Source organism: Zoogloea sp. (assembly GCF_041914405.1).
GTDB lineage: Bacteria > Pseudomonadota > Gammaproteobacteria > Burkholderiales > Rhodocyclaceae > Zoogloea.
Window position 1 is genome coordinate 1 of record NZ_JAYSDK010000028.1, and the last position, 56,571, is coordinate 56,571.

Genomic DNA, 56,571 nt, shown 5'->3' on the forward strand with positions numbered 1-56,571 from the left:
TCGGCTCCTCGGCCAGTTCGGCGGTCACAAACCAATAGCGCCGGCCGCTGGCAAATGGGCGGTCGCAGGCCACCACCAGCTCGCCGCGCGCCAGCTCGTCCTCTACCAACAAGCGCGGCACCAGCGCCACGCCCAGGCCGTGTGCCGCCGCAGCTGCGGTGAGCGAAAACAGCTCGTGGCGCGGGCCTGCCAGGGCCAGCGGGGCGTCCACGCCATTGGCTTCGAACCACTGGCGCCAGGCATCGGGGCGGGTGCTTTGTTGCAGCAGGGGCAGCTGGGCCACGTCCGCAGGGTGCAACTTCCGGCGCCCCGATAGCAAGGCCGGGCCACAGACCGGTACCACCACTTCGGGCAGCAGCTCCGTGGCGTGGGTGCCGGCCCAGTTGGCCACTTGTTCGGGTGTGCCGGCGTAGAGGGCAGCGTCCCGCTCCGAATCGGCAAACAGGAAGGCGCGCGTGCTGGTTTCGAGGTGCACCACGATTTCAGGGTGTTGCCGCGCCAGCGCGGGCAGGCGAGGCATGAGCCAGCGGGTGGCAAAGGTCGGCACGGCAGACAGGTGCACCGCTCGGCTTTGGCCAAAGCGTGCCATCGCATCCAGTGTGTCGCGCTCCAGCGCGTCCAACCGGCGGGCCACCTGCTGGGCGTAGTCTGCGCCGCTGGGGGTGAGCAGCACACCGTGCCGCGTGCGCTGGAACAACTGCACATTCAGGAATGACTCCAACTGCGCAATCTGCCGCGAGACCGCGCTCTGGGTGAGCGCCAGCTCCTGGGCCGCGCGGGTGTAACTCTGATGACGCGCCGCAGACTCAAAGCACTGCAGGGCCTGGGTGGAGGGAATCTTGCGACGCATGGGGTGATTGTGCTTAAAAATGCGTGAAACGCATATCTGGGTGCAAAACAATTGTTTGCTTCCCGGTGCGCGCCCGCCTACGATGCATCCATTCGCAACCTGCACCGCTTTTTAGGAGACCTACCATGGCCCGCACCGCATTCCAATGGGACGACCCGTTTCTGCTCGACCAGCAACTGACCGAAGACGAACGCATGATCCGCGATGCGGCCCGTCAGTACTGCCAGGACAAGCTGATGCCGCGCGTGCAGGACATGTTCCGTCACGAGAAAACCGATGTCAGCATCTTCCGCGAGATGGGCGAGCTGGGCCTGTTGGGTCCCACCATTCCCACGCAATATGGCGGCGCTGGCCTCAACTACGTGAGCTACGGCTTGGTGGCGCGCGAAATCGAGCGCGTGGACTCGGGCTACCGCTCCATGGCTTCGGTGCAGTCGTCGCTGGTGATGGTGCCGATCAACGAATTCGGTACAGAAGCCCAAAAGCAGAAGTACCTGCCCAAGCTGGCCTCGGGTGAGTTCATCGGCTGCTTCGGCTTGACCGAACCCGACCACGGCTCCGACCCCGCTTCCATGGCCACCCGCGCCTACAAGGTGGACGGCGGCTACAAGCTCAAGGGCAGCAAGATGTGGATCACCAACAGCCCCGTGGCCGACGTGTTCGTGGTCTGGGCCAAGGAAGTGTCCGAAGGCGGCGCCGTGGGCGCCATCCGCGGCTTCGTGCTGGAAAAGGGCATGAAGGGATTGAGCGCCCCCGCCATCCACGGCAAGGTGGGCCTGCGCGCCTCCATCACCGGCGAGATCGTGATGGACGACGTGTTCTGTCCAGAAGAAAACGCCTTCCCCGAAGTGCAAGGCCTCAAGGGCCCCTTCACCTGCCTGAACAGTGCCCGCTTTGGCATCGCCTGGGGCGCCATGGGTGCCGCTGAATTCTGCTGGCACACCGCGCGCCAGTACACGCTGGACCGCAAGCAGTTCGGCCGCCCCCTGGCCGCCAACCAGCTGATCCAGAAGAAGCTGGCCGACATGCAGACCGAAATCACCCTGGGCCTGCAAGCCGCCCTGCGCGTGGGCCGCATGAAGGACGAGCACCAGAACGTGGTGGAAATCACCTCCCTGATCAAGCGCAACAACTGCGGCAAGTCGCTGGACATCGCCCGCCTGGCGCGCGACATGATGGGCGGCAACGGCATCTCCGACGAGTTCGGCGTGGCCCGCCACCTGGTGAACCTGGAAGTGGTGAATACCTACGAAGGCACCCACGACATCCACGCGCTGATCCTCGGCCGAGCCATCACCGGCATCGCCGCCTTCGCCAACTGAACGACAGGCTGGCCCCGCTAGAGTGGATTCACGCAACTCCCGCGGTACCAGCCTCCTGCTTCTGATGACGGCCTCTCCTGTGGGGGCGAATTCATTCGCCCCCGCGGTCCAAACCAGCGACCACCTTTTCTTTTCCCAGCAAGGAATCGAACCGATGACGACAAACCCTACCGCCGACTTCGACAGCATCGTTGAAGCCCGCAAGTCGATCCGCGCCTTCCTGCCCACGCCGGTGGCGCGGGAGACCATCGAGGCCATCCTCAAGGTCGCCGCCCGCGCACCGTCTGGCAACAACATCCAGCCCTGGCGCCTCCACGTCGTCACCGGCGGCCTGCGCCAGCAGCTGGTGGATGAAGTGTGCGCTGCCTTCGACGCCGCCGACCCCAGCCACCAGGCCGAGTACCACTACTACCCGACCCAGTTCTCCGAACCCCACCAGAGCCGCCGCCGCAAGCTCGGCGGCGACCTGTACCGCCTGCTGGACATTCCCCGCGGCGACAAGGCCCGCATGCACGCCCAGACGCGCCGCAACTTCACGTTCTTCGACGCACCGGTCGGCCTGATCCTGACCATCGACCGCCGCCTCGCCCAGGGCAGCTGGATCGACTGCGGCATGCTGCTGCAGAACATCCTCCTAGCCGCCACTGCCCGCGGCCTCGCCACCTGCGCCCAGGCGGCGTGGATCGACTACCACCGCATCATCGCCCGCCTGCTGGAGTTCGACGAGAACGAGCAACTGGTCTGCGGCGTCGCGCTGGGGTACGCCGATCCCGAAGCACCCGAGAACGGGCTGGAAAGCGAACGGGCGCCGCTGGAGGAGTTCGTACGCTTCCATAGCTGAAGACATGCGCCGTGCAAGGGCTGCAGCGCTCGAACCGTGGGGGCGAATGACTTCGCCCCCACAGCTGTACTCGCCTCCAGCCTTGATTTTCTCCCTCCCCCGTCGTCGTTGAAGGTCGACGGAACCTCGGCCGGTGAGCCCTAGACAGCTCACCGGCCTTTTTTTCACTCCGCGTCCGGCTGAACAGCTGGCGCGGCACGCCGGAACGCTTCTAGGGCCATACACCGGTCGAAGATCCGCATCACCGTCGGCACGTGGTCCAGTTGGCACGTGAAGCGTTGCGCATTGAAGACCTGCGGCACCAGGCAGCAGTCGGCCATGGTCGGCGCATCGCCGTGGCAGAAAGCACCGGTCTGCGGATCAGCGAGCAGGCTTTCCACGGTAGCGAGCCCCTTCTCGACCCAGTGGCGGTACCAGGCGCGCCTGGCCGTCTCGTCCACGTCGAGGGCATCCCTGAGGTAGCCGAGGACACCGAGATTGTTGAGCGGGTGGATCTCGCAGGCGATGGTCTGCGCGATGGCGCGGATGCGTGCGCGGTCGGCCGCGCTCCCCGGCAGCAGCGGCGGCTCCGGGTGTAGCTCATCCAGATACTCGATGATCGCCAGGGATTGCGTCAGCACATGGCCGTCCTCGACCAGCGCCGGCACCAGCCCCGCCGGATTCGTCGCCAAGTAGCCCTCGCTGCGCTGCGCGCCCTTGGCCAGATGCACCGGTACGATGTCGTAATCCAGCCTTTTGAGATTGAGGGCGATCCGCACCCGGTAGGACGCGGAGCTACGGAAATAGCTGTAGAGCTGTCGCATGACACCCTCCTCCTCAGGCCGTGGCCGGCAGCACCCGACCCACGACCTCTCCAAAACCGATCCGCGCAGCGCCCGGCTTCTCGCACCAGGCGCGCATCAACACCGCGTCGCCGTCCTCGAGGAAAGTCCGCGATTCGCCATCGGGCAGCATGAGCGCCTGCTTGCCGCCGCCGGTCAGCTCAAGCAGCGAACCGGATTCCTCTGGAGCCGGCCCGGACTGGGTTCCGCTGCCCAGCAGGTCGCCCGGCCGCAGGTTGCAGCCATTGACCGTATGGTGGGCAACCATCTGCGCAATCGTCCAGTAGGCATGCCTGAAGCTGGTCCGCGACAAGGCTGCGGGCGGCTCCCCCGCCTCGCGCATGCGGGCTGTCTCGATCAGCACCTGGAGCTGGATATCGAAGGCGCCGCTTGCGCGGTTTGCCGGCGACGTCAGGTAGGGCAACGGCTGCGGATCGTCGTCCGGCCGCTGCCAGGGCACGCGGTACGGCGCCAGCGCTTCCAGGGTGACGATCCACGGCGAGATCGTCGTCGCGAAACTCTTCGACAGAAACGGCCCCAGCGGCTGGTATTCCCAGGCTTGCAGGTCGCGCGCCGACCAGTCGTTGAGCAGGCACAGGCCGAATACGTGCTCGTCGGCCTCGTCGATGGGGATGGGGTGTCCGATCTCGTTGCCGCAGCCGATGAAGATCCCCAGCTCCAGCTCGTAGTCCAGACGCTGGCTCGGCCCGAAGATCGGGCTGGTCACCCCAGCTGGGAGCGTCTGGCCCCGAGGGCGGGCAAAAGCCTGCCCGGACACGCCGATGGATGAACTGCGCCCGTGGTAGCCGATGGGCACCCACTTGTAGTTGGGCAAGAGCGGGTTGTCGGGGCGGAACAGCCGCCCGACGCGGGTCGCGTGGTGGATCGACGTGTAGAAATCGGTGTAGTCGCCGATGCTCGCCGGCAAGTTGTATGCGGCCTCGGCCTGCGCCATCAAGCAGTCCCGGAGCGCCGGTTCAGCCTTCGCGCCGGCGCGTAGAAGGCGGGACAGCGCCAGGCGCAGCGCGGACCACTTGGCCGCATCCAGGGCCATCAAGGGGTTGAGGCTGGCTCCAGTACAGGCCTTGGCCGCTTCCGCTGCCTCGCCGTCGAAAACGCCGCGAGCGTCTGCAGCAGCCAGATCGAGAATGCCGTCGCCGATGGCAACGCCGATGCGCCACGCCTCGGCCGACCCGGACCGCCGATACACAGCAAAAGGCAGGTTCTGGATGGGGAAATCGCCAACGGCAGCATTGGCCGACGTCACCCAGCTCTGCAGCGCCGGATCATGGGTTTCGTTCAGCAAGGTCATCGTCTGGATTCCCGGTGGCGATCAACAACGGATTCCGCGTTACGCGCGGCCTTACTGCTTCCCCGCGACACTCGGCAGGATGTGCCGAATTCAGGGCTCGGTCGCGCTGGCCCCGCTGCCCGCGTGCAGCCACGCCGCATGACAGGGCGCCCGCTTCGTTACTGCCCACTCGTCCAGCATGGCCTGCTTCACGTCGTCCAGCTTCTGCAACATCTCGGGCGTCGCGGTATTGGCTGCCAGCTCCAGCCGATGGCCGTTGGGGTCGAAGAAGTAGATCGACTTGAAAAGGGTGTGATCAATGGGGCCCAGCACAGCGATCCCCTCGGACTCCAGCCTGGCCTTGGCGGCCAGCAGGGTGTCCACCGAATCCACCTCCAGGGCCAGATGCTGGACCCAGGCCGGGGTGTTGGGGTCACGCCCCATCGGCGGCTGGGTCGGCAGCTCAAAAAAGGCCAGAACGTTGCCCTGCCCCGCGTCCAGGAAGACGTGCATGTAGGGGTCGGGCTGCTTGGTGGACGGCACTTCGTTCTCGGCGATGGCCAGCACGAACTTCATGCCCAGGTGCTTTCCGTACCACTCCACCGTCTGCTTGGCGTCGATGCAGCGGTAGGCCGCATGGTGAATCCGCTTGATCAGCATTTCATCTACTCCGCAGTCAGTGCGCCACGCCGAAGCTGGTCGCGCTCCAGGGATTCGAACAAAGCCTTGAAGTTGCCTTCGCCGAAGCCTTCGTCGTGGTTGCGCTGGATGAACTCGAAGAACACCGGCCCCAGCAGGGTTTCGGAAAAGATCTGCAGCAGCAGGCGCGGCTCACCGCCGGCAGTGGAGCCGTCGAGCAGGATGCCCCGCGCCTGGAGTTCCGGCACGGGCTCGCCGTGGCCAGGCAACCGCTCCTCCAGCATCGCGTAATAGATGTCGTTGGGCGCGCTCATCAGCGGAATGCCGGCCAGCTGCAGCGCATCGACGCTGGCGATGAGGTCGTCGGTGAGGAGCGCCACGTGCTGGATGCCCTCGCCGTTGAATTTCATCAGGAATTCCTCGATCTGCCCGGCGCCCTTGCCCGCCTCCTCGTTGAGGGGAATGCGGATCAGGCCATCCGGCGCCGTCATGGCGCGGGACGTGAGGCCGGTATATTCCCCCTTGATGTCGAAGTAGCGGATCTCGCGGAAGTTGAAGAGCTTCTGGTAGAAGCCAGCCCAGAACGCCATGCGACCCCGATAGACGTTATGGGTCAGGTGATCGATGTGCGTGAAGCCGTGGCCCTTGGGGTGGCGCTCGACGCCGGGCAGGAACTCGAAATCGATGTCGTAAATGGACTTGCCGTCGTCAAAGCGGTCGATCAGGTAGAGCGGCGCACCGCCGATGCCCTTGATGGCCGGCAGGCGCAGCTCCATCGGCCCGGTGGGAATGTCGATCGGCTGGGCGCCCAACTCCAGAGCCCGCCGGTAGGCCCGGTGGGAATCCCGCACGCGGAAAGCGAGCCCGCAGGCCGACGGCCCGTGCTCGGCGGCGAAGTAGCTGGCGATACTGCCGGGCTCCCGATTGACGATGAAATTGATGTCGCCCTGACGGTACAGCACCACGTCCTTCGAGCGATGCTGCGCGACGAGGGAGAAGCCCATTTTCTCGAACAGGGGCTCCAGCACCTGGGGCGTGGGCGAGGCGAACTCCACGAACTCGAAGCCCATCAGGCCCATCGGGTTGTCGAACAGATCCGGCATGAGCGCCTCCTCCCCGGTTTTGGGCAGGCTGAACATGATCGCGCCGGCCTGCCCTTCACGCTCTAGACAGCAGCCCTCGGCAGAAGCTCCCCGGTTTTCTCAATGCCCCTGACGGGCACCCAGCAAGGGAATGAAGCTCAGCACCTGGGCAACGAGCAGCAGCCCAAAGGCGAGCTGCATCGCCAGCGCCGCCTCGAAGCCGCCAGCACGCAGACTGTCGAACAGGCCGCCCAGCCCCCACTGCACCGCGAAAGCCCCGGCGAAGGCCAGCAGGTTGATGCTCGCCGTCGCCCGCCCGGACAGTTGCAGCGGGAACAGCCCGGCCACCACGCCGTACATCTGCGCGCTGGTCGCCGCCACGACGCCGAGCGTCGCCCACAAGACCAGCGTCGGCCCGATGCGCACGATGATCAGCGCTTCCACCACCATCGTCAGGAAAAGCCCGACCTGCATCAGGCGCAGCGGCGTCACGCCCCGGCGTGCCAGCCAGGCCATCAACGCGCCGATGGAGAGCTGTCCGACCAGCATGCCGATGTTGAGCCAGAACAGGTGGTCGGCCGCGTAGGCACGCGTGTAGCCGTTGGCGTGCATCAGGTAAGGCACCGCCCACAGGCCCTGCAGCGCCATGAAGCCGCCGGTAAAGAAGGCCGACTGCCCTGCATAGCGCCAGAAGGCCGGCGTTTTCAGCACGCGGATCACCCCTTTCAAGGCCAGCTGCAGGCCGCCGCTCGCATGGGCCGGCTGCTCCGGCACGCGGAAGAAGATCACCGCAGCCCCCACGGCGGCCAGCGCCGCCACCGCCCAGAACGCGCCACGCCAACCGATGTAAGGCAGTACCGCGTGCAGCGGCACCGACACCGTTACCGCGCCGAGGGCCCCGCTCGACATGATGAAGCCGGTCATCGAGGCCAGCCGCTCCCGCGGAAACCACTGGGTGAAGGCTTTCAGCCCGCCCATCAGGCAGGCCGACACACCAAGGCCGATCAGCCCGCGCCCGCTGGCCAGCGTCGGGAGATCCTGCCCCGTGGCGAACACCGCCGCCCCCAGCGCGGTGAGCAGCAGCAAGCCCGCCTCGACGCGGCGCGGACCGTAGCGGTCGAGGGCGATGCCCACCGGGATCTGGGCCAGCCCGAAGGCCAGGAAGTAGGTACTGGTCAGCAGGCCCAGGTCCGCCGCGCTGAGGCCCAGCTCCCGCGTCAGGTCCGGCGAGATCACCGCGTTGACGGTGCGCATCATGTAGGACAGGAAATAGCCCAGCGCGAAGGGCAGGAAGACGCGCCCGACAAGGAAGGACCGGGACGGCGCCGGCATGGCGCACGCAGCTTCGGCCGTCATGGTCCCGCTCCAGTCCGGGCGACACGCGGGCTGGCGCAGCACCACCGCCTCGAGTTCTGCAACGCCATGCTCAAGCCCGCCCCAGGTCGGCTTTCACCTTGTTGGCCAGCGCCACCAGGCGCGGGCCGATGTCCGCCTCCAGCCGCTCTCGCGGCAGCAGGAAGGCCGGGCCACCGCAGTTGAAGGCCATTGCGCGCTCCCCTTCCACGCCGAGCAGCGGCACGCCCACCGCGTGCACGTCCTTCTGCCATTCGCCGGCCGACACGCAGAAACCCCGCTCCTCGTACGAGCGGAAGGCCTCCTCGATGCCGGCCTTGATGCGCGGCCAGTTCTCCTCGTCCTTCTGGCGGATGTGGTCCATCAGGTAATCCCGCTCGGACTGGGGCAGGCCACTCAGCAGCGCGCGCCCCATCGCGGTGGTGGCCAGCGGGATGCGCGAACCCACATCGAGGCGCAGCGTGACATTGGCAGTGCTGCGGCAGGTCTCGATGTACACCATGTTGAGGCGGTCCCGCGCACCGATGGACACCGAGGCCTGGGAATACTCGGCCAGTTCTTCCATTGCCGGCCGGGCGATCTGGCGCACGTCCATGTTGGACAGGAGCGCATAGCCCAGGGCCAGCACACCGGAAGCCAGCTGGTAGGTGCCGCGGCGCTCCGAATAGGCCAGGTAGCCGAGCTTGGTCAGCGTGTGCGTCAGGCGCGACACGGTGGCCTTCGGAATCCCCGCCCGCCGGGCCAGCTCCGCATTGGTCAGGTAGGGCTCGCCGGGCCGGAAGCAACGCAGCAATTCCAGCCCCCGCGCCAGCGCATTGACGAACTGGCGGTCCTTGCTCTCTTCGTCGTCATCGAACTTCTGGGTGTCGTCCATCGCCTTCTGCCGGCCTACAAGAATGAAGCCGAGGTTCGCACAGCGGAACAATCCCGTCAATTTTTCGGAACACTGATCCGCACAGCAGAACAAATCCCGTTTACAGCCCCCCAGAAACTCGCTAAGGTTTGCTCATGTTCCATTTTTAATTACACAGTTCCGCACAGCGGAACAAACAAGAATCGGGGATAGGCATGAACGAAGTTGTCGTCGAACGCCCGGCGCCCCATGTGGCCGTGATCCGCATGAACCGCCCGGAAGCCCGCAATGCCCTCAACCAGGCCGTGCGCAGCGGTCTGGCCGAACACTTCGCCGCCCTCGGCGCCGATCCGGACATCCGCGCCATCGTCCTCACTGGCGGCGACAGCGTCTTCGCCGCCGGCGCCGACCTGCGCGACCTGGCCGACCGGGGCGCCATCGAGATCCTGCTGCGCAACAACCACCTGCTGTGGCAGGCCATCGCCGACTGCCCGAAGCCGCTGATCGCCGCAGTCAACGGACTCGCCTGGGGTGGCGGCTGCGAGCTGGCGATGCACGCTGATCTGATTATTGCCGGCGAAAGCGCGTCCTTCTGCCAGCCGGAAGTGAAGGTCGGCGTGATGCCCGGCGCCGGCGGCACCCAGCGCCTGACCCGCGCGGTGGGCAAGTTCAAGGCCATGAAGATGGCGCTGACCGGTCTGCCGGTGTCCGCCCGCGAGGCCGACGCGATGGGCCTGGTCAGCGAGGTGGTTGCGGATGCCGACGTGCAGGCCCGTGCGCTGGAACTGGCCGTGCTGATTGCCCGCCGCCCGCCGCTAGCCGTCACGCAAATCAAGGAAGTGCTGCTGGCCGGCGCCGATGCCGCCCTCGGCACCGGCCTGATGCTCGAACGCAAGGCCTTTCAGCTGCTCTTCGCCAGCCGCGACCAGAAGGAAGGCATGCACGCTTTCCTCGACAAGCGCGAACCGGAATTCACGGGGGAATGAAGGCATGAACACCACCACCGAAACGCTCGTGATGGGCATCGTCGGCACCGGCCTGATGGGCCGCGGCATCGCGCAGATCGCCGCCCAGGCCGGCATCGTCGTGCGCCTCTTCGACAACCGCGCCGGCGCTGCCCTTGAAGCCCGCGAGGCCGTCGCCGCGACCCTCGGCAAGCTGGCCGACAAGGGCAAGCTCGACGCCGCTGCGCTGGATGCCGCCCTCGGTCGCCTGCACGTGGCCGACGCCCTTAACGGGCTGGCCGACTGCCGGGTCGTCGTCGAAGCCATCGTCGAGAAGCTCGACGCCAAGCGCGCGCTGTTTCGCGAGCTCGAAGACGTCGTCGGCGACGACTGCCTGCTCGCCACCAACACCTCATCCCTGTCGGTAACGGCCATCGCCAGTGCCTGCCGCCTGCCTGGGCGGGTCGGCGGCTTCCATTTCTTCAGCCCAGTGCCACTTATGAAAGTCGTCGAGGTGATCGATTCGGAACTCGGCGAGACCTGGGTCGGCGACACCCTCATCGCCCTCGCCCAGCGCGTCGGCCACCGCCCGATCCGCACCCGCGACACGCCGGGCTTCGTGGTCAATCACGCCGGCCGTGCCTACGGCACCGAAGCCCTGCGCATCCTCGGCGAGGGCATCGCCGAGCCGGCCGCCATCGACCGCATCCTGCGCGCCGCGGGCTTCCGCATGGGCCCTTTCGAGCTGTTCGACATGATCGGGCTGGACGTCTCCCAGCCGGTGATGGAGTCCATCTATGACCAGTATTTCCAGGAGCCGCGCTACCGCCCGTCGCCGATCACGCGCCAGCGCCTCGCCGCCGGCCTGCTCGGGCGCAAGAGCGGCCGCGGCTTTTACGTCTACGAGGACGGCAAGGCCGTCGTCCCGCCCCTCCCCGCCGCACCGACTGGCGGCGCCACGCCGATCTGGGTCAGCGCCCGCAACCCGCTGCTGCGCGAACAGGTCGTGGCGCTGCTGCGCGCGGGCGGCGGCGTCATCGACGCCGGCGAACAGCCCGCCTCCGATTCGGCCTGCATCGTGCTGCCGGTGGGCTGCGATGCGACCACAGCCGTACTCGACGAGCAGCTCGATCCCCGCCACAGCGTCGCCCTCGATCCGATCCTGCTCGACCGCCAGCTCACGCTGATGACCACGCCGATCACCGAACCAGCCAGCCGCGACGCGGTGTGGGGCGCCCTCGGCGGCGCCGGCCTACCACTGACGGTAATCCACGACAGCGCCGGCTTCGTCGTCCAGCGAGTGCTGGCGATGATCGTCAACATCGGCTGCGACATCGCCCAGCAGCGCATCGCCGCGCCGGCCGACATCGACGACGCGGTGACCCTGGGCCTCGGCTACCCCAAAGGCCCGCTGGCCCTCGGCGACAGCCTCGGCGCCGCCACCGTACTGCGCATCCTCAACGGCCTGCACGACTTCTACCAAGACCCCCGCTATCGCCCCAGCCCGTGGCTGCTCCGCCGCGCCCGCCTCGGCGTCTCACTGCTGACGCCCGAAGCCTGAAACCGCTCATTTCTTATTGAGGACGACACCCATGCTCGACGCCTATATCTACGCCGGCCTGCGCTCCCCGATCACCCGCCACGCCGGCAAGCTCGCTACCGTGCGCCCCGACGACCTCGCCGCCGTGGTGATCCGCGAACTGCTGGCCCGCAGCAGCTTCAACCCCGAGGACATCGAGGACGTGGTCCTCGGCTGCACCTGCCAGTCCGGCGAAGACAGCCGCAACGTGGGTCGCCACGCCGCCCTGCTCGCCGGCCTACCGCCCAGCGTGCCCGGCCAGGCGGTCAATCGCTTGTGCGGCAGCGGCCTTGCCGCAGTCCTCGATACCGCCCGCGCCGTCAGCTGCGGCGAAGGTCAGCTCTACGTGGCCGGTGGCGTGGAGAGCATGACCCGCGCGCCCTTCGTGGTCGCCAAGTCGGAGTCCGCCTTCGGCCGCGACTTCAAGATCTTCGACACGACCATCGGCGCGCGCTTCCCCAACCCGAAGCTGATTGAAGCCTACGGCAACGACTCGATGCCTGAAACGGCCGACAACCTGGCGACGGAGTTCGGCATCGGCCGCGAGGACTCCGACCGCTTCGCCGCCGCCTCCCAGGCCCGCTACGCCGCCGCCAAGGCGGACGGCTTCTACGAAGGTGAGATCCTGCCGATCGCGGTGCCGACCGGCCGCAAGTCGCCGCCGGCAATGGTCTTCGAGGACGAGCATCCGCGTCCCGAGAGCACCTACGACAGCCTGTCCGGCCTCAAGCCCCTGTTTGCCGGTGGCGTGGTGACGGCCGGCAACGCGTCGGGCATCAACGATGGCGCTGCGGCGCTGCTGATCGGCAACGCGGCCATCGGCGACAAGGCCGGCACCCGCCCGCTGGCGCGCATCCTGGCCGGCGCGGTCAGCGGCGTGGAGCCGCGCATCATGGGCATCGGCCCTGCCCAGGCGATTCCGAAGGCGCTAGAGCGAGCCGGCCTGAGCCTCGCCGACGTGGATCTCATCGAGATCAACGAGGCCTTCGCCACCCAGGTGCTGGCTTGCCTCAAGCTGCTCGGTCTATCCGCCATTGATCCACGGGTCAATCCCAACGGCGGCGCCATCGCCATCGGACATCCCCTGGGCGCCTCCGGTGCGCGCCTCGCCTACAGCGCCGCGCGGGAACTGCATCGGCGCGGCGGGCGCTACGCGGTGGTCAGCCTGTGCATCGGCGTCGGGCAAGGCATCGCAGTGGTGCTGGAGCGGGTCTGACACGCCGTGCCGGCGCGGGGAACTGCTGACGACTGTTCGGTGAGCGTGCTTGCATCGGCCTGCCGCATTGACCCAGTTATTCAAGGGAAGGCGGGCCAAGCCGACCGCCTGACAAAACGGTCGATCAAGCCAGCCAGGCTGAACCCCACCAACTGAAGGCGTATGGTCGCCTGCTTGCCCATGGGCTCGATAAGCGCCAAACCATCGTTTTCCAGCCGGCGCTCCTCACCGGGCTCCAGGACGCAATCCGTAGCGTCTCCAGCTACCGTCAGCCAGATGGTGCCAGTCAGGCATCGGACCACGGCCCCCTTGCCGTTGATCAGCCTCAGGGGCTGGTTTTCCTGGAGCAGCAGTTCGGTATTTTCTAGGTTCAGACGCATGGCTCACTTTCCCTGACTTTATTTCAGGAAAGTCTAGGCACACGCGTCATAGCGATACAGTCACAAAACGGTTAAATTGACACCAACACAGATGCCCGTATTGGCAACTGTACTGGCATCAAAACCTGTCAACTGTGCTGCTGGCTATTCCATGAGCAAAGAAGTGTTGCGTTACGAACAGCTGGCCGAGGAACTGGCAGGCCTTATTTCCGCCGGGACCCTGCGCCCGGGAGACCGTCTGCCGTCGGTGCGGCGCCTCTCCGAAGAGCGGCGCCTGTCCGTCTCCACGGTGGTCCAAGCGCTACGGCGGCTGGAGGATCGGGGTCTGGTGGAAGCCCGCCCACAGTCTGGCTTCTTCGTCCGCCATCGGGGCCTGCCCCGCCCCGAACCCAGCACTCGCAGCACCCCGGATTCCGCGGTGGCGGTCGACGTCACCCAGCGCCTGGGGCAGGTGCTCCAGGCCAGCATGCAACCTGGAGTGACACCTCTGGCGGCGGCCCTGCCAGCACCGTCGCTGCTGCCCATTGCTGCCCTGCACCGGCTCTACAGTGGCGTCGCTCGCCGCCATCCGGAGCTCCTGGCCGGCAGCAGCCACGCCTTCATGGACGCCCCTGTGCTGGTGCGCCAGTTGGTGCGGCGCTCCCTGGCCTGGGGCGGCCCCCTGGACGCCGCCGAAATCGTAGTCACCAATTCTTGCACCGAGGCCCTGGGACTCTGCCTGCGGGTAGCAACCCAGCCCGGGGATACGGTGGCCGTCGAATCCCCGGCCTACTACCTCATGCTGCAGCTCCTCGAGAGCCTGGGCCTGAAGGCGCTGGAAATCCCCACCGACCCGCGAACCGGCCTTTCCATCGAGGCCTTCGACCTGGCCACGCGGCAGGGCAAGGTCGCCGCCTGCCTCCTGGTCCCTAACGCCAGCAATCCCCTGGGCTGCATCATGCCGGACGACAACAAGCGCCGCCTGGCGCGCCTGGCGGCGGAACGGGGCGTCGCGGTGATCGAGGACGACATCTACGGCGACCTTTGTTTTGACGCACAACGGCCTTGGCCCATCAAGGCCTTCGACCAGACCGGCAACGTCATGCTGTGCTCCTCCTTCTCCAAGAGCCTGACGCCCGCCCTGCGCATCGGCTTCGTGGCAGCTGGGCGCTACCGGTCCCAGTTGGCTCTCCAGAAGACCTTCTCCAGCGGCGCCACCAACCCCATTACCCAGCACGTTCTGGGCGAATATCTGGAGTCCGGCGGATATGACCGCCATCTGCGGACCTTGCGCCGCAGCTACGAACAGCAGGTAGAGGCCATTCGGGCGGCGGTGACCCGCCATTTCCCGGCCAGCACCCGGCTAACCCAGCCCCAGGGCGGCTTCGTCCTCTGGGTGGAACTGCCGGAGGATGTGGACGCGACCGCCCTCCATGGCAAGGCTCTGGCCGAGGGCGTGGCTTTCGTCCCCGGGGAGTTGTTCTCAGCCAGCGGCATGTACCGGAACTGCCTGCGCCTCAACTGCGGCAACCCTCACACCCCGGAAATCGAGGATGCGGTGAAACGCCTGGGAAAGCTGATCGCTTCCGTCTAGGAAGGCTCTGATTTTTCCTGCCACGCCATGGCATCCGCTGCATCCCGCAACCGGGGCTATGGCTGAAGGTATCCGTGCGGAAGCGGCAGTATTTTTTTGTGCCTCAAAAACCATATTTTTGACATGGCTATTAATGGCGCTTCCCAAACTTCTCCCGCCAAATCAAGGCTCTGGGGGCTTTTCCTTGATTTTCCGTTCGAAAAACACTACTAAATGTAGTAGAAAATTTCTTTTTATCGCACCGTTGACTTTTATAAGTGTATGTTTTTAAACAACTAAAATATTTTGACGATTTTCCGCCTTGGAGTAAGCTATGCGCCGCTTCAGATCACTACCAATAAGCCATCCAAGAGCCATGACCGCCACGACAAAAAACGCCAAAGCCCAGCCCGCATCTGCCGCCACGCTCGAATCGCAGGATATCTCCGGCGAAGTGCTGCTCGAGAAATACGCCAAAGGTAACGAGCAGAGCATTGGCGACGTGCGCGCTCGTGTTGCCCGTGCGCTAGCCTCCATCGAGGCCGAAGAAAAGCGTGCCCATTGGGAAGCCAACTTCCTCGAAGCGCAGGAACGGGGCTTCGTGCCTGCCGGCCGCATCAACTCTGCCGCCGGCACCAATCTCGCCGCAACCCTGATCAACTGTTTCGTGCAGCCCGTCGGTGACTCGATCACCGAATCCGTGGATGGCCGTTGCGGCATCTATACCGCCCTCGCCCAATCCGCCGAGACCATGCGTCGTGGCGGCGGCGTCGGCTACGACTTCTCCTCCATCCGTCCGAAGGGCGCGATGGTGCGCGGTACCCAGTCCAACGCCTCCGGCCCCGTCTCCTACATGCGCGTCTTCGACCGCTCCTGCGAGACCGTCGAATCCGCCGGCTCCCGCCGTGGTGCCCAGATGGGCGTGCTGCGCTGCGACCACCCGGACATCGAGGAATTCATCCACGCCAAGGACCACGGCGACCTGACCAACTTCAACGTCTCTATCGCCGTCACCGATCTGTTCATGCAGGCCGTGGAAAGCGATGGCGACGTGGAGCTGGCCCACAAGGCCGAGCCGTCCAACGAAATCAAGGCCGCCGGCGGCTACAAGCGGGAAGATGGCCTGTGGGTGTACCGCAAGGTGCGCGCCCGTGACCTTTGGGACCAGGTCATGCGCTCCACCTACGATCACGCGGAGCCGGGCATCCTGTTCCTCGATCGCATGAACAAGGACAACAACCTTTACTACTGCGAGACCATCGAGGCCACCAATCCCTGTGCCGAACAGCCGCTGCCGTCCTACGGCTGCTGCTGCCTGGGCTCGATCAACCTGACCCTGTACGTGAAGGACGCCTTCAGCGAGAAGGCCAGCTTCGACTTCGCCGGCTTCGCCAAGACTGTCGAAACCTCCATCCGCATGCTCGACAACGTGCTCGAGGCGACCCACTGGCCGCTGGAGCAACAGCACGCCGAAGCCCAGTCCAAGCGCCGCGTCGGCCTCGGCTTCACCGGCCTCGGCAACGCGCTGGCCATGCTGCGCCTGCGCTACGACACCGACGCCGCCCGCGCGATGGCCACCAAGATCTCCGAGTTCATGCGCGACCAGGCCTACCTGGCCTCCGTCGAGCTGGCCAAGGAACGCGGCGCCTTCCCGCTGTTCAACGCCGACCTCTACCTGTCCGGCGGCAACTTCGCGTCCCGCCTGCCCAACGAGGTGAAGGACAAGATCCGCAAGCACGGCCTGCGCAACTCCCACCTGCTGTCCATCGCCCCCACCGGCACGATCAGCCTGGCTTTCGCCGACAACGCCTCCAACGGCATCGAGCCGCCGTTCTCCTACACCTACACCCGCAAGAAGCGGATGGCCGACGGCACCTTCAAGGAATACGCGGTCGAGGACTACGCATGGCGCCTGTACAAGCATCTGGGCGGTGACGTCTCCAAGCTGCCCGAGTACTTCGTGACCGCGCTGGAAATCTCCGCCAAGGCCCACAAGGACATGGTCGCGGCCGTCGCCCCGTACATCGACACCTCCATCTCCAAGACGGTGAACGTCCCCGAGGACTACCCCTACGCCGACTTCGAGAACCTCTACCTGGAAGCCTGGAAGTCCGGCCTGAAGGGCCTGGCCACCTACCGGCCCAACAGCGTGCTGGGTTCCGTGCTGTCCGTGACGCCGAGCGCCGAGCAGAAGCAGCCCCACGACCTGGAAATCTCCGACGACACCAACCGCCGCCTGTCCATCAAGAACCTGCCGGCACCGGTGCTGTCTTCCCTGCGCTGGCCGGGCCGCCCGGACCTGCCGGACGGCAACTCCGCCTGGACCTACATGCTCAACACGCCGCAGGGCAACTTCGCCCTGTTCGTCGGCCACATGGACCCGGCCGAGGACAGCCCCGCCAAGGGCGCCTTCCCGTTCGAAGTGTGGGTCAACGGCGCCGACCAGCCCCGTGGCCTGGGCGCCGTCGCCAAGACCCTGTCGATGGACATGCGCGCCAACGACCGCGGCTGGCTCAAGCTCAAGCTCGAAGCCCTGGCCAAGACCGTCGGTGAGAAGTCCTTCGAAATGCGCTTCCCGCCCCATGGCGAACAGAAGCTGATGCCGGGCGTCGTGTCCGCCTTCGCCCAGGTGGTGCGCTACCGCTGCGAAAAGCTGGAAGCCCTCGACGGCGACCTGCCGACCCCGGTGCTCGACAGCGTGTTCAGCCTGCAGGAGCCCAAGACCGGCACCGACGGCACCCTGTCCTGGACCGTCGACATCCAGAACCCGGCCACCGGCGAAGACTTCGTGCTCGGCCTGAAGGAAATCACCCTGCCGGACGGCGTCACCCGCCCCTACTCCATGTGGCTTTCGGGCAACTACCCGCGCGCCCTGGACGGCCTGTCCCGCATCCTGTCCCTCGACATGCGCGTGATGGATCCGGCCTGGATCGGCATGAAGCTGCGCAAGCTGATCGACTACCCGGAACCCCTGGGCGACTTCATGGCCTTCGTGCCCGGCACCCGTCGCCAGCAGAACTGGCCGTCCACTGTGGCCTACCTGGCTGCGCTGATCATCCACCGCTACGCGATGCTGGGCGTGCTCGACGAATCCGGCTACCCGACCCGCGAAATGGGCATCCTCGAGTCGCCCCGCGACGACAACGAGCCCAAGCTGATGCAAGGTGCCCTGTGCAACGAATGCGGCAACCACTCGGTGATCCGCAAGGACGGCTGCGATTTCTGCACCGCCTGCGGCGCCGTGGGTACCTGCGGCTAAGAATGTGCGATACCCCCTGAGTCGCTAGCAAGCGCGGCTCAGGGTCTGAAGAGCGATATCCAGCGGAACTTCCTGGTTCAGGAAGTTCCGCTTTTTTGTTATCACAGCAAGGTTTTCAGCCCGAGGCCGATAGCTGCGCAGCCGAGGATGACGTGAATCACGTTGGCCTTGAAGCGGAACAGCGCGACGGCCGCCCCTAGGGCGATGAACGCCGACAGCCATTCGAAGCCCCCCGCAAAGCCCTTGGGCCACAGCACGTGATAGCCGAAGAACAAAGCCAGGTTAAGGATGACTCCAACCACCGCGGCGGTGATGGCGGTGAGCGGTGCGGTGAATTTCAGATCGTTGTGGGTCGTCTCGATGAAAGGCCCACCCATCAGAATGAAAACGAAGGACGGCAGGAAGGTGAACCAGGTAACCAGCGTGGCAGCCATTGCGCCAGCGAGGAACAGGTGGTCCGGACCGAACACCGCCTTCACATAGCCGCCGACGAAGCCGACGAAGGTGACCACCATGATGAGCGGCCCCGGCGTCGTCTCGCCGAGGGCAAGGCCGTCGATCATCTGGGTCGGCGTCAGCCAGCCGTAGTGCCCGACGGCCCCCTGGTACACATAGGGCAGCACGGCATAGGCGCCGCCAAAGGTCAGCAGGGCCGCCTTGGTGAAGAACCAGCCCATCTGCGTGAGGGTATGGCCCCAGCCGTAGCCGGCCGTCAGCAATCCCATCGGCAGCAGCCACAGCAGGCCACCCACAAACGCGGCCCTGGCCATCTTGTGCCACGCAAACAGGGCGTGCTCAGGGGTCGGCGTGTCGTCGTCGATCAAAGCCCGGCCGAAGGATTTGTCGGCCTTGCCGTGCCCACCACCGGCCTTGAACTTGTCCGGCGCAACGCGGCCGCCGAAGTAGCCGATGACGCCCGCCACGGCCACAATGGCCGGGAAAGGAACATCGAGCGCGAAGATGGCGACGAAGGAAGCTGCGGCAACAGCCCACAGCGCATTGTTCTTGAGGGCGCGGGAGCCGATGCGGTGAGCCGCCTGCATGACGATGGCGGTCACCGCCGGCTTGATGCCGTAGAACAGGCCGGCCACCAGCGGCATCTCACCAAAGGCGATATAGACCCACGACAGACCGATCAGGATGAACAGCGACGGCAGCACGAAGAGCGCGCCAGCGACGATGCCGCCCCAGCTGCGGTGCATCAGCCAGCCGATGTAGGTGGCCAGCTGCTGGGCTTCCGGGCCGGGGAGCACCATGCAGTAATTGAGCGCATGCAGGAAGCGCCGATCGGAAATCCAGCGCCGGCGCTCCACCAACTCCTGGTGCATGATGGCGATCTGCCCGGCCGGGCCGCCAAAGCTGATGAAGCCGAGCTTGAGCCAGAACAGGAAGGCCTGCCAGAAGCTGACCTGGGCAGGGGGATCCTTCTGTGCTTCGGATTTTGCCGACAGGGTCGTATTCATGGTTTCGAGCCTTTCTCAAAGGAGGCTATGAGTCCATCGAAGAAGGGGGCGGCCAGGACGCTCTCGATACCAGCGGTCTCGGGCTGCTGGACACCACCGGCATCAAGAAAGTGACCCCGCGCGCCGAGGCGTAGAAATGCCGGGCCTTCGAGTCCGAAGCTGGCGAGCAGCACCTAGAAGCTCACCCGAGCACCAATATAAGTGAAGGTGGCGCCGTCGAAATCTAAGCCCAACGCATCAGCGGGGGTAGTCTATTAGGTGACTGCAGCCACAGGATGGCGGTCCGCTGGTCGATATAGCGGCGGATCAGCCACGCGCAGGCCAGCCTGTCGTTCCAGGGACACTGGCGCCTTGCCCACCGACGGTCTTGGTAGCCCCCACTTCGCAGGCGGGCGACTGGATGCCCGACGGGATGGGGAGTCGTCCGGCGCCAGGTTGGCGAAGGTATTGCGCAGCTTGCGGAAGGGCACTCTATATAGCCGTAGATATTTCTACAAATTTTGTTCCCTACTTACACATAGCCTTCACGGACTGGGAGCATGCCAAAATTCCCCCATCGCTTCCGTCTCCACGTTCATGCGTCCTCACTTTGCTCCGGGCGTTGTTGCTGCACTCGTCGCGGCAATGCTGTTTGGCGCCAGCCCCCCCATTTCCAAGTGGCTGCTCCAGACTGCCAGCCCCTGGATGCTTGCCGGGTTGCTGTACCTCGGCTCCGGGATGGGGCTGGGCCTGTATCGCCTGGCAACCCATGCCCAGCCTGTGGTGCTCCAGCGCAAGGAGATGGGCTGGTTTGCCGCCGCCATCCTGAGCGGAGGGGTCATCGGACCGGTCCTGCTGATGTATGGGCTGACCGGCATGCCGGCATCGGGGGCCGCGCTCCTGCTCAATGCCGAAGGCGTACTGACCGCGCTGCTGGCCTGGATGGTCTTCAAGGAGAATTTCGACCGGCGCATCGTGCTCGGTATGCTCGCCATCGCCGGTGGTGCCGTCATCCTGAGCTGGCCGGGTGAAGCGCGATTTGCGGGAGCGTGGCCAGCGCTGTCCATTCTCGGTGCATGCCTGTGCTGGGCCATCGACAACAATCTGACGCGCAAGGTGGCACTGGCCGACGCGACCTGGATAGCCGCGCTCAAGGGCTCAGTCGCAGGCAGTGTCAACCTGGCCCTGGGGCTGCTGCTCGGTGCGGAAATTCCTGGCCCGGGGCCCGTGCTGGCGGCCTTGGTTGTGGGCTTGTTGGCCTACGGTATCAGCCTCGTTCTCTTCGTCATCGGCATGCGCCATCTGGGCACCGCGCGGGCCGGGGCCTATTTCTCCGTTGCCCCGTTTTTCGGCGCCATCCTGGCCATCACTGCCGGAGAACCGGTCACCCTCCCCCTTCTGCTCGCCGGCGCGCTGATGGCGCTGGGAATCTGGCTCCACCTGACGGAACGGCATGAGCACGCCCACGCCCATGAAGCGATGGAACACAGCCACGAACATATCCATGACGAGCACCATCAGCACCTGCATGACGCACTGGTTCCTCCGGGCACCAAGCACACGCACTGGCATCGGCATGAACCAATGGTGCATACCCACGCCCATTTCCCGGACGCTCATCATCAGCATCACGGCCACTAGGGTGAATTCACCTTAGCCCGCTGTAGATGCATGCAAGTTGCACGCAATAAAACATTCACACAATCCATTCGATATTTCCATAATAATAGAAACATGGAAACACTTAACGCTGCCGAACTGCTCGCCGCCCTTGGCCACGAGTCCCGCTTGAGCATCTTCCGTCTGCTGGTGGAGGCGGGGCCGGAGGGGGCTTTTGCCAGCGCGATCGGGGAGATGCTGGGGCTCCCAGCGCCGACCCTGTCCTTTCACCTGGCCCACCTAAGCCGCGTGGGCCTTATCCGGGGGCAGAAGGAGAGCCGTTTCATCCGGTACTCGGCAGCATTCGAGACGATGGACGAGCTCATAGCCTTTCTGACCCGCAACTGCTGCCAGGGCGAGGCCTGTCTGCCCAAGGCCGCCGCCTGCGACACCACCGCCAAGCGCAGAAATCCTGCTAGCGGCGTTTCAGCCGATTCAGCCGCAGCGTGTTGCAAGCCCGATGAACAAGCCGACCAGCCGAAACAATGACCATGTCCCAACTCAAGACCGTGCTGGTGCTATGCACCGGTAACTCCTGCCGCTCCCAGATGGCCGAGGCCATCCTCAATCACGAACTGGCTGGTCAGGTCCGCGCCCTGTCGGCTGGTACGCTGCCGCAACCCAAGGTAGCCGATGGCGCCATCGCCGCGCTGAAGGATGCCGGCCTGCCCACGGATGGCCTCTTGCCCAAAACCATCGACGCGGTGATGGATGAGCCCATCGACCTGGTGGTCACCGTCTGTGACAACGCCAAGGAGAGCTGCCCGATCTTCCCGCGCCCGGTGCCGCGCATGCACGTGCCCTTCCACGACCCGCATGGCGAGCCGCTTGAGAGCTTCCTGCGCGTCCGCGATGAGATTCGCGAAACCCTGGTGCCGGTGGTTCGTACCGCCCTGGAGCTGTAAGCGATGTCGGCTCAATGTGAAATGACCGCCAAGGTCGCCGCTGGCGCGCCAATGGGCTTCTTCGAGCGTTACCTGACGCTGTGGGTCTTCCTGTGCATCGTCGCCGGCATTACGCTGGGCCAGCTCGCACCTGGAGTTTTCCAGGCCATCGGTCGCCTGGAGATTGCCCAGGTGAATCTGCCGGTGGGCTTGCTGATCTGGGTGATGATCATCCCGATGCTGGTTAAGGTGGATTTCGGCGCCGCGCACGAGGTGAAGCAGCACGTGCGCGGCATCGGCGTGACGCTGTTCGTGAACTGGCTGGTCAAGCCTTTCTCGATGGCGCTGCTGGGCTGGCTGTTCGTGCGCAACCTGTTTGCGCCGATGCTGCCGGCGGACCAGCTCGACAGCTACGTGGCCGGCCTCATCCTGCTGGCCGCGGCACCTTGCACCGCGATGGTCTTCGTGTGGAGCAAACTGTCGGACGGCGACCCGTTGTTCACCCTGACCCAGGTCGCGCTGAACGACACCATCATGGTGTTCGCCTTCGCCCCGCTGGTCGGCCTGCTGCTCGGCATTTCGGCCATTACGGTGCCGTGGGCAACGCTGCTCACTTCGGTAGTGCTCTATATCGTGATACCGGTAGCGCTGGCCCAGCTGTGGCGCAAGGCCTTGCTGGCCAAGGGGCAGGCCGCTTTCGATGCGGCGATGGCGAAGATCGGGCCGTGGTCCATCTCGGCGCTGCTCGCCACGCTGGTGTTGCTGTTCGCCTTCCAGGGCAAGGCCATCCTGGAGCAGCCGCTGGTCATCGCGCTACTTGCGGTACCGATTCTTATCCAAGTGTTCTTCAACTCGGCCCTGGCCTATTGGCTCAACCGTGCCGTCGGCGAGAAGCACAATGTGGCCTGTCCGTCGGCGCTGATCGGGGCATCCAACTTCTTCGAACTCGCCGTCGCGGCGGCCATCAGCCTGTTCGGTTTCGAATCCGGCGCGGCGCTGGCCACCGTGGTCGGCGTCCTCATCGAGGTGCCGGTGATGCTGCTGGTGGTGAAGGTCGTCAATGCGTCCAAGGGCTGGTACGAGGCCCGCTGATTTTTCCGAGGAGATCGTCATGAAAAAACTCGAAGTGTTCGATCCGGCCATGTGCTGTTCGACCGGCGTGTGCGGCGTGGATGTGGACCCGGTGCTGGCCCAGTTCGCCGCCGACCTAAAGTGGGTGGAGGAGCATGGCGTGGAGGTCGCCCGCCACAATCTCGGCCAGGAACCCCAGGCTTTCGCCGCCAATCCGGCGGTGCTCAAGGAAATGGAAGCCGGCATGGACCGCCTGCCCGTCGTGACGGTGGATGGCCATATCGTCTCCACCGGCATGTATCCGTCGCGCCAGCAGCTGGTGCAGAAGCTGGGCATCGTACTGAAGACAGAAGAAAAGCCGCGCATCAAGATCAGCGCGGCCGGTGGCTGTTGCGACCCGAAGTCCGGTTGCTGCTGACCCTAGGAGACGGACCATGGCCCTCCCGCGCACCGATACGCGTTACCTGTTCTTCACCGGCAAGGGCGGCGTCGGCAAGACGTCCCTGTCCTGCGCCACCGGCCTGGCGCTGGCCGAAGCCGGCAAGCGGGTACTGATCGTGAGCACCGACCCTGCGTCCAATCTGGACGAGGTGCTGGGCGTCACGCTGGGCCAGGTACCGACTTCCGTTCCCGACGCGGCGGGCCTGTGCGCCCTCAACATCGACCCGGAAGCGGCGGCCCATGCCTACCGGGAACGGATGGTCGCCCCGTACCGCGGCATCCTGCCGGCGGCAGCCATCCAGAGCATGGAGGAGCAGTTCTCGGGGGCGTGTACGGTGGAAATCGCCGCTTTCGACGAGTTCTCCAAGCTGCTCGGCGATCCGGCGGCAACGGCCGACTTCGAGCACGTCATCTTCGACACCGCGCCGACCGGCCACACCTTGCGCCTGCTGACGCTCCCTTCGGCGTGGGACGAGTTCATCTCGTCGTCCACCGGTGGTGCGTCCTGCCTCGGCCCGCTGGCCGGCCTCGAGAAGCAGAAGGCCTTGTACGCGGCCACGGTGGCGCGCCTGTCGAACCCGGCGGAAACCACGGTGATCCTGGTCAGCCAGCCAGAAATCGCATCGCTGCGGGAGGCCGAGCGCACGCGGGGAGAGCTGGCGGAACTCGGTATCCGCAACCAGATGCTGGCCATCAACGGGCTTTTCGCAGCGGCACAAACCGACGATGCGATTGCCGCCGCCATGTCGCGACGGGCTGCCGAAGCCCTGACCCAGATGCCGGCCGAACTCTCCAGGCTGCCCGGCTGCACCATTCCCTTCCTGCCGAAAGGCACGGTTGGCCTTGATGCGCTGAGGGTGATGGCCCATCCGGAAACCGCAGCCCCCGCCATATCGAGCGACATGCCGGCCACCAAGCTGCCGCCGGGCCTGGCCGGCCTGGTGGACGAGATGGCGTGTTCCGGCCACGGCGTGGTGATGACCATGGGTAAGGGCGGCGTCGGCAAGACCTCGGTCGCCGCGGCAATTGCCGTGGCCCTCGCCCGGCGCGGCGGCAAGGTCGTGCTGTCCACCACCGACCCGGCGGCGCACGTGGCGGCGACGCTGGACGGGGCCATCCCCGGCCTGTCCGTCACGCGTATCGACCCACTCCGGGAAGTGGCGGACTACACCGCGGAAGTCCTCTCCAAGGCTGGCAAGAGTCTCGACGCCGGTGGCCTGGCGATGCTGGAGGAAGACCTGCGTTCGCCATGCACCGAGGAGATTGCGGTCTTCCGCGCCTTCGCCCGCACCGTGGATGAAGGCAAGGACGGCTTCGTGGTGCTCGACACCGCACCGACCGGCCACACCATCCTGCTGCTCGATGCCGCCGAGGCCTACCACCGGGAAGTCATGCGCACCCAGGGCGACATGCCGGAGTCGGTGCGCCAGCTGCTGCCGCGGCTGCGCGACCCGGCCTACACCCATGTGTTGATCGTGACGCTGCCCGAAGCCACGCCCGTGCATGAGGCCGAGCGCCTGCAGGGCGATCTGGCCCGGGCCGGCATCACGCCCTACGCCTGGGTCATCAACCAGTCCCTGCTGGCCAGTGGCACCGCCGACCCGCTGCTATGCCAGCGCGGCACCTGTGAAGTGCCCTTCGTGCGGCGTGTGGCCGACGAGTTGGCCACGCGCTGTGCGCTGATTCCGTGGCTGCCCGAAGCCCCGGTGGGTAAAGCGGGACTGGAGCAGCTGGTTCACTGACAGCGTCTGGTGATGCCTTGCACGTCCGCGAGTGCGCCGGGACTCAGTCGGTCACCGTAACGGTTGCCGTCGCCCCCCTCCCCGGCCACCCCTGCATGCGCGAACGGACATCGCCTGTGCGCCTGGATACCATTGACGTACATATCGATGAATATGGCATCACCTCCGCGCGCATCCAGCATGACGAAATGCACGCTGGATCAAACTATGGCCGACCCGCCGTGACAGGAAACACAGTCTGAAAGGCGCCGGTTGGATAACCTGCATCCCATCCTGAATCCCAACGGTATGCTGCGATGCGCCTCTCGCCCTTCACCAAACTCTGCTCCGCCCTGACCCTGGCTGTCCTGTCCCTGGCCACCCAGCAGGCCAATGCCAGCCTGATCTCCATGGACACCCGCTTCTCGTCCAGCGCCCCGCTGCCAACCGCCGACGCCTATCGCACCGCGATCGACCAACTAACCGCCGTGGCGCCGACCACCGGCTATGGCAGCACCAGCCTCGTCTCTTTCGACAGTGTCTCGAATCAGAGCGTATTCGGTTCGGCCACCAACATCGCCTTCCGCTACAACGTGAGTTTTGGCTCAAACAGCGCGGGTGCCTGGAACTTCCGCATCGGGCCTGATTTCGGCAATGGCGGTGCGGTTTTCCTGGATGGCAATCTGATGGGCTTCAAGACCAACAACATGTGGTGGGACGGCTCCTATGCCTCCACTACCCAGGACTTCGAATTCCTGACCAATCTGGACTCCGGCAACCATCTGCTGCAGATCTACGGCCTTGAGAACTGCTGCGATGGCCGCCAGCAGGCCCAGTTCCTCGCCCCTGGCGACACGGCTTACACGTCCTTCAGCAGCACCGACGGTCACAATCCCCACGCAGTTCCGGAGCCGGCCAGCCTGCCGCTGGCCCTCAGCGCAGGCGTGGCCCTGATCGGCTGGCAGCGTCGCATCCGTCGCCAGCGGACCGCCGGCTGATACTGGCTGCGCCCGTCAAGCGCCAGGTCTTGACACTTTTGAGCCAGGAGCCCGCACCGCGCGGGCTCCTGGCCGTTTACGGGTGTGCAGCAATTCACTCCGCGGACGCCCGCAGCCCCTCCGCCAGAGTGGCCACCGACGACGCGGCGATCTCCCGCGTTACCTGCATCACCGTCCGCGTGGCCAACGTCAGCGCCCCGTGGGGCGACATGGCCAGCGCCAGGTAACGGGGCACCTCCGGTTCCACCAGCCTGGACGCCTGCAGGCGGCAGTGCTTCATGGCTGCGGCAATGGCGTAAGGCCCGAGCAGCGCATAGGCGCTGCCGTCCGCAGCAATCTGGGTCTGCAGGCTGAGGCTGTCGGCCTCGGCGACCACGTTCAGGCTCACGCCGTGCTGGGCGCTCAACTGGTCGAACTGGTCACGCCAGCTGTTGGGCCGGCAGAACATCACCAGCGGCAAGCCATCCAGCGCCGAGAAGGCCACCGTCGGCCCGGCCGTCAAAGGATCTCCGGCCGCGCTGACCAGGTAGGTCGGCGCCTCGGTCAGATAGGTATCACCGTTCTTCGGCAGCGCACTATGGCGGAACAGGATCGCCAGATCCACATTGCCACTCTCCAGCCAGGTCTCCAACTGGGCACCCTGCCCTTCGCGCACGCTCAGCTGGATCAGTGGATAGCGTTCCCGCAGCTGGTAATACAGGGTGCTGACCAGCGAATGCGCGGTGGACGGCAGGATGCCGATGCGCACCGTGCCGATCGGCTTGCCGGCGGTGGTACGGATGTCGTTGGAGAGCTGCTCGGTGCTGGTCACCCAGGTGCGCACCTTGGGCAGGATGCGCTGGCCGAGCTCGGTCAGCACCACGCCCCGGCCGGTGCGCTGGAACAGGCGTCCACCACATTCGTCTTCAAGCTCGCCGATCTGCCGGCTCACATGGGGCTGGCTGGTCCGGTAGGCCACCGCCACCTTGCTCAGGCTGCCCAGTTCCACCGCGTCGAGAAACAGCTTCCACGCCGAATAGTCCATTTCCGACCTCGCCAAAACCCATGTCTGATCAGTATATCTGAAATACAAGAATTGCCTCTTCCTGCATATCAGACCCCTTCCTATACTGCAGCCATGCTCGATGACCGACACGGCAAGAGCTGAACAAGTCGTTGAATAAACTGCGTTTACTGGCCTCAGAGCGACACCCCGGAAATGCCTTCCGGATTCCTCCGGAGCACCCGGGACCGCGGCCGGCGCAGGCGATCGACGACCACTCCACCTACCAAAGAGGAAATACATCATGACCCTGGATCTTCGTGGCCTCGTTCCCGCCCCCGTCACCCCCTTCACCCGCGACGGCGCCGTCGATCACGACGCCATCCAGCGCCTCGGCGCCTGGCTCGGCGGCATCGACGGCGTCAAGGGCCTGGTGGTGCTAGGCCATGCCGGCGAAGGCACTTTCCTGTCCCAGGACGAACAGGCGGCCGTCATCGAGAGCTTCGTGAAGTCCACCGACGGCCGCCTGCCGGTGATCGCCGGCATCACGCTGGAAGGCACCGCCGTCGCCGCCGAGGAAGCCAAGCGCGCCGTCAAGGCCGGGGCCGCCGCCGGCCTGGTCTACCCGTCCCACGGCTGGCTGCGCTTCGGCTACCAGAAGGGCGCGCCGCAGGACCGCTACCGCGCCATCTACGAGGAAAGCGGCCTGCCGCTGATCCTCTTCCAGTACCCGGACGCCACCAAGGCGACCTACGACCTGCAGACTCTGCTGGACATCTCGGCCCAGCCCGGCGTCTTCGCGATGAAGAACGGCGTGCGCAACATGCGCCGCTGGGACGTGGAAATCCCAATCATCCGCCGCGAACGCCCCGAACTGCAGATCCTCACCTGCCACGACGAGTACCTGCTGCACACCATGTTCGACGTGGATGGCGCACTGGTCGGCTACGGCAACATCGCGCCGGAACTGCTGATCGAGCTGATCAAGGCCGGCAAGGCCAAGGACTACCCGAAGGCCCGCGCGATCCACGACCAGTTGCTGCCGGTCACCCGCAACGTCTATCACCGCGGCTCCCACATGGAAGGCACCGTCGCGCTGAAGCACGCGCTGGTCGCCCGCGGCATCCTGGAGCACGCCACCGTGCGCTCCCCGCTGCTGCCGCTGGCCGAAGGCGCCGACGTGGAGATCGCCAACGCGATGCGCGCCGCCGGCATCGTGCGCTGACCCCACCGGGGATCGCAGGCGACGCAGGCCGGCGTCGCCGGGCAGTCGGCAGCAAGACCGCGGACTGCCCATCAGGCCGAAGTGTTACCGTAGCCGCCCCCTGGGGATTCGATCCTCCAGGGGGCGCGCGCCGAGCACCTATATAAGAAAGAGACTGGAGACAAAATGGACACCAAAGTGGCCGCTTTGGGGGCGGGCATCGCCCCTACGGCGGATCAGCACCTGGCCGCCAATCAGCAAGGGCGCGCGGCACAACTGCTCTTCCGCATCGAGAACGTGCCCTTCTGCCGCTGGCACACCAAGGCCCGCGTCATCATGGGCAGCGCGACCTTCTTCGACGCCTTCGACGCGCTCTCACTGGCCTTCGTGATGCCGGTGCTGGTCGGCCTGTGGCATCTCGGCCCGACCGAGATCGGTGTGCTGATCGCCGCTGGCTACCTCGGGCAGGTCATCGGCGCGCTGCTGTTCGGCTGGCTCGCCGAGCGCCGCGGCCGCGTCCCGAGCGCCACCCTGGCGGTCGGCATCATGTCGGTGATGAGCGTCGCCAGCGCCTTCACCGGCAACTTCCAGATGCTCTTCCTGGCCCGCTTCATCCAGGGCATCGGTGTCGGCGGCGAAGTGCCCGTTGCCGCCGCCTACATCAACGAGTTGTCCCAGGCCCACGGGCGCGGCCGCTTCTTCATCCTCTACGAGCTGATCTTTCCGCTGGGCCTCCTCGGTGCCGCGCAGATCGGCGCCTTCGTCGTGCCCCGCTTCGGCTGGGAATACATGTTCCTGATCGGCGGCATCCCCGGCATCCTGATCGCCGCACTGATCCTGCGCCTGTCCGAATCGCCGCGCTGGCTGATCGCCAAGGGCCGCCTCGACGAGGCCGAACGCATCATCGAACGCCTGGAAGCCGCCACCAACAAGCGAAACCTCGACCCGGCACGCGACCGCATCGAGGTCGACGCCCGCCTGGCCAGCCTGCAGGCCGGCCTGCAGAACCCGCGCAAGGCCTCGTGGAAGGAACTCTTCTCGCCGATCTATCGCGGCCGCACACTGATCGTGTGGGTGTTGTGGGCCAGCAGCTACTTCGTCGCCAACGGCATCAACAACTGGCTGCCCAGCCTCTACAAGACGGTCTATCACCTGCCGCTGCAGGAATCCCTGCACATGGCCTCCATCTCCAACGTGCTGAGCACCTGCGCCGTGCTGGCCTGCGCCTTCCTGATCGACCGGGTCGGCCGCCGCCGCTGGGCAATGGGCTGCTTCGTACTGAGCGGCGCGCTGCTGGCCACGCTGGGCATCCTGGGCGCCGACGATCCCCGCTCGGTGATGCTGCTGGCCTCCTCGGCCTACGCGGTGATGGGCACCACGACGGTGATGCTCTACCTCTACACCCCCGAGATCTACCCGACCCGCATGCGCGCCATCGGCACCGGCCTCGCCACGTCGTGGTTGCGCGCCGCCTCCGCCGCCGCCCCGGCCATCGTCGGCGTGGTGCTGAGCGGGCAAGGCGTCGCCGCGGTCTTCCTGATGTTCGCCCTCACCACCATCGTCGGCCTGATCGCCGCCACCCGCATGATTGAAACCACCAATCGTGCGCTGGAGGAAATCTCTCCCTGAGCCTCTGGGGAAGCACCACATCGACATCGCGATACATGCGGCCAGCAAGGGCTGCAGGGACGGTATCGCCCTGAAAAAGACAAGGAACCGCCCCGCCGCCACGACGGGGAACACGGTCACAGGATTGGATTGGGGACACCATGCAATTCACAACATCCATCGACAGGCGCACCCGCGCGATGCTCGCCGCCGGCCTCTGCGGCAGCTGCCTGCCGCTTGCCGCGCTGGCCGACGACGACGCCCACGAACTGGAACTCAAGGCCCACGGCGTTTACTGGGCCGACAAGGGGCTGGCCTACCCAACCGCCAAGACGCCCAAGCCGCAACCCGCCGCTTACGAACAGAGCGCGCTGGGGCTGGAACTCAACTACCGCTCGCCCTACTTCCTGGGCGGCGTGGCCGGCTTCGACGCATCGGTCTATAGCGTCAACCGGCTCGGCGCCAGCGGCGTGCCGACCACCCAGTTGGTCGAGGTGGGCAACAACGGCCGCCTGGAAAACGGTTACCAATCCCTCGGCCAGGCCCTGCTCAAGCTCCGGCTCGGCGACAAGGCCGTCGTCAAGCTCGGCCGCCAGTTCCAGGACAGCTTGCTGCTGAAGAGCACCACCAACCGCGCGGTGCCCGACACCTACTCCGGCGTCAGTGCCATGCTGCGGCCAGCCGACGGAGTGAAGCTCTATGGCGCCGTGTATGACCAGTACCGCAGCCGTACCACCGGCGAGTTCGTACATTTCAGGACCGAGGCGAGCGGCCGCAACGGCATCGACTACATCGCCGTCCTCGGCGGCAATTACGTGCGCGGGCCGCTGGAGCTGACTGCCGAATACCTGCACGCCAAGTCCTACCTGGCCAAGAGTGCGCTGATCGCCGCCTACACGATTCCGCTCGGCACCGACCGGCTGAAACTGTCCGGCGGCTATCTCACATCCCGCGACGCCGGCTCACTGTTCGTCTGCGGCGCCGAGAAGGACATGGACTGCACCGGCAGCGGCCGCATCTCCAACCGGGGCAGCGGCGCCTACGTGGACGTCGCATGGACGGTCCGCGACTTCACTATCGGCGGCGCGCTGACCAAGATCAGCGGCTTCTGGATAGAAGACAACTACGCCGTCGATGCGGATCGGACCGGGGCGCTGACCCAGGATCCGGGCACCAATCCCTTTCCGACCCAGGCCGTCGTCGGCCCGGACTTCACCAATCGGGACGAGACCGCTGCCCAGATCCGTGTCGCCTACGACTGGAAAGCCCTGGTCCCCGGCCTGAAGACCGCCTACCGCTACGTCCGCGGCACCGGCGCCCGCAGCAGCAATCTGGTCAACAACGTGGAAGGCCGGGAGCAGTACCGGGAACTGGATGCCCGCTATGAACTGCCTTTCGTGAAGAACGTCAGCCTGCGCTACCTGTTCATGACCTACGACTCCCAGGCCGACGGGCGCACGGCGAGCCAGACCCTCAACGGGCTGACCCGCCAGGACTGGCGCCAGCACCGCTTCTACATCGACTACAGCTATCGTTTCTGAAGCAGCAGTACGCAGCAGATCCCTGTGCAGCAACTTACCTCCCCGCCCACCGGTGGGGAGTTTTTTAGCGGACGTCGCAGGAGCGCCACGGCCACCCCGCCGTGCTTCGTCGCCCTGCCCTCCGCGCCAGCAGCTCACTGGCCTTGCGGATACCAGACAACGGCCTGGCGCCGTCCGTCCTTAGTCGTGCTGCCGACGGCCACCGCGCGGCCACAACTGTCCAGCGCCACCGAGCTTGCCCGTTCGTCACCCTCCGTCCCCCACTGCCAGGCTTTCACGAGCGTCCCGTCGCTGCGCACCTTGAGCAGGAAGAAGTCACTGGCGCCCGCCGCCGGCTTCGTGGCAAGAAAGCTCCCCGTGGTCTCACCGTACAAATAGAAGTTGCCCTGACCATCGACCTTGAGGTCGGTCAGCCATTCGGCGCCGCTGGTCCCCAGCTGGAAGCTGCTGAGCACAGCGCCATCGGCCGGGTTGATGCGGGCCACGAAGACATCCTGGTTGCCGGCGGACACGCCACCACGGAACGAACCCGCCACCGACCCGGCAATCAGCAACGAACCGTCGGACAGCGCCTTCAGCACCGCCACGTTGTCAACGCCGGCGGTCGTGTAGCGGGCCGTCCACTGAACAGCGCCGCCGGCACCGAGCTTGCGCACGAACATGCCGGCACGGCTGCCGCTGGTCACCACCCCGCCGAGGAAAACCGAACCATCCGGCAGCACCGCCAAGCTGGAGGCGTAATCCTGCTCGGCGCTCTCCGAGCGGTGGCTCCACACCACTGACAGGGTACTGGCATCACCCGGCCTGGCGGCACGCAGCCGGTAGGCGCTGGCATCCGCCCAGGCGTCTACGTAATTGCTCGGGATGTAATCGTCGTTGTAGCCGCCGATGTACAAGTCCTCGTTCGACGTGGCGACCACGCGACGGGGATGCTGCGGAAACACATCACCGAACTGGGTCACCGCCCACGGATCAGAGGGACGTGAGCCGCCGATGCTGGCCACGAAGATGTCGAACTGCCCCTGGTTGCCCGCGCCCGACAATACGCCGCTGGTCCGCCCGACGGCATAGACCGTCCCTGACTGCGTCATTGCCAGGGCCTCGGCCACGTCGGCGCCGGCGGAATCCAGGCGATCGCCGCCATCGAACTGCAGGCTGCCTGCACTCGACAGGACGCGCACGACACCACGGGCATTGCCGGCCGGCTCAAGGGAAGTCTGCCCAATCATGCCGCGGTCGTAGCCGGCGAGCCAGATGCGATTGCCGGCATCCACGAGCACGTCGTTCCATTCGCTGGCGCCCTCCTCCGCCGGCTGCAAGGTGGCTTCCGCCGGGATCGACAGGCAGGCCAGCGGATTGTCGACGGGCGGCGCGGGCGGACTGCTGCCACCTCCACCGCCACAAGCGCCCAATATGGGCAACAACGCCACGACCAGGGCTGCATGACGGAATGAGAAACGGGTCTGGAGCACTTTTTTCATGTCTTTTCGGATCTGTTGGGTTGAAAACACGTCAGGCAGCCAGTATTTCTCTTGCATACCCCCGAATCTATGACGAATTCAACAACATTCCCGCGCTGCCGCATGCGGCCCACAACGGGGATGGACTAGCGCGCCGGCGGCCGTAAGGAACAAAATCGCGCTCCCGCGCCGCAGCGCGCCGTTCGTACGCACAAGACCTATAAAAGGAGACACGATGCTCTCGCAACCGGACCACCTCGTCCGCCATTTCCGCGATGTGCTCGTCTGGCCGGTCCAGATCAAGCCGGGCTTCACGGGGGAGAACGTGGCCCGCATCCACGAACGGATCACCGGCAGCAGCCACTGGGCGCCGGTGGACGACGAATTCACCACCGACCCGGCCGACTTCCAGGAGCGTCACTACAAGGAGTTCGTGGCCTTCCTGCCCTACGTCCAGCGCTTCCTGTACGGAGATGGGCGCTCGGCGACCGGCGACGGCCCGCCCAACCGCTCGGCGCCGATGGCGGTCTACCGGCGCACCGACGTGGCCGGACTGAACGTCGTACTGCGCCCCGGCGACGCGCCCATCTCGCTGCGCATCGCCCACGTGGATCTCTACCTCTTCCTGGATCTCGATGTGGCGATGCTCAACGTGGAAGTGGCCGCCGACGACCTGCCGCTGGCCACCGCCCTGGAACTGCTCTACCGCTTCGGGCGCGCCTACCCGACCGGCTGGGACGCCAGCGGCCAGGGTGTGCACAACGTCCACCGCAGCGAACTCCTCGACCGCGACGGCCGTGTGCTCGCCACCTCGGACTCGGAGAAGCGGGAACGCTACCTGCGCTTCGTCTGCGAGCACCGGACGCCCTGCGTCGGCGCCCTGTGGGCCTGCCTGCTGCGCCCGCTGGTGCAGGACGCCGAGTGCAGCGACAGCGACCTGAGCTACCGGCTGCTCGAGTACTACCGCATGCCGATGATGGCCTACCTGGCCCTCGACGAGCCGCGCAGCCTCAGCCGCGAGGACTTCATCCGCATCGGCTTCGTCGCCAACCTGCCATCCCGCGACCCCGTGCCGACCAAGGATCCGGCAGTGATCCGTTTCGAGCGCCTGCACTGCGAGGACCGCTTCTGGACCGATAGCGACGACGGCCCCAACAGCCGCTTCATCTGCACCGGCAATGCGCTGGTGCTGGTGGGCGAAGCCGGCTCCGACTACTTCCGCGATCCCGAGCACGGTTTCCTGGCGCGCTTCCGCCACCAGTACTTCCTGGTCTTCCTGATCGCCCACTTCCACCGCGCCGCGCTGCTGTCCTTTTCCGACGGGCTGGCCAGCGCCGTGAATGAACTCGACATCCGCAACAGCGAATCCGTGCGCCGTTTCAAGCGCCGCATCCGCCAGTCCTTCGAGGCTTTCCTGCGCTTCACCCATCGCTACTGGTTCCACGAGGTCTCCGAGCAGGGGCTGGTGCAGGCCCTGTTTCAGCGCACCACACGCCTGCTGCGCAACGACGAGCTATTTGGCCACGTGAAGGACCAGGTCCGCGAGATGAGCGCCTACCTGGACAGTGACAGCCAGCGCCGCCAGTCCGGCACCGTACTGCGCCTGACGGTGGTGACCATCTTCGGCCTGATCGCCACAGTGGTCACCGGCTACTTCGGCATGAACCTGTTCAATTTCCCCGAGGTGCCGGGTACCTACAAGCTGGTCCAGCTCGGGCTGGTAAGCGCCAGCACGCTGGCCCTGGTGCTGTTCGCGGTAGCCCGCTCCAAGCGCCTGTCGGACTTTCTGGAGGCGCTGTCCGACGAACGGCTTTCCCGCCGCGCGAAGTGGGTCGCCCTGGGCCGCGTCTTCAGGAAGATCTAGCCCGGAGATACCCACCAACTTGAACTACACGCGGGCGACCCCTTAAGCATTCGATGAGCCAACCGTCGCCGGAAGCTATTTATACCCGGATTTTATTCTCATATTATTTAAACCCGGGTATTATTCTGCGCAGATCAACTCATCTAGCCCGACCGTGTCCTCATCCAGCCCCACGACCTACACCACCTTTGACGGCGTCCGACGCATTGCCAGCGGCAACCTGGAAAACAACGCCCTAGCCGCCAGGCATGCACTCAACGCCAACGCAAGCGGTCCCGTACTCACCTTCGATGACAGCACGGGCCGGCTCGTGGATATCGACCTGCGCGGCAGCGATGCAGAAGTGCTCGCCCGCCTGGCGTTGAGCAACGCCCCCACCACGTCCGAACCGGAACCGAGCCTCGAAACCCGCGGCCGTGGCCGCCCCCGGCTGGGCGTCGTTGCGCGGGAGGTCACGCTGCTGCCCCGCCACTGGGACTGGCTCGCCTCCCAGCCCGGCGGCGCATCCGTCACCCTGCGCAAGCTGGTGGACGAAGCACGCCGGGCCAGCACCGAAAAGGACGACCGCCGCCAGGCCCAGGAGCGTGCCTATCAGTTCATGTCCGCACTGGCCGGCGACCTGCCCGGTTTCGAGGAAGCCTCCCGTGCCCTGTTCGCGGACGACCGGGTTGCATTCATGCAGCGCACCGATGCCTGGCCAGCAGATCTGCGCGACCACACCCGCCAGCTGGCTTTCGGTGACGAAGCCTGATGGCCGCCGACCGGCCCGACAAACTTTTGCGGAGACTCACAATGACCGTAGAACGCACAACGAAACGCATCCTGAAACAACAATACCTGGACGTACCCAGTCGTGCCGGCGTCTACGCCGTACGGAACCTCGTCACCGGCCGCGCTCTGGTAGCCGGCAGCGCCAATGTCCAGGGCGCGCTCAACCGGCATGTGTTCGAGTTGCGGCAGGGCAAGCACCGCGACGCGCAGTTGCTAGAAGACTGGAAGGCCCATGGCGAAGCCAGCTTCGTCTTCGAGGTGGTCGATCGGGTCAAGCCCCGCACTGAGCCCGATTTCGATGCGGCCCGAGAACTCGAACTGCTGGTCGCGCTGTGGCGCCTTGAAATGCCCTGCGGCGGAGAACGGGGCTACGGCGCCTGAAGTCCCCCGTCCTGTCAGGATTCGACAATTCACGGAACATCGGTGGACGAAGGTGCTCCAATGCGGGAGCCGCGCACCGGAGCCCTCCCCGGCGCGCGGCTCAGCATCACCACCGCCCTGCAGCAGGGGGCGCCCCGTTCCTCAAAACGACTAACAAGACACGCCAGGAATCCTTCATGACACAGCAGACCACCCTTGCCCCGACCATTACGCTGCCCAATGGCGTCGCCATGCCCCTGCTCGGCCTCGGCACCTGGCCGATGAACGACCAGGAAGCCGCCCACACCGTCGCCGACGCCATCGGCCTGGGCTATCGCCTGATCGATACCGCCGAGAATTACGGCAACGAGACCGGGGTCGGGGAAGGGATCCGGCGCTCGGGTGTGCCCCGCGACCAGCTCTTCCTCACCACCAAGTTCAACCGCCAGTGGCACAGCGTCGCCGGTGCGCGGGAAGCCTGCGAAGCCAGCCTGAAACGGCTGGGTCTCGATTACATCGACCTGCTGCTGATCCACTGGCCGAACCCGGACCAAGACCGCTACGTGGACGCCTTCCACGGTCTGGCCAAGCTGCTGGAAGCCGGCCTGGTCCGCGCCATCGGCACGTCCAACTTCAAGCCGCAGCACCTGCAGCGCCTCTTCGACGCCGGCTTGGTGCCCCACCACAATCAGATCCAGCTTGATCCATACCACCGCCGCGACGATCTGCTCGCCATCCATAAGGAACGCGGCATCAGCACCGGCGCCTGGCGGCCCCTCGGTTGCGGCAATGCGATGCTCGCCGACCCGGTGATCACGAGCATCGCCGAAGCCCACGGCCGGACCGCCGCGCAAATCGTCCTGCGCTGGATCGTCCAACAAGGCGTCGTGACCACCCCCAAGTCCGCCAACCCGATCCGGCTGGCCCAGAACCTGGCGCTGTTCGACTTCACGCTGTCGGACGCCGAAGTGGCCGCCCTCGATACCCTGGACCGGCCCGACCCGACGATGCTCGACGCCGACACCTTCGGGCACTGAACCGTCAGCGCACGGCCTTGCTGCCCCCCTCCCCGGGCAGCAAGATCTGAAATCTGCTAATATATGGTTTGACTACAAAACATATATTTCAGATCCGATCATGGGTATCGTCAAGATTTCCGAGCAGATGCACGAGAACCTGCGTCTGACCAGCGGCGCGCTGAGCCGCTCCATCAACGCGCAGGCCGAGCACTGGCTGCGTGTCGGCATGCTCGCCGAGCTGAACCCCAACCTGCGCTACGGCGAGATCTGCCAGCTGCTGATCCAGGCCGAGCAGCAGACCGCCGACGCCAACGGCTTGTCCGCCGAAGCAGGAGTGGCCGCATGAGAGCCCTGAAACAAGTCCCCATCCGAAGCGCGGACGAGATCGCCCTGTCCCGCCACGCCGGCGGCCTCGCTGCCGACGTGCTGCGGATGATCGGCGAATACGTCAAACCCGGCGTCAGCACCGACGAACTCGATCAGCGCTGCCACGACTACATCGTCAATGAACTCAAGGCCATCCCGGCCAACGTCGGCTACCACGGCTACCCGAAGACGGTCTGCGCGTCGGTCAACCACGTGATCTGCCACGGCATCCCGTCGGACAAGAAGCTGAAGAACGGCGACATCGTCAATATCGACGTGGCCGTCATCAAGGACGGTTGGTTCGGTGACACCAGCCGCATGTACTACGTCGGCGAACCCAGCATCCTCGCACGGCGGCTGGTCCGCACAACCTACGAGGCGATGGTCGCCGGCATTCGCCAGGTGCGCCCCGGCGCCACGCTGGGCGACGTCGGTCACGCGATCCAGACTGTCGCCCACCGGGAAGGCTTCAGCGTGGTGCGCGAGTACTGCGGCCACGGCATCGGCGACATCTACCACGACGAGCCGCAGGTCCTGCATTACGGCCGCCCGGGTGAAGGCCTGCGTCTCGAACCCGGCATGGTGTTCACCATCGAACCCATGATCAACGCCGGCCGCGCAGCCACCCGCCAGTTGCCTGACGGCTGGACGGTGGTCACCAAGGACCGCTCCCTGTCGGCCCAGTGGGAACACATGGTCGCCGTCACCGATACGGGCTTCGAGGTACTGACCCCGTGGCCGGACGGCTACGGCGATTACCCGGCGATCGTACCTGCCGCGTAACGCATAGGAAAAAGGCCGGAGCGTGTGGCTCCGGCCCTGGTCAGTTGCTCGAACGGCCGCCGGAATCCCGGCGGCCGTTTCACATTCAGGCGACGGAACTGCGGATCAGGTGATCGAAGGCGCTGAGGGAAGCCTTGGCACCCTCACCCATCGCGATGACGATCTGCTTGTACGGCACCGTGGTGCAGTCACCGGCTGCGAAGACGCCCGGCACCGAGGTCTGACCCTTGGCATCGACGACGATCTCGCCGCGGTCGGACAGCTCGACCGTGCCCTTGAGCCAGTCGGTGTTCGGCAACAAGCCGATCTGCACGAAGATGCCTTCGAGTTCCACCTGCTTCTCCTCGCCGCTGACTCGGTCCTTGTAGCGGATACCGTTCACCTTCTGGCCGTCGCCGGTCACTTCGGTGGTCTGCGCCTGGGTAATCACTGTCACGTTGGGCAAGCTGTTGAGCTTGGTCTGCAGCACCGCGTCGGCACGCAACTGGTCGGCGAACTCGAGCAAGGTCACGTGGGAGACGATGCCAGCCAGGTCGATGGCCGCCTCGACACCGGAGTTACCGCCACCGATCACCGCCACGCGCTTGCCCTTGAACAGCGGGCCGTCACAGTGCGGGCAGAAGCACACACCCTTGGCCTTGTACTCCTTCTCGCCGGGCACGTTCATCTCGCGCCAGCGGGCGCCGGTGGACAGGATCACCGTCTTGCCCTTCAAGGATGCGCCGTTCTCGAGCTGCACCTCGACCACATTGCCCGGAATCAGCTTGGTGGCGCGCTGCAGGTTCATCACGTCCACCTCGTACTGCTTCACGTGCTGTTCAAGCGCGGCGGCGAGCTTAGGCCCTTCGGTCTCCTTCACGGAGATGAAGTTCTCGATGCCGAGGGTATCCATCACCTGGCCGCCGAAACGCTCCGCCACCACGCCGGTACGGATGCCCTTGCGCGCCGCGTAGATCGCCGCAGCCGCGCCGGCCGGACCACCGCCGATGACGAGCACGTCGAAGGCGTCCTTGGCGGCAATCTCTTCCGCCGCACGGGCAGCCGCGCCGGTATCCAGCTTGGCGACGATCTCCTCGATGGTCATGCGACCCTGGCCGAATTCCTGGCCGTTGAGGAAGACTGTCGGCACCGCCATGATGCGGCGCTCATTCACCAGATCCTGGAACAGCGCGCCGTCGATCATCGTGCTGGTCACGCCCGGGTTGAGCACGGCCATCAGGTTGAGCGCCTGCACCACGTCCGGGCAGTTGTGGCACGACAGGGAGATGAAGGTCTCGAATTCGAAGCGGCCCGGCAAGGACTTGATCTGCTCGATCACCGCCGCATCCACCTTGGGCGGATGGCCGCCGGTCTGCAGCAGCGCGAGGACCAGGGACGTGAACTCGTGCCCCATCGGGATGCCCGCAAAGTGGATACGCGGCGCCTCGCCCGGCACCGCCACACCGAAGGACGGGCGCAGGCTGTGCGTGCCATCCTCGCGCAGCGAGACCTTGTCGGAAAGTTCGGCGATATCGACGAGCAGGCCGCGCAGTTCCTGCGCCTTGGCGCTGTCGTCCAGGGAAGCGACCACCTCGATCGGGCGCTGGAGCTTCTCGAGATAGGCCTTGAGCTGGTTCTTGATATTGGCGTCGAGCATGGTCGTATCCTTATTTGTGTGTGCTGCGTTCAGGCCCCCATGCCTGAACGGTGAATGGACACATCATATCGACGGAAGATGCATTGCTCCAATTGATTGATGAAATCGATTCAATACAAAATCCCTATCGATTTCTATCTCACTCAATTGGGCCGTGCCGAGATCAATAAAGGCCACGCGTAAGTCCCTGCCGGCATGTTCTTTTTTGTATTGCTGGCATTCTTGGGCTGTAACAGGAATCTGACGCTCAGGCTTGCGTTCACATTGGTGCCTGCGAAGGGCACAAACACCTCTCCTCCGCTTGCAGGCAGGGCCACCGGCACACTGAGGCCACTGATCTGAATACCGCTGATGAGCGCCTGGATCTCCGGCGTCACGGCGAATACCAGCGTGTAGCCAGCCCGGTCGTTGGTCCGGACAGTCAGGCTTACACCGTTCGGGTTGTTCTTCGATGGAACATCCACATAACCATGCCCACTGGACAGATCATCGTTGCCAATGACCAGCTGGCTGGGCTGAATCGAAGTGGAATGGGCATAAGCTTGGACGGCGACCCCCACGTTGAGGTGCCCGGTACCCTGCTTGCCCACCGCTTGTAGCGGCAGCAACAATGCGTACCCCAAAGCAAGCCCGAAAGCCAACATGTGCAGGATACGGCCAGGCCGTTGAGTACGCATGCTCGACAGGGCAAGCGTTTCATGTCGAAGGACGTTTGGATTGTTCATGGTGAAAGTCCGTTTGCAGGCCGGCTCAATAAGTCATCGTCACCGTGATGGTGGAGTCCTGATAATTCCCTGGCACCACGTTCGGGCTGGGCGGGATCAGGCCATAGACGGTTGGTGTTGCGGTGTAAGTGGTGTTCTTGCAGTTGATTCCGGACGCCGATGCAACCTGGCTGCCGCCGGTGCCGTCGCCCCAGACAACGGTATGCGCGGCATCCATGTACAGGTTGTAATCGAGCCGGTTGGTGCCACTCTGCATCTGCCGCGGTGCATAGCTGCTGGCCGCACCTTTGCTAAGGCTGATCGAGTAGCTCAGGGTATTGCTACCCGAACAGGTGCAGGACACCGACAGACTGGTGGAGATGGCGAGGCTTGGACTGCTCAGGTAGTTGTACACCCCGAAATTGAGGCCAGGCGCACTGACCGAACACGATATACCGGCCCACGCGGTCGATACCCAAAGGCTCGCCAACACGCTGACGGACAAGCTGCGCAGCGGGCTGCGTCCACAGGTCTTGGCCATTTCCGAAAGAAAGCTCATGGTTTGATCCCCTTGCAAACATAGGTGCCCAGATTCGGAACCGGATCCCCCGGATTCACAGCCTCCGGGTAGTCCACGGACAACTCACACCCCTGCTCACCCCAGACGACCTTCAAACGGTTATGCGCCTGGAGGCCCGTCAGATAAACCTGCCCGCCATAGCCGACCGGAAATGCATCTGGCCTGCCGACGATCGTCACAACCGCCCCCGCCGGAAGGTCGTCTCCCGTCTCCAAACGCAGGGTCACCACCGCCCCGAAGGAGCGGGCGACCGCAAACGGAAGCACCGTTCCGGCCCGGAAGAACGGCTCCGCTTCGAGAGCCAGCGCCCCAACCGTCGCGTCATACGGCAGATCCAGTTGCTCGATGGAGATCGGGTTTCGCTCGTAAGCCCGAAGACGAGGCAACAAGGCCTCGCCTTTCTCGTTCGTGACCCCCACCAACTGGTTGTCGGCATACACCCGCACACCCGGGTAGCCGGGCACCTGCACCAGCGCAAAGCTGTCGGTGATCTTGCGGCTGGCGTGGACGCTCCCTCCCAGGAAGGTGATGCCTCCCGATGCCATCAGGCGTGTGGCGGTTTGACCGCGCTGAGACGCCGCATCCATCCCATAGCTGCCCGTGTTGGTCTGCATGGTCAGCGCGGCCCGCACACTGCCGGCATCGCCGGCCTGGACCTGGTAGCCCGTTCCTTCGCCGGCTGGCGCCGCCTGCTGGAACTGCACGAAGCTCTCACCCTTGCCGTCCATCTTGTTGATGTTCACCATCGTCGCGGTACGCGGACCGAGCGGCAACGTCCAGTTGACGCCGAATGCGAGCCCTCCCTTGGGACCCAATGAGCGACCGACGGAAACACCGAGAAAGCCGAAGGGATCAAAGCCGGTACTGAAACTTGCCGACGCAATGCGCACCTTATCCGTCTCCCGATTCGCCTGCGCCACGTAAGCCACACCCAGCGAGCCCACCATGCCCAAATTAAGGCCCGCGTGGTAGTTGCTGATCCGCTGCGGCGCCGGCCTGCCCGCCTCGACACCAAGCGGGCTGAAACCCGGGGTACTCACCTGGGTGTAAGCCCCCAGGCTGAACAAATACCCCTGATGCTCGAAGCCCAGTGCGCCCAGCTTTCCGCTCTGGCCGGCGCCACGACCTGTCGCAAGCGCCGCATTGAAGACGCCGAGCGGCGTCATCATCAACGCCCCGCCGAGCCCCAGCGTTTGCCGCCCGGCCTGCGCCTCGGCACGCAATTCGCCCGTGAAGCTGTCGCTCAGCCCCTTGCGATGGGTGCCTGAAGCCATCCATCCACCGTAATCGCCATCGGCAAGGCCGTAGTTCCGCCGCAGCGCGCCGACCTCGTACGAAAAATCCTCTCGCCCGTGGGCCAGCACACTTGCGCTCTGATAGAAGGGCTGGCTGATCACCTGCTCCCGCCCCATCATGTCGCGCACCACCACCCTCACGTCACCGGAGCCGGTCACCACGGGTATGTTGTTGATCGAAAACGGTCCGGGCGGCACCTCGCGCCGGGAACTGAGCATGTTGTTCACGTAGACGTCGACGGTGGACGGCAGCACAGCGGTACCGGATGCGTTGTGCATCGGCATGGTGACGAGATTCGGCTGGGTTGCGAAATTAGTCGCGTACTGCAGCCCACCAAAGCGAACAGCCCGCCCCCAGCTCCCCCCACGGCTGACGGCGTCGCCCGCCCGCAGGCTTGCCAGGCTTTCCGGGCGGTCGTGGGTCCAAGTCGTGTCCAGGCGCGTCAGTCGCCGCTGGCCCTCGCCGTCCAGCCCAATAAAGGTCGCAACGCCCACCCCCAGACGATTGAAGAGCGCCCCTTCGAACAAACCGGTATAGCCCGTCGCGCCCGCCGTGGTCGTCGCCATCAGCTCATAGTTGAAAAACCCGCCCAGGCTCGGCTTGACCATTGGGCGTTGGGTCTTCGCCTTGTCTTCGGTGACCCACGGAAGAAAAGCCGCTGCCGGCAGCGTGATGGCCAGGCTCTGACTGCGCTCATCGAAAGTCACCTGGGCACCGGCGATAGCGGAGAGCCGGAAATAGTCCTGTCCGTTATGGCGTCGCGGGGCCTCGTTCGGCACATGCAAACGCCAGCGCTGCAGGTCTTCCGCCGTGGCGAAAAAATCATCGGCACCAGCGTTCTCACTCCGCATTTTCAGCATGAATGCCGTTTCATCGAGCCCCTGCCCATTGATGTCCACCTGCAGGAGGACCTCCTCGGGCGTCTCCTGCTTGGCAGCAAGCGGTGTTGGCCGAGCTTCGTCACCATCGGCACGGGCGATCCCGCAGGCCATCATCACGATGAGCAGCAGTGACGGAGCAAAGCGCGCTTCATCGCGGTTCAGCAACCAGCTCAGTATCGACAGGGCTCGCATCCGAATACGCTTTCAGATGAAGTCGTCCATCCGCCGGAAAAGACATCCCAGGACGAGGATCCAAGGACCAGCCGCGCTCCTGCCCAGGCAGCACATAAGCAAAGCCGCTGACGGTCACCAGCGGCTCTTCGCTGCCCGCTGCGGAAAGCACCAAGTTAGCTACCTGCGCATGAGCATTGCCGCGATTACCCGCCGTCAGGCGCAACCGCCCGCCCGTCTCCCGCACGACCTTCCAATCCAGCACGGGGGCGACCGTAGCCTGAGGTTTGACGAAGATCGGCAGGTTCATCTCCAGCGCAATCTGCACCCCCGCAAACTCAGGCTTGCGCGGACCGGGCACCTCCTTCAGCAAGAGCCGGAACGCACCTTCCCCATCCACGGCAGGCCGCCGGGCGGCCACCCGAATGATCTGCACCCCGCCAGCCGGTATCGTGAAAATTGGCGGTGTGGCCAAGATCTCCGTAGTCGGCGCATAGACTTCGCGCCCTTCCGACTGCGACCAGGCGAGGGGCTGCAACTGGATGATCACCGGCTCGTCGGCCGACTCATTACGCACAGTCAGCGCAAAGCTGGGTTGCCGGGGCGACAACTCCACCCGTACGGGTGACACCGTAAAGTTGGCAGCCAGCACTGCTGGAGCCGACAACAGGGCTACCGCAGTCAAGCACCGTCGGATCATGCCGGGTGTACTGAGTCTCATCAGGTTCTCTCCGCAATTGGGCAGCCCGAATCCGGCCCCTCGCATCCCCCGTGTGCCAGGGGCCGGATTCGTACCCGTTGGTATCAGTACGTTACGGTGATCGTCACGGTGTCGTTGTAGCTACCCGGCACGGCATCGGGCTGATAGGGAATGCGGCCATAGATGGTCTTGACGATCTCGGTGCTATAGCCTTTGCCCGAATCCCCCACCGTGCTGCCCGTGGTATTGCCCCAATTGCTGCTGCGGCCGGCATCGCTGAAAAGCTGGTAATTGAGCTTGTTGGAGCCACTGGTCATGATGCGGGTCGTCGTCGTTGCGCCCGACGTACCACCCTCGTTGAGACCGATCTCAAAAGGGGTCGTGTTGGTGCACTTCACCCCCACCGTGGAGGTGGAATCCTGCGGGTTGGTGTTGTCCGGCGTATAGGCTGCAAAAGTCAGCGCATTCGTCGTGGTGACCGTGCAGTTCTTATTGACGGTGGCGCTGACGCCAAATTGGCCGGTGGCGGTCGCTGCGAGTGCGAAGGTGGGCAGCAGTGCGAGGATGGCGGCAGCGGTGCCTGCTTTCAGTACGAGTTTGCTCATTGCGTGCTCCTTTGAATGTTTGTAGTGGCGGTGCGCCTTTACGGGTACCTGCGGCATCACGCTGTCGGTCAAAACGTCTTTCAGGCTTCAGGCCCGGAAGAGATTGGTCGAGCAACATAACGACGCGCCTCTATGGCAAACAACAAAAAGCACAAGTCGTGCCAATAAAATTTTTCTTTTTAAATCATATATTTGTGTTTTATTTTCATCAAAATCATATTTATGCGTAAGTTTTTTCGACGATTTTGATGTTTTTATTGATTTTTACAAATCAATCCAGAATATTTCATGCCTGAGCCGACGGATTTGCCCGATCGCTTAAACGATTAACGCCCCTTTCAACCAGCGCCGTTTCCGCCGCCATGCGCAGCACGTCACGATCTCTCCGCCACACAGACCATTAAGCCTGTGGCGCCCTTGTAAGAAAATCCGACACAATCGCGGCACCATCAGCCCAAGAGCAACGCCTCCACCCAAAGAGAGGGGCGAGCTCTTACCGAGGAGACCATGACCATGCCCTTTCTTCGCATCGCCGGACTCACCGCTCTGGCCATGCTCGCCTTCGCCGCCAACTCCCTGCTATGCCGGCTGGCGCTGCGCGACGGCCACATCGATGCGGCGAGCTTCACTGCGCTGCGCGTCTGCTCCGGTGCCCTCATGCTGTGGTTGCTGCTGCGCCTGCGTGGCGGCGGAAATGGCGCAACCCATGGCAGCTGGCCGTCGGCGCTGGCGCTGTTCGTCTACGCCGCCGGCTTCTCATTCGCCTACCTGAGCCTCTCCGCCGCCACCGGCGCGCTGCTGCTGTTCGGCGCGGTGCAGGCGACGATGATCGGCTACGGCCTGTGGCATCGAGAACACCTCAATCGTCTGCAGAGCACCGGCCTGGTGCTCGCCGCCGCGGGCCTTGTTGCGCTGGTCCTGCCCGGCCTGTCGGCTCCGCCGCTGGTCGGATCGCTGCTGATGACACTGGCCGGCGTGGCCTGGGGCATCTACTCCCTGCGCGGCCGCGGCGGCTCAGACCCAGCCGCCAGCACCGCCGGCAACTTTGCGCGGGCCGCGCCGATGGCACTGGCACTGAGCGCATTCACGTTGTCGCACGCGCAGACCGACATGGCCGGCATCGCCTACGCCCTCGCCTCCGGCGCGTTGGCCTCAGGCATCGGCTACGTGATCTGGTACATGGCAATGCCCCAGCTGCGCGCCGCCAGCGCTGCGAGTGTGCAGCTCAGCGTACCGGTCATCGCCGCGCTGGGCGGCGTGCTGTTCCTCGGTGAAGCGATCACCCCGCGCCTGGTGTATTCGTCCATCGCCATCCTCGGCGGCATTGCACTGGTCATTACCGGGCGCCGGCGCTAAGTGTCGATACCGCGACACCGCTTCAGGCGATAATCGCGGCCACAATACCGACACAGTCGCCAGCAGCCTCGGAGGGAGGCCGTCATGAACTTCATCACCCCCGCCATCACGGCGAGTCTTCTTGCTGCAGCCTTTGGCTGCGCAAACATCGCCACGGCCGCAACAACCGCCCAGCCTGGCGGCGAGGTACCGGCCGTCGCCACCGTCGGCGTCCCCGACTTCTCTCAGATCACCCGGCGGTATGGCCCGGCGGTGGTCAACATCAGCATCAGCGGCGTGCGCCAGGTGTCTGTCAGCCCCGATGCGACCGACACTCCCGGCGACGACAACGGCGACTCAGTGCAACAGTTCCTGCGCCGCTTCCAGCAGGAGTTCGGCGGCGCCGGCGCCAGCATGCAGATCCCGGTGCGCGGCCAGGGCTCGGGCTTCATCCTCAGCGATGACGGGCTGATCCTCACCAACGCCCACGTGATCGCCAACGCCAGCGACGTGGTCGTCAAGCTCACTGACCGGCGCGAATTCCACGCCCGGGTAATCGGCAGCGACCGCAAGACCGACATCGCGGTGCTGAAGATCGACGCCCACCGCCTGCCCACCGTCAGCATCGGCAATCCGGCCGACCTGCAGGTGGGTGAGTGGGTGCTCGCCATCGGCTCGCCCTTCGGCTTCGAGAACAGCGTCAGTGCCGGCGTGGTCAGCGCCAAGGGACGCTCCCTGCCGGACGGCAGCGGCGTGCCCTTCATCCAGACCGATGCGGCGGTGAATCCCGGCAATTCGGGCGGTCCGCTGTTCAATGCCCGCGGACAAGTGGTCGGCATCAACTCGCAGATCTACAGCCGCACCGGCGGCTTCCAGGGCTTGAGCTTCGCGATCCCGATCGATCTGGCGCTGAAGATCCAGCAGCAGATCGCCGCCACCGGCCATGCTACCCACGGCATGCTCGGCGTCACCGTGCAGGAAGTAAACCAGTCGCTGGCGGACGCCTTCCGTCTGCCCGCGCCGGCCGGCGCCATCATCCTCGATGTCATGCCCGGCAGCCCCGGCGCCAAGGCCGGGCTGCTGCCCAGCGACGTGATCCTCGGTGTGGACGACACGCGGATCGCAGCAGCCGGCGACGTGCAAACCCTGGTCACCATGGCCCAGCCCGGCCAGCGCCTGCAGTTCGAGATCTGGCGCGACGGCCAGGCCCGCCGCCTGCCCGTCATCCTCGGCGAGGCTGGCAAGGCAAGCGCCAGCCCGCAGCCGGCACCTGCGCCGGACACCAGCACGCTGCGCCAGTTCGGCCTGCAACTGCGTCCGCTGCAGGCCGTCGAACACTTGGCAATCGGTTCAGCCACCGGGCTGCTTGTGGAATCCGCCAGCGGCCCGGCTCGCACCGCCGGCATGCAGACCGGCGATGTGGTGCTGTCGATCAACGGCAAGCCCGTCAGCTCGCTGGATCAGGCCCGCGCCATCGTCAAGACCGTCACCGGCACCGTGGCCTTGCTCGTGCAGCGCGGCGGCGACCGGCAGTACGTGACCGTCACCCCGAGCGCAGGGGCCAAGTAAGAAATACTCATCGCGCGGGCGCACGCTTTCTTGCGTACGCCTGCGCCTTTTTCGCTTACAACGCCGGCTGCATGCGCGTCCAGCTGAAGGGGCCGAAGCTGGTCGCCGTCGGAGCGACCTTGCTGTCGTAGTTCGGATCGATGCTGAGCTTGAGCCACTCCAGCGGCGCCGTGCTGCCATGCACCACGATGCGATGGAAGTTCGGCACGTTGTAGCCGTTGGGCTGATTGGCGTAGGCATCGTCGGAGCAAGCGACAGCCGCCGCGCCGGAACTCGGTTCGACGAGGCATGCCGCGCCCTGCACCAGCGGGTTGTCCGAGCGATACACGTGGGAATCGCCGTTGAGCAGCAACACCGGCTTGCCGAAGGCCTTGGCCCGCGCAGCGATCAGGTCGATGAACTGCTTGTACTGGGCAATATGGCTGGTGGCCTTGCCGTCCGCATCCCACATGTCGGCCTGAAGCTGGATCACCACCGCAACGGCGTTGTCACTCACCGCCCGGTTGAAGGCGGTATCCAGCCAGCGCTTGTTGGCGGCCGAGCGGTTGGCCACTTCCTGGGCCTGGGCTGGGCTCATCGTCGGTGCTCCGTACCAGGGATCGGTATCGTTGTTGGAGCCGCCCGGCATGTTGACGGTCACAAACAGCACGCCGCCCTTCTGGAACCACACGTTCTCCACGTAGCTGCTGTCGGTCGGGAAGTTGGTATCGTATTCGAGGCCCTGGGAATGCACGTCCATCGCGCCGCCGAGGGTCTTGCCCGGCTTGGCGAAGAAGATCGAGCGAACCAGGTCCAGGTTGGCCAGCGGATCGCCGCCGGCATAGCTCAGCAGCTTGCCGCTGGCGTCCAGCTTGTAGTCGATCTGGCCGGTGGTCGCGTTGTAGGTGCCCCCGCCCTGCTTGGCCTTGTGGCAGTCGGTCCACTCGTTGTCACCCGGCGTATAGACCAGCGGGTTCTTCAGGGCCTTCCAGTCGGTGGCGACGGTAAGGTCATAGGCCTGGGTGCAGTATTGGGAGCCGGAGTGGATATCGCCGACGTGCATCACCAGCGACACATCCGCGTCACCATCCAGCGCCTTCATGAAAGCCGGCAGCGCGGTGGTCTGTGACGTATCCGTCGCCGTCGCGCCGTAAGGCACGTCCCCTATCACCGCCGCCGTGATCTTGCCCGGCGCGTCGCTGCCACCGCTGCCACCACACCCGTACATCGCCAACGCCGCCGCCGAACACATGATCGGCCCCACGAATTTCCGCATGATCGTTCTTTCCTGTTCTTGTCGAGTACCTCGGCTCCCAATCGAGCCAGGGGGGAGCGCCGCAAGATCGCCCCGGCGGCGATGCTGCGACAAACAGATGACAGGACCATGAAGCGGAATGGGGAATGCGCATGCCAGCTCACTGCCGGTAGCGCAAAGCCTCGACCACCAGCGCGAAAGCCGGTGAAGACTGGCGACGGCTGGCGTAATAGAGGTGATAGCCGGAAAAGGGCTGGCACCAGTCCTGCAGTACCTGCTCCAGGCGCCCCGCCGCCACGTATTCCAGCACCATGTCCTCCGGCAGGCAGGCCAGCCCGGCGCCGGCCAGCGCCGCGGTCAGGCGCGGCGTACTGCTGTTGAAAACCCATTGCCCCTCGACGTGGACATTCACGCTCTGGCCATCCTTCTCGAACTCCCAGGCCAGCAGGTTGCCGTGGGTGGGCAGGCGCAGGTTTATGCAGTCATGGCCCGCCAGGTCGCGAGGCGTCAGCGGCCTTGAGTGCCTGGCGAAATAGGCTGGCGCGCCGACGACGGCCATGCGCATATCCGGTCCGATGCGCACCGCGATCATGTCCTTCTCCACCTGATCGCCGAGGCGCACACCGGCGTCGAAGCGCTGGCTGACGATGTTGGTCAACCCGTAATCCACGTTGATCTCGATGCGCACGTCCGGGTAGTCCGGCAACACCGCTGACAGCTTCGGCCACAGCACCGTATTGGCGGCGTGTTCCGCACACGTGATGCGCACCGTGCCAGCCGGCTTGTCGCGCAGTTCGCTCAGCGCCGCCAGCTCTGCCTCAATCTCCTCGAAGTGCGGCGCGACGGTCCGCAACAGGCGCTCACCGGCCTCGGTCGGCGACACGCTGCGCGTCGTACGGGTCAGCAGGCGAATACCCAGCCGCGCCTCCAGCGCACGCACGGTATGGCTCAGCGCCGACTGGGACACGCCGAGCCGCGCCGCCGCCCTGGTGAAGCTGCCTTCCCGCGCCACGGCGACGAAGGCCAGCAAATCGTTGAAATTCTCGCGCCGCATTCATGAACCCAGTTCATAAGCTCTTGCGGATTGTAGTGGCTAATCAATGAACCGGCTGCCCGCTAAAGTCTCGGCATCGGCTCTTTGAAACCACAGGGACATCCACACCAAGGGACAACACCATGAGCATCGACGTACTGGGCTACGCCGCCCACTCCCCCACCGCCGACCTGCAGCCCTACCGCTTCGAGCGCCGCGACACACGCACTGACGACGTAGTGATCGAGATCCTCTACTGCGGGGTGTGCCACTCCGACATCCACAATGCCCGCAACGACTGGGGCCGTTCCGTTTATCCGATGGTGCCCGGCCACGAGATCATCGGCCGCGTGCAGAGCGTCGGCCGGGCCGTCACCCGCTTCAAGGCCGGCGACCGGGTCGGCGTCGGCTGCATGGTGGACGCCTGCCAGCACTGCGAGCCTTGCCTGCGCGGCCTTGAACAGTATTGCGCGGAAGGCGCGACCTACACCTACAACGGCACCGACCGCCACGACCATCGCCCGACCCACGGCGGCTATTCCGACAAGATCGTCGTCTCCGAGCGCTTCGTGCTGAAGATCCCCGACGGCCTCGACCTGGCGGGCGCCGCGCCGCTGCTGTGCGCCGGCATCACCACCTGGTCGCCGCTGCGCCACTGGCAGGTCGGCCTGGGCAGCCGGGTCGCCGTGGTTGGCCTCGGCGGGCTCGGCCACATGGCCCTGAAGCTAGCCAAGGCCCTGGGGGCCGAAGTCACGCTGCTGACCCGCTCGCCGGGCAAGGAGCAGGACGCCCGCCGCCTCGGCGCCGACCGCGTGGTGCTGTCGTCGGACGCGGGCCAGATGGCGAACGTCGGCGGGCACTTCGACCTGATCATCGACACCGTGCCCTACGTGCACGACCTCAACCCCTATGTGCCGACGCTGGGCATCGGCGGCACCCTCGTGCTGGTCGGCTACCTGGGCCCGCTGGATCCCTTCCTGAATTCCGCACCGCTCGTGATGGGCCGCAAGTCCATCGCCGGCTCCCTGATCGGCGGCATCCCCGAGACCCAGGAACTGCTGGACTTCTGCGGCCGCCACGGCATCACCTCGGACATCGAGCTGATCCGCATGCAGGACATCAACGCCGCCTTCGGCCGCATGCTGGAGAGCGACGTGAAGTACCGCTTCGTGATCGACATGGGCTCACTGAAGGTTTGAGCACACGAATGGAAGACACCACTTCACGCCCCCGCGCCGTGCTGGCTATCGTCATCGCCAGCTACGTGATGATCGTCCTCGACGTGTCGATCGTCATCACCGGTCTGCCGAAAATCCAGCAGGGGCTGCAGTTCTCCGCCGCCGGCCTGTCCTGGGTGCACAACGCCTACACGCTGGCCTTCGGCTGCTTCCTGTTGCTCGGCGCCCGCGCCGGCGACATCCTCGGGCGGCGGCGGATGTTCATCGCCGGACTGGCCCTGTTTACCGCCACGTCGGTGGCCATCGGTCTGGCCCCGTCGGCCGCCTGGCTGATCGCCGCGCGGGCGCTGCAGGGTCTCGGCGCGGCGATCCTGGCCCCATCCACGCTGGCGCTGCTGACCAGCCATTTTCCGGAAGGCCCGCAGCGCACCCGGGCGCTGGCCTACCACGCATCGGCGGCCGGCGTCGGCGCCAGCGCCGGCCTGGTGCTCGGCGGCATCATCGCGGACTGGCTGTCCTGGCGGGTCGGCTTCTTCATCAACCTGCCGCTGGGCATCGCACTGATGATAGGCGCCCACCGCTACCTGAAGGAAAGCACCCGCCATGCCGGCCGCTTCGATGTGGCCGGGGCGGTGAGCTCCACGCTCGGCATGGGTGCCCTGGTGTACGGCATCGTCCATGCAGCCACGGCTGGCTGGAGCGACCCGCTGACAGTCGTCGCGCTGGCGTGCGGCATCACGCTGCTCACTTTCCTGGTTGTCCACGAGGGCCGCGCCGCGCAGCCGATCATGCCGCTGCACCTGTTCGCCCGGCGCGAGCGCTCCGCGGCCTACGCGGCCCGCGTGCTGTTCCTCGGCGCGATGGTGGGCTTCTGGTTCTTCACGACCCAGTTCCTGCAGGGCGTGCTCGGCTACAGCCCGCTCGAGGCCGGGCTGGCCTTCCTGCCGACGACGCTGCCCAATTTCTTCGCGGCGATCCTGGTGCCGCGGCTGACGCAGCGGTTCGGCAACGGCCGGCTGCTGGCCACGGGGCTTTTGCTGGCGCTGGCCGGCATGGCCTGGCTCAGCCAGGCTTCCACCGACACGTCCTATCTCATGGGCATGGCGCTGCCGATGGTGTTGATCGGCATTGGCCAGGGCTTCTCCCTGAGCCCACTGACGGTCGCCGCGATGGCCGGCGTCGCCGCCAAGGATGCCGGTGCCGCGTCGGGCATCGTCAATGCGGCCCACCAGCTCGGCGGCTCGCTGGGCCTCGGCGTGCTGGTGGTCGTCTTCGCCAGCGCCGGCGCCGGCCCGGCGGACGCCCACGCGCTGCTGGCGCACCGCCTCGCCGCCACGTTTGCCACCAGCGCGACGATGCTCGGGCTGTGCCTGGCGCTGGTCCTCGCACTGATCGTCCGGCCTTCACTGCGGCCTGCGATCCAGCCCTGTCACAGCAAATGAAAGGAATCACCATGAAAACCCTGGCCGCCGCCCTGATCGCGCCGCTGGCCGTCTCCGCAGCCGGCGACGACACACAGCACGTCAGGATCACCCGCATCGGTACGCAGGCGTCGGCTACCGGGCCGGCCGACTACTTCACCGGCACGGTACGCATCGACTCGCCCTTCCATGGCACGGCGCCGGCCCGCATCGGTGGCGCCAGCGTGAGCTTTGAACCCGGCGCACGCACTGCGTGGCACAGCCATCCCCTCGGGCAGACCTTGATCGTCACCGCCGGCAGCGGACGGGTGCAGTCCTGGGGCGGCCCCGTCCAGGCCATCCGCCCCGGCGACATCGTGTGGATTCCACCTGGCGTGAAGCACTGGCACGGCGCCGCGGCGGGCACCGCGATGACCCACATCGCCATTGCCGAGGCACTGGACGGCAAGGTCGTCGACTGGCTCGAGCACGTCAGCGACGCGCAGTACCTTGCCGTGCCGCAAGCCGACTGACGGCGGCTCGGAGCGCGGGCCGCCGCACCCTCACACGCGGTAGCCCTCTTCGCGCAGCACCTGGCGCACCGCCGGGCGCTCGAGCATGCGCAGGTAGTGGCCGCGACAGTTCGACGGCAAGTTCATCTTCAGCTTGTCAGCCCAGAACTCCGTGTAGAACAGCGCCGCATCGGCGATCGAGAAACTGCCGGCAATGAACTCCCGCCCGGCCAGTTGGGCATCCATCACGGCAAAGCCGCGCTCGACGATCTCGCGGCCGCGGGCGCGCACAATGTCGTGGTCCGCCGGGTTGGGGGTGAAGTTGGGCGTCGTGAAAATTCGCGTGAAGCCCTGTCCATGGATCGTGCCGACCGCGTAGTCCATCGCCTCCAGCACTCTCACCTCCCCATCCGGGGCCTCGGGCAACAGGTGCCGCTTTGGGTACTGGCGCGCCAGCCACCAGGCGATGGCCTGGAACTCGGTGATCGAGCTGCCGTCTTTGCGGACCAGGGTCGGGATGGTGGACTTGGGATTGATCGCCACATAGTCGGGCTCGAGATGCCCGCCTGCCGGCAGATTGACGATATGGACCTCGAAGACGGCCCCGACTTCTTCCAGCAGGATATGGATGCCGGTCGAGCAAGAGCCGGGCGTCATGTAGAACTTCATGGACAGTATTCCTCGGGCGATGGCGCCGTGCCACACGCACGAAGCACGGCAAATGCCTGCCCGAAGCAAGACAGGGGCCACCGACAGCGCCCCGCTGGAAGAAGGCCGATCCGGCCCTGCGGCTATGTGGGAAAGCCGCCGACAGCCTATCGCGCTGTCGGATTCATGACATGAGAATCAGCGGGCGGCGTGGCAGGCCCACTGCTCGTCCAGAACATCCGGCCGACGGGTCGTTACGGCGCGACGCCGGCGTCCGCCTGACCCCAGGAATGTGCGAACGATCGCGGCCAGACCGTCGCCATCCACCGGCACATCCACGAGCACCGCCGCCCCCGGCAGACGTTCCTGAGCTTCCTCCCTCTCCTTGTCCGAATCCACCAGTACCACTACCAGCATGCGCTGCTTGCGCGCCCGCCCCAGCAGCGCATGCGCCATCCGGTCCGCAGCGAGTCCGCCGATACGCCAGTCCACCACAAAGACTTCCGGCGACATCTCGCCAACGCGCAGCAAGCCGTCGTAGGGGCAAGCCGTGGACGTCACCAGGCAATCCGGCAACAGCTTGCTCAGCAGCCCCTGCAGAGCATAGCCCTCCGCCTCGTCGTTCATGACGAGCAACATGCCGAAGGGCACGCTGGTCGTCATGCCGGCGCAACGCTGCTCGAGCAGCAGCCGGTCGACGGATTCAACCAGGATTCGCCGGTGTCCCCCCGGCGTTTTCCAGGCTTGCAGGCGCCCCTCCTCCACCCAAAGCTGGGCCGTACGCACGCTGATACCGAGCAGGCGAGACGCATCGCGGGTCGAACAGGTCTGTGTCGAAATCATCTCGGCAGTCATCGCGCGTCACGTATCTCATCTGCAATTTGATGACTGCATTCTAAACACGTTTTTGTTGATTTTGTTGTTTTAATTATATTTTGACTTTATTTCACTAAATTCATGTGAGCTATTACCTAGCTCGCCGCTCTGCCGCTCAGGGCGTGCCCGAGTGGAGCAACTTCAGCGCGAAGCCGGTCAGCTCCTCTTCGGAGCGCGCCCAGACCTCGCCTTCAAACGGTGTGATGCGATCACCATTACGCTTGATGATGCGCTTGCCGTCCGCACTGAAGCGCGCATCGCGCACCCGGTCGGTCTCGCCCTCGAGCGTGCTGAGGGGCCGCTTGCCCCCCTCCCAGGCCCACACCCGCGCTGCGCCGTCGGCCCCGGTGCTGACCAGCAGCTTGCCATCCGGGCTGATGTCTACACTCAACACCGGCCCGGCATGGGCCGGAATGCCACTGTGATCGGCTCGCAGCGCGCTCACCTCATAGCGGCGCAAATGTCCGTCTGAACCACCGCTGGCCAGCCGCCGGCCTTCCCGATCAAAAGCCAATGCGAAGATCGGGCCGTCCGCATCCTCGCTCTGGAAGAGAACCTCGCCATCGGCACTGCGTATCAGGCGCAGGCGCCCGTCGGTCAGCCCCAGCGCCAGCAGCGACTCGTCCTGACTGAAGACCGCGGCCCGCACGCTTTCGCCCTTACCCAGCAGTGCGTGCAGTTGCTCCGGCAGCGAGGTCTCGAACAGTTGCCCACTGGCTAGCCGGAAACTGTACTTGCCGGCGCTGCTGAGGATCAGTCCGTTGCCACTCGGGGTCAGAAAATCCACGGTCTGCAAGCGCCACAGGCGCACCGCCCCGTCGGCGCCGGCGCTGGCCACTTGCTGGCCGTCCGGCGCAAACACCGCCGCTCGTACCCCCTGGCTGTGACCACGGTATTCCCGCGCACGGAACACGAAGGGGTCGTCCCAGACGCGCAGCGTGTCGTCCACGCCGAAGGACATCAGACGTGAGCCATCGGCACTGAAGGCCACGCCCAGGGCGCCACCCGCGTGGATCCCATCCAGGTGCAGGGGTGGATTGGGGGGCGGCGCCTCGCCCTCGCCCAGCGTCCACAAATAGATCTGCCCATCCGAGCCGGCCACCGCCAGGCGCTTGCCATCCGGGCTGTGCCGCGCCGCCGTCGGCAGCACTGCCGGCTGGCCCGCCAGGACCGGAATCTCCAGCGGGCGCCCGATCACGCGGCCACGGGTGGTCCACCGGTAGATCTCGCCGTTCGCCACGGCCACCGCCACCTCACGGCCATCGACCGAGAAGCTGGCCGACAAGACCTCGTCCGGATGGGTCAGCGTCGCCAGCAAGGTGGCGGTGGCAACATTCCACAAGCGCGCCGTGTTGTCGTTGTTGCCGAAGGACAGCACGCGCCCACCGCCCTCGTCGAACACCGCCGATCCGACGTTGCCGAAGTGCCCGGCCAGGCGGGTCATCGCGCAATGTTCGGCCACCGGCGCAAGCAGCAGCTCCGTCGCGCCCCTGCCGTCCTCCCGAATGCCGACCGCCCGGGTGCCGTCCCGGCTCAGGTCGGCATCAACCCACGGGGCACCGCCATCGCCGCCGCAGCGCATCAGCTCTCGCCCGCTCTCGTCCCATATCCGCAGCACGCCGTCCCACCCGGCGGACAGGAAGCGCCGGCCATCGGCACTCGCCGCCACCGCCACCACCGGACCGCCATGCTTCACCCGCGCCGCCACCGCCAGCGTGCGGCGATCCACCAGATGGGCTTCGCCGTCGTCGCCGGCACTCAGCACCCAGCGGCCGTCACGGCTGAACACAACCCCGTTGGCCGCCCCCTGGTGAGGCAGCAGCGCTGGGCTCTGCAGGAAGTTGGCCACCGCCAGGCGCAGCGTACCGCGCACATTGCGGTCGTCCACCCGGCGCGCCAATGCCACGGCCGCCTCCAGCGTCTGGCGGGTATCCACGTCTATCCTGTCGGTCAGCTCAGCGGCCTCCCGCCGGGCATCGCCACGGCGCAGCTCCTGGCGCCACAGCCAGGCATTGATGCTGAAGCCGAGCACCAGCACACAGGCTGCCAGCCCCCCG

The 56,571-nt window shown here is 65.5% G+C and carries 51 protein-coding genes (1 of these 51 only partly in view); 28 read left to right on the forward strand and 23 right to left on the reverse strand.

The features are described from left to right. A partial coding sequence (locus ACE3RX_RS16210) for a LysR substrate-binding domain-containing protein (protein WP_374485933.1) occupies window positions 1-850 on the reverse strand: 850 nt, incomplete at its 3' end. 125 nt (window positions 851-975) lie between these two features. Here ACE3RX_RS16210 and ACE3RX_RS16215 point away from each other — a divergent pair. Together ACE3RX_RS16215 and ACE3RX_RS16220 are read left to right on the forward strand one after the other, a co-directional pair. Then, complete coding sequence (locus ACE3RX_RS16215; RefSeq protein WP_374485935.1) at window positions 976-2,172, forward strand: acyl-CoA dehydrogenase; 1,197 nt, start codon at window positions 976-978, stop codon at window positions 2,170-2,172. A 154-nt stretch (window positions 2,173-2,326) separates the two neighbouring features. Beyond that, window positions 2,327-3,013, forward strand: coding sequence for a nitroreductase (locus tag ACE3RX_RS16220; protein WP_374485937.1), 687 nt, complete (start codon window positions 2,327-2,329; stop codon window positions 3,011-3,013). A gap of 164 nt (window positions 3,014-3,177) precedes the next feature. On the opposite strand, the gene maiA is transcribed toward ACE3RX_RS16220, so the two are convergent. The 6 genes from maiA to ACE3RX_RS16250 form a co-directional block, all read right to left on the reverse strand. Further along, on the reverse strand, window positions 3,178-3,816 hold the full coding sequence (gene maiA, locus ACE3RX_RS16225) for a maleylacetoacetate isomerase (protein ID WP_374485940.1): 639 nt from the start codon (window positions 3,814-3,816) through the stop codon (window positions 3,178-3,180). A gap of 13 nt (window positions 3,817-3,829) precedes the next feature. Further along, window positions 3,830-5,146: a fumarylacetoacetase gene (gene fahA / locus ACE3RX_RS16230; protein ID WP_374485943.1), complete on the reverse strand. Its 1,317-nt coding sequence runs from the start codon at window positions 5,144-5,146 to the stop codon at window positions 3,830-3,832. 90 nt (window positions 5,147-5,236) lie between these two features. Continuing rightward, the gene (locus tag ACE3RX_RS16235) at window positions 5,237-5,785 is read right to left on the reverse strand and encodes a VOC family protein (RefSeq protein WP_374485945.1); all 549 of its coding nucleotides are present in this window, start codon (window positions 5,783-5,785) and stop codon (window positions 5,237-5,239) included. 5 nt (window positions 5,786-5,790) lie between these two features. Beyond that, entirely contained in the window at window positions 5,791-6,867 is a 1,077-nt protein-coding gene (hppD, locus tag ACE3RX_RS16240; RefSeq protein ID WP_374485947.1) for a 4-hydroxyphenylpyruvate dioxygenase, read from the reverse strand. A 99-nt stretch (window positions 6,868-6,966) separates the two neighbouring features. Continuing rightward, on the reverse strand, window positions 6,967-8,202 hold the full coding sequence (locus ACE3RX_RS16245) for an MFS transporter (RefSeq protein WP_374485949.1): 1,236 nt from the start codon (window positions 8,200-8,202) through the stop codon (window positions 6,967-6,969). A gap of 70 nt (window positions 8,203-8,272) precedes the next feature. Further along, on the reverse strand, window positions 8,273-9,073 hold the full coding sequence (locus ACE3RX_RS16250) for an IclR family transcriptional regulator (RefSeq protein ID WP_374485951.1): 801 nt from the start codon (window positions 9,071-9,073) through the stop codon (window positions 8,273-8,275). Window positions 9,074-9,267: 194 nt separating this feature from the next. On the opposite strand from ACE3RX_RS16250, the gene ACE3RX_RS16255 reads away from it, so the two are divergent. The 3 genes from ACE3RX_RS16255 to ACE3RX_RS16265 are packed head-to-tail and all read left to right on the forward strand — an operon-like array spanning window position 9,268 to window position 12,791. Beyond that, the gene (locus ACE3RX_RS16255; RefSeq protein WP_374485953.1) at window positions 9,268-10,038 is read left to right on the forward strand and encodes an enoyl-CoA hydratase; all 771 of its coding nucleotides are present in this window, start codon (window positions 9,268-9,270) and stop codon (window positions 10,036-10,038) included. 4 nt (window positions 10,039-10,042) lie between these two features. Then, entirely contained in the window at window positions 10,043-11,557 is a 1,515-nt protein-coding gene (locus ACE3RX_RS16260; protein ID WP_374485955.1) for a 3-hydroxyacyl-CoA dehydrogenase, read from the forward strand. A gap of 31 nt (window positions 11,558-11,588) precedes the next feature. After that, window positions 11,589-12,791, forward strand: coding sequence for a 3-oxoadipyl-CoA thiolase (locus ACE3RX_RS16265; protein WP_374485957.1), 1,203 nt, complete (start codon window positions 11,589-11,591; stop codon window positions 12,789-12,791). A gap of 80 nt (window positions 12,792-12,871) precedes the next feature. Here the strand turns inward: ACE3RX_RS16265 and ACE3RX_RS16270 are convergent, their stop codons facing one another. After that, entirely contained in the window at window positions 12,872-13,171 is a 300-nt protein-coding gene (locus ACE3RX_RS16270; protein ID WP_374485959.1) for a DUF2917 domain-containing protein, read from the reverse strand. 151 nt (window positions 13,172-13,322) lie between these two features. Between ACE3RX_RS16270 and ACE3RX_RS16275 the strand changes: the two genes are divergently transcribed. Further along, complete coding sequence (locus ACE3RX_RS16275; RefSeq protein WP_374485961.1) at window positions 13,323-14,744, forward strand: PLP-dependent aminotransferase family protein; 1,422 nt, start codon at window positions 13,323-13,325, stop codon at window positions 14,742-14,744. A 355-nt stretch (window positions 14,745-15,099) separates the two neighbouring features. After that, the gene (locus tag ACE3RX_RS16280; RefSeq protein ID WP_374485963.1) at window positions 15,100-17,982 is read left to right on the forward strand and encodes an adenosylcobalamin-dependent ribonucleoside-diphosphate reductase; all 2,883 of its coding nucleotides are present in this window, start codon (window positions 15,100-15,102) and stop codon (window positions 17,980-17,982) included. Between the two features lie 101 nt (window positions 17,983-18,083). Here ACE3RX_RS16280 and chrA read toward each other — a convergent pair whose 3' ends face one another. Both chrA and ACE3RX_RS16290 read right to left on the reverse strand, forming a co-directional pair. Further along, window positions 18,084-19,445, reverse strand: coding sequence for a chromate efflux transporter (gene chrA, locus ACE3RX_RS16285; RefSeq protein WP_374485965.1), 1,362 nt, complete (start codon window positions 19,443-19,445; stop codon window positions 18,084-18,086). A gap of 223 nt (window positions 19,446-19,668) precedes the next feature. After that, window positions 19,669-19,944 (reverse strand): chromate resistance protein ChrB domain-containing protein, encoded by a 276-nt coding sequence (locus tag ACE3RX_RS16290; RefSeq protein WP_374486068.1) that lies wholly within the window; start codon window positions 19,942-19,944, stop codon window positions 19,669-19,671. A 77-nt stretch (window positions 19,945-20,021) separates the two neighbouring features. Between ACE3RX_RS16290 and ACE3RX_RS16295 the strand changes: the two genes are divergently transcribed. From ACE3RX_RS16295 to ACE3RX_RS16325, 7 genes are all read left to right on the forward strand, one after another. Continuing rightward, window positions 20,022-21,065 carry an EamA family transporter gene (locus tag ACE3RX_RS16295; RefSeq protein ID WP_374485967.1) on the forward strand — a complete coding sequence of 348 codons (1,044 nt, stop codon included), beginning with the start codon at window positions 20,022-20,024 and terminating at the stop codon, window positions 21,063-21,065. 93 nt (window positions 21,066-21,158) lie between these two features. Continuing rightward, window positions 21,159-21,572 (forward strand): ArsR/SmtB family transcription factor, encoded by a 414-nt coding sequence (locus tag ACE3RX_RS16300; RefSeq protein WP_374485969.1) that lies wholly within the window; start codon window positions 21,159-21,161, stop codon window positions 21,570-21,572. A 2-nt stretch (window positions 21,573-21,574) separates the two neighbouring features. Then, window positions 21,575-21,988, forward strand: a complete 414-nt coding sequence (locus tag ACE3RX_RS16305; RefSeq protein WP_374485971.1) for an arsenate reductase ArsC — start codon at window positions 21,575-21,577, stop codon at window positions 21,986-21,988. A 3-nt stretch (window positions 21,989-21,991) separates the two neighbouring features. Next, a complete protein-coding gene (gene arsB, locus ACE3RX_RS16310) occupies window positions 21,992-23,059 on the forward strand; it encodes an ACR3 family arsenite efflux transporter (RefSeq protein WP_374485973.1) in 1,068 nt (355 codons plus the stop codon). A gap of 19 nt (window positions 23,060-23,078) precedes the next feature. Continuing rightward, on the forward strand, window positions 23,079-23,456 hold the full coding sequence (arsD, locus tag ACE3RX_RS16315; RefSeq protein WP_374485975.1) for an arsenite efflux transporter metallochaperone ArsD: 378 nt from the start codon (window positions 23,079-23,081) through the stop codon (window positions 23,454-23,456). Between the two features lie 16 nt (window positions 23,457-23,472). Continuing rightward, the gene (gene arsA / locus ACE3RX_RS16320; RefSeq protein ID WP_374485977.1) at window positions 23,473-25,221 is read left to right on the forward strand and encodes an arsenical pump-driving ATPase; all 1,749 of its coding nucleotides are present in this window, start codon (window positions 23,473-23,475) and stop codon (window positions 25,219-25,221) included. Window positions 25,222-25,517: 296 nt separating this feature from the next. Continuing rightward, entirely contained in the window at window positions 25,518-26,198 is a 681-nt protein-coding gene (locus tag ACE3RX_RS16325; protein ID WP_374485979.1) for a CCXG family PEP-CTERM protein, read from the forward strand. Window positions 26,199-26,292: 94 nt separating this feature from the next. Here the strand turns inward: ACE3RX_RS16325 and ACE3RX_RS16330 are convergent, their stop codons facing one another. After that, window positions 26,293-27,222, reverse strand: a complete 930-nt coding sequence (locus tag ACE3RX_RS16330) for a LysR substrate-binding domain-containing protein (protein ID WP_374485981.1) — start codon at window positions 27,220-27,222, stop codon at window positions 26,293-26,295. A 262-nt stretch (window positions 27,223-27,484) separates the two neighbouring features. On the opposite strand from ACE3RX_RS16330, the gene ACE3RX_RS16335 reads away from it, so the two are divergent. From ACE3RX_RS16335 to ACE3RX_RS16345, 3 genes are all read left to right on the forward strand, one after another. Next, the gene (locus ACE3RX_RS16335) at window positions 27,485-28,405 is read left to right on the forward strand and encodes a dihydrodipicolinate synthase family protein (protein ID WP_374485983.1); all 921 of its coding nucleotides are present in this window, start codon (window positions 27,485-27,487) and stop codon (window positions 28,403-28,405) included. Between the two features lie 165 nt (window positions 28,406-28,570). Continuing rightward, window positions 28,571-30,013, forward strand: coding sequence for an MFS transporter (locus ACE3RX_RS16340; RefSeq protein WP_374485985.1), 1,443 nt, complete (start codon window positions 28,571-28,573; stop codon window positions 30,011-30,013). Window positions 30,014-30,153: 140 nt separating this feature from the next. Next, complete coding sequence (locus tag ACE3RX_RS16345) at window positions 30,154-31,533, forward strand: OprD family outer membrane porin (protein ID WP_374485987.1); 1,380 nt, start codon at window positions 30,154-30,156, stop codon at window positions 31,531-31,533. 134 nt (window positions 31,534-31,667) lie between these two features. On the opposite strand, the gene ACE3RX_RS16350 is transcribed toward ACE3RX_RS16345, so the two are convergent. Beyond that, a complete protein-coding gene (locus ACE3RX_RS16350; protein WP_374485989.1) occupies window positions 31,668-33,014 on the reverse strand; it encodes a hypothetical protein in 1,347 nt (448 codons plus the stop codon). Between the two features lie 214 nt (window positions 33,015-33,228). On the opposite strand from ACE3RX_RS16350, the gene ACE3RX_RS16355 reads away from it, so the two are divergent. The 6 genes from ACE3RX_RS16355 (at window position 33,229) to map (ending at window position 38,156) form a co-directional block, all read left to right on the forward strand. After that, window positions 33,229-34,857: a CorA family divalent cation transporter gene (locus ACE3RX_RS16355; protein ID WP_374485991.1), complete on the forward strand. Its 1,629-nt coding sequence runs from the start codon at window positions 33,229-33,231 to the stop codon at window positions 34,855-34,857. Between the two features lie 154 nt (window positions 34,858-35,011). Further along, the gene (locus ACE3RX_RS16360) at window positions 35,012-35,608 is read left to right on the forward strand and encodes a DUF2239 family protein (protein WP_374485994.1); all 597 of its coding nucleotides are present in this window, start codon (window positions 35,012-35,014) and stop codon (window positions 35,606-35,608) included. Window positions 35,609-35,649: 41 nt separating this feature from the next. After that, complete coding sequence (locus ACE3RX_RS16365) at window positions 35,650-36,009, forward strand: GIY-YIG nuclease family protein (protein WP_374485996.1); 360 nt, start codon at window positions 35,650-35,652, stop codon at window positions 36,007-36,009. A gap of 176 nt (window positions 36,010-36,185) precedes the next feature. Continuing rightward, window positions 36,186-37,025 (forward strand): aldo/keto reductase, encoded by an 840-nt coding sequence (locus tag ACE3RX_RS16370; protein ID WP_374485998.1) that lies wholly within the window; start codon window positions 36,186-36,188, stop codon window positions 37,023-37,025. A gap of 100 nt (window positions 37,026-37,125) precedes the next feature. After that, the gene (locus ACE3RX_RS16375) at window positions 37,126-37,353 is read left to right on the forward strand and encodes a ParD-like family protein (protein ID WP_374486000.1); all 228 of its coding nucleotides are present in this window, start codon (window positions 37,126-37,128) and stop codon (window positions 37,351-37,353) included. After that, on the forward strand, window positions 37,350-38,156 hold the full coding sequence (map, locus tag ACE3RX_RS16380; protein ID WP_374486002.1) for a type I methionyl aminopeptidase: 807 nt from the start codon (window positions 37,350-37,352) through the stop codon (window positions 38,154-38,156). Before ACE3RX_RS16375 ends, map begins: the two co-directional genes overlap by 4 nt. A gap of 85 nt (window positions 38,157-38,241) precedes the next feature. Here map and ahpF read toward each other — a convergent pair whose 3' ends face one another. The 6 genes from ahpF to ACE3RX_RS16410 form a co-directional block, all read right to left on the reverse strand. Next, window positions 38,242-39,792, reverse strand: coding sequence for an alkyl hydroperoxide reductase subunit F (gene ahpF, locus ACE3RX_RS16385; RefSeq protein WP_374486004.1), 1,551 nt, complete (start codon window positions 39,790-39,792; stop codon window positions 38,242-38,244). Window positions 39,793-39,935: 143 nt separating this feature from the next. Continuing rightward, window positions 39,936-40,517: a hypothetical protein gene (locus ACE3RX_RS16390; RefSeq protein WP_374486006.1), complete on the reverse strand. Its 582-nt coding sequence runs from the start codon at window positions 40,515-40,517 to the stop codon at window positions 39,936-39,938. A gap of 25 nt (window positions 40,518-40,542) precedes the next feature. After that, window positions 40,543-41,055 carry a spore coat U domain-containing protein gene (locus ACE3RX_RS16395; protein ID WP_374486008.1) on the reverse strand — a complete coding sequence of 171 codons (513 nt, stop codon included), beginning with the start codon at window positions 41,053-41,055 and terminating at the stop codon, window positions 40,543-40,545. Next, window positions 41,052-43,445, reverse strand: a complete 2,394-nt coding sequence (locus tag ACE3RX_RS16400) for a fimbria/pilus outer membrane usher protein (RefSeq protein ID WP_374486010.1) — start codon at window positions 43,443-43,445, stop codon at window positions 41,052-41,054. The genes ACE3RX_RS16395 and ACE3RX_RS16400 overlap by 4 nt, the downstream gene beginning before the upstream one ends. After that, window positions 43,402-44,145: a molecular chaperone gene (locus tag ACE3RX_RS16405; RefSeq protein WP_374486012.1), complete on the reverse strand. Its 744-nt coding sequence runs from the start codon at window positions 44,143-44,145 to the stop codon at window positions 43,402-43,404. Before ACE3RX_RS16405 ends, ACE3RX_RS16400 begins: the two co-directional genes overlap by 44 nt. An 83-nt stretch (window positions 44,146-44,228) precedes the next feature. Continuing rightward, window positions 44,229-44,729 (reverse strand): spore coat U domain-containing protein, encoded by a 501-nt coding sequence (locus ACE3RX_RS16410; RefSeq protein WP_374486014.1) that lies wholly within the window; start codon window positions 44,727-44,729, stop codon window positions 44,229-44,231. A 513-nt stretch (window positions 44,730-45,242) separates the two neighbouring features. Here ACE3RX_RS16410 and ACE3RX_RS16415 point away from each other — a divergent pair. Beyond that, window positions 45,243-46,085 (forward strand): DMT family transporter, encoded by an 843-nt coding sequence (locus ACE3RX_RS16415; RefSeq protein WP_374486016.1) that lies wholly within the window; start codon window positions 45,243-45,245, stop codon window positions 46,083-46,085. Between the two features lie 84 nt (window positions 46,086-46,169). After that, window positions 46,170-47,633, forward strand: a complete 1,464-nt coding sequence (locus ACE3RX_RS16420; protein WP_374486018.1) for a Do family serine endopeptidase — start codon at window positions 46,170-46,172, stop codon at window positions 47,631-47,633. A 55-nt stretch (window positions 47,634-47,688) separates the two neighbouring features. Here the strand turns inward: ACE3RX_RS16420 and ACE3RX_RS16425 are convergent, their stop codons facing one another. After that, window positions 47,689-48,888, reverse strand: a complete 1,200-nt coding sequence (locus ACE3RX_RS16425; RefSeq protein WP_374486020.1) for a metallophosphoesterase — start codon at window positions 48,886-48,888, stop codon at window positions 47,689-47,691. 139 nt (window positions 48,889-49,027) lie between these two features. Then, complete coding sequence (locus tag ACE3RX_RS16430) at window positions 49,028-49,921, reverse strand: LysR family transcriptional regulator (protein WP_374486022.1); 894 nt, start codon at window positions 49,919-49,921, stop codon at window positions 49,028-49,030. Window positions 49,922-50,043: 122 nt separating this feature from the next. Between ACE3RX_RS16430 and ACE3RX_RS16435 the strand changes: the two genes are divergently transcribed. The 3 genes from ACE3RX_RS16435 to ACE3RX_RS16445 are packed head-to-tail and all read left to right on the forward strand — an operon-like array spanning window position 50,044 to window position 53,011. Further along, window positions 50,044-51,099 (forward strand): NAD(P)-dependent alcohol dehydrogenase, encoded by a 1,056-nt coding sequence (locus ACE3RX_RS16435; RefSeq protein WP_374486024.1) that lies wholly within the window; start codon window positions 50,044-50,046, stop codon window positions 51,097-51,099. Window positions 51,100-51,107: 8 nt separating this feature from the next. Further along, a complete protein-coding gene (locus ACE3RX_RS16440; RefSeq protein ID WP_374486026.1) occupies window positions 51,108-52,520 on the forward strand; it encodes an MFS transporter in 1,413 nt (470 codons plus the stop codon). Between the two features lie 11 nt (window positions 52,521-52,531). Next, window positions 52,532-53,011, forward strand: a complete 480-nt coding sequence (locus ACE3RX_RS16445; protein WP_374486028.1) for a cupin domain-containing protein — start codon at window positions 52,532-52,534, stop codon at window positions 53,009-53,011. Between the two features lie 30 nt (window positions 53,012-53,041). On the opposite strand, the gene ACE3RX_RS16450 is transcribed toward ACE3RX_RS16445, so the two are convergent. The 3 genes from ACE3RX_RS16450 to ACE3RX_RS16460 all read right to left on the reverse strand — a co-directional run. Further along, complete coding sequence (locus tag ACE3RX_RS16450; protein ID WP_374486030.1) at window positions 53,042-53,659, reverse strand: glutathione S-transferase family protein; 618 nt, start codon at window positions 53,657-53,659, stop codon at window positions 53,042-53,044. Between the two features lie 177 nt (window positions 53,660-53,836). After that, complete coding sequence (locus tag ACE3RX_RS16455) at window positions 53,837-54,493, reverse strand: helix-turn-helix domain-containing protein (protein ID WP_374486032.1); 657 nt, start codon at window positions 54,491-54,493, stop codon at window positions 53,837-53,839. A gap of 136 nt (window positions 54,494-54,629) precedes the next feature. Then, window positions 54,630-56,571, reverse strand: the 3' portion of a protein-coding gene (locus ACE3RX_RS16460; protein ID WP_374486034.1) for a hypothetical protein. The gene runs 1,157 nt beyond the window's last position; the window shows 1,942 of its 3,099 coding nt (coding positions 1,158-3,099); the start codon falls outside the window, past its right edge; the stop codon is at window positions 54,630-54,632.

Excerpts from the sequence above, each read along its gene's own strand:
- ACE3RX_RS16215 (WP_374485935.1), top strand. The coding sequence starts at position 976 with ATGGCCCGCACCGCATTCCAATGGGACGACCCGTTTCTGCTCGACCAG.
- ACE3RX_RS16395 (WP_374486008.1), bottom strand. The coding sequence starts at position 41,055 with ATGAGCTTTCTTTCGGAAATGGCCAAGACCTGTGGACGCAGCCCGCTG.
- ACE3RX_RS16345 (WP_374485987.1), top strand. The coding sequence starts at position 30,154 with ATGCAATTCACAACATCCATCGACAGGCGCACCCGCGCGATGCTCGCC.
- ACE3RX_RS16365 (WP_374485996.1), top strand. The coding sequence starts at position 35,650 with ATGACCGTAGAACGCACAACGAAACGCATCCTGAAACAACAATACCTG.
- ACE3RX_RS16255 (WP_374485953.1), top strand. The coding sequence starts at position 9,268 with ATGAACGAAGTTGTCGTCGAACGCCCGGCGCCCCATGTGGCCGTGATC.
- fahA (WP_374485943.1), bottom strand. The coding sequence starts at position 5,146 with ATGACCTTGCTGAACGAAACCCATGATCCGGCGCTGCAGAGCTGGGTG.
- map (WP_374486002.1), top strand. The coding sequence starts at position 37,350 with ATGAGAGCCCTGAAACAAGTCCCCATCCGAAGCGCGGACGAGATCGCC.
- ACE3RX_RS16415 (WP_374486016.1), top strand. The coding sequence starts at position 45,243 with ATGCCCTTTCTTCGCATCGCCGGACTCACCGCTCTGGCCATGCTCGCC.
- arsD (WP_374485975.1), top strand. The coding sequence starts at position 23,079 with ATGAAAAAACTCGAAGTGTTCGATCCGGCCATGTGCTGTTCGACCGGC.
- ACE3RX_RS16330 (WP_374485981.1), bottom strand. The coding sequence starts at position 27,222 with ATGGACTATTCGGCGTGGAAGCTGTTTCTCGACGCGGTGGAACTGGGC.
- ACE3RX_RS16390 (WP_374486006.1), bottom strand. The coding sequence starts at position 40,517 with ATGAACAATCCAAACGTCCTTCGACATGAAACGCTTGCCCTGTCGAGC.
- ACE3RX_RS16405 (WP_374486012.1), bottom strand. The coding sequence starts at position 44,145 with ATGAGACTCAGTACACCCGGCATGATCCGACGGTGCTTGACTGCGGTA.
- ACE3RX_RS16305 (WP_374485971.1), top strand. The coding sequence starts at position 21,575 with ATGTCCCAACTCAAGACCGTGCTGGTGCTATGCACCGGTAACTCCTGC.
- ACE3RX_RS16425 (WP_374486020.1), bottom strand. The coding sequence starts at position 48,888 with ATGCGGAAATTCGTGGGGCCGATCATGTGTTCGGCGGCGGCGTTGGCG.
- arsB (WP_374485973.1), top strand. The coding sequence starts at position 21,992 with ATGTCGGCTCAATGTGAAATGACCGCCAAGGTCGCCGCTGGCGCGCCA.
- ACE3RX_RS16335 (WP_374485983.1), top strand. The coding sequence starts at position 27,485 with ATGACCCTGGATCTTCGTGGCCTCGTTCCCGCCCCCGTCACCCCCTTC.
- ACE3RX_RS16375 (WP_374486000.1), top strand. The coding sequence starts at position 37,126 with ATGGGTATCGTCAAGATTTCCGAGCAGATGCACGAGAACCTGCGTCTG.
- ACE3RX_RS16445 (WP_374486028.1), top strand. The coding sequence starts at position 52,532 with ATGAAAACCCTGGCCGCCGCCCTGATCGCGCCGCTGGCCGTCTCCGCA.
- ACE3RX_RS16245 (WP_374485949.1), bottom strand. The coding sequence starts at position 8,202 with ATGACGGCCGAAGCTGCGTGCGCCATGCCGGCGCCGTCCCGGTCCTTC.
- ACE3RX_RS16270 (WP_374485959.1), bottom strand. The coding sequence starts at position 13,171 with ATGCGTCTGAACCTAGAAAATACCGAACTGCTGCTCCAGGAAAACCAG.
- arsA (WP_374485977.1), top strand. The coding sequence starts at position 23,473 with ATGGCCCTCCCGCGCACCGATACGCGTTACCTGTTCTTCACCGGCAAG.
- ACE3RX_RS16370 (WP_374485998.1), top strand. The coding sequence starts at position 36,186 with ATGACACAGCAGACCACCCTTGCCCCGACCATTACGCTGCCCAATGGC.
- ACE3RX_RS16455 (WP_374486032.1), bottom strand. The coding sequence starts at position 54,493 with ATGACTGCCGAGATGATTTCGACACAGACCTGTTCGACCCGCGATGCG.
- ACE3RX_RS16220 (WP_374485937.1), top strand. The coding sequence starts at position 2,327 with ATGACGACAAACCCTACCGCCGACTTCGACAGCATCGTTGAAGCCCGC.
- ACE3RX_RS16250 (WP_374485951.1), bottom strand. The coding sequence starts at position 9,073 with ATGGACGACACCCAGAAGTTCGATGACGACGAAGAGAGCAAGGACCGC.
- hppD (WP_374485947.1), bottom strand. The coding sequence starts at position 6,867 with ATGCCGGATCTGTTCGACAACCCGATGGGCCTGATGGGCTTCGAGTTC.
- ACE3RX_RS16300 (WP_374485969.1), top strand. The coding sequence starts at position 21,159 with ATGGAAACACTTAACGCTGCCGAACTGCTCGCCGCCCTTGGCCACGAG.
- ACE3RX_RS16400 (WP_374486010.1), bottom strand. The coding sequence starts at position 43,445 with ATGCGAGCCCTGTCGATACTGAGCTGGTTGCTGAACCGCGATGAAGCG.
- chrA (WP_374485965.1), bottom strand. The coding sequence starts at position 19,445 with ATGAATACGACCCTGTCGGCAAAATCCGAAGCACAGAAGGATCCCCCT.
- ACE3RX_RS16355 (WP_374485991.1), top strand. The coding sequence starts at position 33,229 with ATGCTCTCGCAACCGGACCACCTCGTCCGCCATTTCCGCGATGTGCTC.
- ACE3RX_RS16280 (WP_374485963.1), top strand. The coding sequence starts at position 15,100 with ATGACCGCCACGACAAAAAACGCCAAAGCCCAGCCCGCATCTGCCGCC.
- ACE3RX_RS16295 (WP_374485967.1), top strand. The coding sequence starts at position 20,022 with ATGCGTCCTCACTTTGCTCCGGGCGTTGTTGCTGCACTCGTCGCGGCA.
- ACE3RX_RS16450 (WP_374486030.1), bottom strand. The coding sequence starts at position 53,659 with ATGAAGTTCTACATGACGCCCGGCTCTTGCTCGACCGGCATCCATATC.
- ACE3RX_RS16265 (WP_374485957.1), top strand. The coding sequence starts at position 11,589 with ATGCTCGACGCCTATATCTACGCCGGCCTGCGCTCCCCGATCACCCGC.
- ahpF (WP_374486004.1), bottom strand. The coding sequence starts at position 39,792 with ATGCTCGACGCCAATATCAAGAACCAGCTCAAGGCCTATCTCGAGAAG.
- ACE3RX_RS16350 (WP_374485989.1), bottom strand. The coding sequence starts at position 33,014 with ATGAAAAAAGTGCTCCAGACCCGTTTCTCATTCCGTCATGCAGCCCTG.
- ACE3RX_RS16410 (WP_374486014.1), bottom strand. The coding sequence starts at position 44,729 with ATGAGCAAACTCGTACTGAAAGCAGGCACCGCTGCCGCCATCCTCGCA.
- ACE3RX_RS16275 (WP_374485961.1), top strand. The coding sequence starts at position 13,323 with ATGAGCAAAGAAGTGTTGCGTTACGAACAGCTGGCCGAGGAACTGGCA.
- ACE3RX_RS16420 (WP_374486018.1), top strand. The coding sequence starts at position 46,170 with ATGAACTTCATCACCCCCGCCATCACGGCGAGTCTTCTTGCTGCAGCC.
- ACE3RX_RS16260 (WP_374485955.1), top strand. The coding sequence starts at position 10,043 with ATGAACACCACCACCGAAACGCTCGTGATGGGCATCGTCGGCACCGGC.
- ACE3RX_RS16430 (WP_374486022.1), bottom strand. The coding sequence starts at position 49,921 with ATGCGGCGCGAGAATTTCAACGATTTGCTGGCCTTCGTCGCCGTGGCG.
- maiA (WP_374485940.1), bottom strand. The coding sequence starts at position 3,816 with ATGCGACAGCTCTACAGCTATTTCCGTAGCTCCGCGTCCTACCGGGTG.
- ACE3RX_RS16435 (WP_374486024.1), top strand. The coding sequence starts at position 50,044 with ATGAGCATCGACGTACTGGGCTACGCCGCCCACTCCCCCACCGCCGAC.
- ACE3RX_RS16440 (WP_374486026.1), top strand. The coding sequence starts at position 51,108 with ATGGAAGACACCACTTCACGCCCCCGCGCCGTGCTGGCTATCGTCATC.
- ACE3RX_RS16325 (WP_374485979.1), top strand. The coding sequence starts at position 25,518 with ATGCGCCTCTCGCCCTTCACCAAACTCTGCTCCGCCCTGACCCTGGCT.
- ACE3RX_RS16235 (WP_374485945.1), bottom strand. The coding sequence starts at position 5,785 with ATGCTGATCAAGCGGATTCACCATGCGGCCTACCGCTGCATCGACGCC.
- ACE3RX_RS16340 (WP_374485985.1), top strand. The coding sequence starts at position 28,571 with ATGGACACCAAAGTGGCCGCTTTGGGGGCGGGCATCGCCCCTACGGCG.